This is a genomic window from Methylobacterium sp. UNC378MF (assembly GCF_900103195.1).
Lineage (GTDB): Bacteria > Pseudomonadota > Alphaproteobacteria > Rhizobiales > Beijerinckiaceae > Methylobacterium.
Map to the genome: position 1 here is coordinate 1 of NZ_FMWU01000014.1, position 56,060 is coordinate 56,060.

General features: G+C 71.0%; 54 protein-coding genes. 38 read left to right on the forward strand and 16 right to left on the reverse strand.

From position 1 onward, the window contains the following. The 4 genes from BLT59_RS15655 to BLT59_RS15670 form a co-directional block, all read right to left on the reverse strand. Positions 1–1,667, reverse strand: a 1,667-nt coding sequence (locus tag BLT59_RS15655; protein WP_091781896.1) for a methyl-accepting chemotaxis protein, incomplete at its 3' end; no start/stop codon positions are given. A 36-nt stretch (positions 1,668–1,703) separates the two neighbouring features. Continuing rightward, a complete protein-coding gene (locus BLT59_RS15660; RefSeq protein ID WP_091781899.1) occupies positions 1,704–2,288 on the reverse strand; it encodes a chemotaxis protein CheW in 585 nt (194 codons plus the stop codon). Further along, the gene (locus BLT59_RS15665) at positions 2,288–3,829 is read right to left on the reverse strand and encodes a CheR family methyltransferase (RefSeq protein ID WP_091781901.1); all 1,542 of its coding nucleotides are present in this window, start codon (positions 3,827–3,829) and stop codon (positions 2,288–2,290) included. The genes BLT59_RS15660 and BLT59_RS15665 overlap by 1 nt, the downstream gene beginning before the upstream one ends. Positions 3,830–3,836: 7 nt before the next feature. After that, positions 3,837–4,331, reverse strand: a complete 495-nt coding sequence (locus BLT59_RS15670) for a chemotaxis protein CheW (RefSeq protein ID WP_244514012.1) — start codon at positions 4,329–4,331, stop codon at positions 3,837–3,839. Between the two features lie 206 nt (positions 4,332–4,537). Here BLT59_RS15670 and BLT59_RS15675 point away from each other — a divergent pair, with 206 nt between their 5' ends. From BLT59_RS15675 to BLT59_RS15705, 7 genes are all read left to right on the forward strand, one after another. Continuing rightward, positions 4,538–4,780, forward strand: coding sequence for a hypothetical protein (locus tag BLT59_RS15675; RefSeq protein WP_091781907.1), 243 nt, complete (start codon positions 4,538–4,540; stop codon positions 4,778–4,780). A gap of 267 nt (positions 4,781–5,047) precedes the next feature. Beyond that, on the forward strand, positions 5,048–5,869 hold the full coding sequence (locus BLT59_RS15680; protein ID WP_091782313.1) for a DeoR/GlpR family DNA-binding transcription regulator: 822 nt from the start codon (positions 5,048–5,050) through the stop codon (positions 5,867–5,869). An 84-nt stretch (positions 5,870–5,953) separates the two neighbouring features. Next, positions 5,954–7,498 carry a glycerol-3-phosphate dehydrogenase gene (gene glpD / locus BLT59_RS15685; protein ID WP_091781910.1) on the forward strand — a complete coding sequence of 515 codons (1,545 nt, stop codon included), beginning with the start codon at positions 5,954–5,956 and terminating at the stop codon, positions 7,496–7,498. A 55-nt stretch (positions 7,499–7,553) separates the two neighbouring features. Then, a complete protein-coding gene (gene glpK, locus BLT59_RS15690; protein ID WP_091781912.1) occupies positions 7,554–9,059 on the forward strand; it encodes a glycerol kinase GlpK in 1,506 nt (501 codons plus the stop codon). 289 nt (positions 9,060–9,348) lie between these two features. After that, a complete protein-coding gene (locus tag BLT59_RS15695) occupies positions 9,349–10,080 on the forward strand; it encodes an MIP/aquaporin family protein (protein WP_091781915.1) in 732 nt (243 codons plus the stop codon). 135 nt (positions 10,081–10,215) lie between these two features. Beyond that, the gene (gene lipA, locus BLT59_RS15700; RefSeq protein WP_091781918.1) at positions 10,216–11,199 is read left to right on the forward strand and encodes a lipoyl synthase; all 984 of its coding nucleotides are present in this window, start codon (positions 10,216–10,218) and stop codon (positions 11,197–11,199) included. A 15-nt stretch (positions 11,200–11,214) separates the two neighbouring features. Next, on the forward strand, positions 11,215–11,673 hold the full coding sequence (locus BLT59_RS15705; RefSeq protein WP_091781921.1) for a type II toxin-antitoxin system RatA family toxin: 459 nt from the start codon (positions 11,215–11,217) through the stop codon (positions 11,671–11,673). A gap of 248 nt (positions 11,674–11,921) precedes the next feature. On the opposite strand, the gene BLT59_RS15710 is transcribed toward BLT59_RS15705, so the two are convergent. Then, positions 11,922–13,139, reverse strand: a complete 1,218-nt coding sequence (locus tag BLT59_RS15710; protein ID WP_091781924.1) for an FAD-dependent oxidoreductase — start codon at positions 13,137–13,139, stop codon at positions 11,922–11,924. Positions 13,140–13,162: 23 nt separating this feature from the next. Next, entirely contained in the window at positions 13,163–13,660 is a 498-nt protein-coding gene (locus BLT59_RS15715; protein ID WP_091781927.1) for a CinA family protein, read from the reverse strand. A gap of 103 nt (positions 13,661–13,763) precedes the next feature. Between BLT59_RS15715 and BLT59_RS15720 the strand changes: the two genes are divergently transcribed. Continuing rightward, entirely contained in the window at positions 13,764–14,162 is a 399-nt protein-coding gene (locus BLT59_RS15720; RefSeq protein WP_091781930.1) for an MAPEG family protein, read from the forward strand. 135 nt (positions 14,163–14,297) lie between these two features. On the opposite strand, the gene BLT59_RS15725 is transcribed toward BLT59_RS15720, so the two are convergent. After that, entirely contained in the window at positions 14,298–15,629 is a 1,332-nt protein-coding gene (locus tag BLT59_RS15725; RefSeq protein ID WP_091781933.1) for a bifunctional 2-C-methyl-D-erythritol 4-phosphate cytidylyltransferase/2-C-methyl-D-erythritol 2,4-cyclodiphosphate synthase, read from the reverse strand. A 172-nt stretch (positions 15,630–15,801) separates the two neighbouring features. On the opposite strand from BLT59_RS15725, the gene dusB reads away from it, so the two are divergent. From dusB to ntrC, 3 genes are read left to right on the forward strand one after another with little or no spacing between them, the layout of a single operon-like run. After that, positions 15,802–16,827: a tRNA dihydrouridine synthase DusB gene (dusB, locus tag BLT59_RS15730; RefSeq protein WP_091781936.1), complete on the forward strand. Its 1,026-nt coding sequence runs from the start codon at positions 15,802–15,804 to the stop codon at positions 16,825–16,827. After that, complete coding sequence (locus BLT59_RS15735) at positions 16,824–17,966, forward strand: two-component system sensor histidine kinase NtrB (RefSeq protein ID WP_091781939.1); 1,143 nt, start codon at positions 16,824–16,826, stop codon at positions 17,964–17,966. Before dusB ends, BLT59_RS15735 begins: the two co-directional genes overlap by 4 nt. A 48-nt stretch (positions 17,967–18,014) precedes the next feature. Beyond that, positions 18,015–19,481, forward strand: coding sequence for a nitrogen regulation protein NR(I) (gene ntrC, locus BLT59_RS15740; RefSeq protein ID WP_091781942.1), 1,467 nt, complete (start codon positions 18,015–18,017; stop codon positions 19,479–19,481). A gap of 174 nt (positions 19,482–19,655) precedes the next feature. On the opposite strand, the gene BLT59_RS15745 is transcribed toward ntrC, so the two are convergent. After that, positions 19,656–19,925 (reverse strand): hypothetical protein, encoded by a 270-nt coding sequence (locus BLT59_RS15745; protein ID WP_091781945.1) that lies wholly within the window; start codon positions 19,923–19,925, stop codon positions 19,656–19,658. 89 nt (positions 19,926–20,014) lie between these two features. Between BLT59_RS15745 and BLT59_RS31320 the strand changes: the two genes are divergently transcribed. The 9 genes from BLT59_RS31320 to BLT59_RS15785 all read left to right on the forward strand — a co-directional run bounded on the left by BLT59_RS31320 (position 20,015) and on the right by BLT59_RS15785 (position 29,116). Then, positions 20,015–20,188 (forward strand): ribosome modulation factor, encoded by a 174-nt coding sequence (locus BLT59_RS31320; protein WP_175544030.1) that lies wholly within the window; start codon positions 20,015–20,017, stop codon positions 20,186–20,188. Between the two features lie 108 nt (positions 20,189–20,296). Beyond that, a complete protein-coding gene (gene metC / locus BLT59_RS15750; RefSeq protein WP_091781948.1) occupies positions 20,297–21,487 on the forward strand; it encodes a cystathionine beta-lyase in 1,191 nt (396 codons plus the stop codon). 194 nt (positions 21,488–21,681) lie between these two features. Continuing rightward, entirely contained in the window at positions 21,682–23,403 is a 1,722-nt protein-coding gene (locus tag BLT59_RS15755) for an ArnT family glycosyltransferase (RefSeq protein WP_091781951.1), read from the forward strand. Continuing rightward, entirely contained in the window at positions 23,400–24,179 is a 780-nt protein-coding gene (locus BLT59_RS15760) for a glycosyltransferase (protein ID WP_091781954.1), read from the forward strand. Before BLT59_RS15755 ends, BLT59_RS15760 begins: the two co-directional genes overlap by 4 nt. Next, positions 24,173–24,505, forward strand: coding sequence for a lipid-A-disaccharide synthase N-terminal domain-containing protein (locus BLT59_RS15765; protein ID WP_091781957.1), 333 nt, complete (start codon positions 24,173–24,175; stop codon positions 24,503–24,505). The genes BLT59_RS15760 and BLT59_RS15765 overlap by 7 nt, the downstream gene beginning before the upstream one ends. Continuing rightward, positions 24,502–25,104, forward strand: coding sequence for a pyridoxamine 5'-phosphate oxidase family protein (locus BLT59_RS15770; protein ID WP_091781960.1), 603 nt, complete (start codon positions 24,502–24,504; stop codon positions 25,102–25,104). Before BLT59_RS15765 ends, BLT59_RS15770 begins: the two co-directional genes overlap by 4 nt. 396 nt (positions 25,105–25,500) lie before the next feature. Next, positions 25,501–26,397 carry an EamA family transporter RarD gene (rarD, locus tag BLT59_RS15775; RefSeq protein ID WP_091781963.1) on the forward strand — a complete coding sequence of 299 codons (897 nt, stop codon included), beginning with the start codon at positions 25,501–25,503 and terminating at the stop codon, positions 26,395–26,397. 50 nt (positions 26,398–26,447) lie between these two features. Further along, positions 26,448–28,838 carry a PAS domain-containing hybrid sensor histidine kinase/response regulator gene (locus tag BLT59_RS15780; protein ID WP_091781966.1) on the forward strand — a complete coding sequence of 797 codons (2,391 nt, stop codon included), beginning with the start codon at positions 26,448–26,450 and terminating at the stop codon, positions 28,836–28,838. Then, entirely contained in the window at positions 28,835–29,116 is a 282-nt protein-coding gene (locus tag BLT59_RS15785; RefSeq protein WP_091781968.1) for a hypothetical protein, read from the forward strand. The genes BLT59_RS15780 and BLT59_RS15785 overlap by 4 nt, the downstream gene beginning before the upstream one ends. Before the next feature lie 121 nt (positions 29,117–29,237). On the opposite strand, the gene BLT59_RS15790 is transcribed toward BLT59_RS15785, so the two are convergent. Next, positions 29,238–30,263, reverse strand: coding sequence for a P1 family peptidase (locus BLT59_RS15790; RefSeq protein ID WP_091781971.1), 1,026 nt, complete (start codon positions 30,261–30,263; stop codon positions 29,238–29,240). Between the two features lie 110 nt (positions 30,264–30,373). Between BLT59_RS15790 and BLT59_RS15795 the strand changes: the two genes are divergently transcribed. After that, a complete protein-coding gene (locus tag BLT59_RS15795; RefSeq protein WP_091781976.1) occupies positions 30,374–31,240 on the forward strand; it encodes an NAD(P)-dependent oxidoreductase in 867 nt (288 codons plus the stop codon). Positions 31,241–31,300: 60 nt separating this feature from the next. On the opposite strand, the gene BLT59_RS15800 is transcribed toward BLT59_RS15795, so the two are convergent. Then, positions 31,301–32,158: a S49 family peptidase gene (locus BLT59_RS15800; protein ID WP_091781979.1), complete on the reverse strand. Its 858-nt coding sequence runs from the start codon at positions 32,156–32,158 to the stop codon at positions 31,301–31,303. Positions 32,159–32,376: 218 nt separating this feature from the next. Here BLT59_RS15800 and BLT59_RS15805 point away from each other — a divergent pair, with 218 nt between their 5' ends. From BLT59_RS15805 to BLT59_RS15830, 6 genes are all read left to right on the forward strand, one after another. Further along, on the forward strand, positions 32,377–32,712 hold the full coding sequence (locus tag BLT59_RS15805) for a hypothetical protein (RefSeq protein WP_091781982.1): 336 nt from the start codon (positions 32,377–32,379) through the stop codon (positions 32,710–32,712). Between the two features lie 213 nt (positions 32,713–32,925). Next, a complete protein-coding gene (gyrA, locus tag BLT59_RS15810; RefSeq protein ID WP_091781985.1) occupies positions 32,926–35,673 on the forward strand; it encodes a DNA gyrase subunit A in 2,748 nt (915 codons plus the stop codon). A gap of 60 nt (positions 35,674–35,733) precedes the next feature. After that, positions 35,734–36,237, forward strand: a complete 504-nt coding sequence (gene coaD / locus BLT59_RS15815) for a pantetheine-phosphate adenylyltransferase (RefSeq protein WP_091781988.1) — start codon at positions 35,734–35,736, stop codon at positions 36,235–36,237. Positions 36,238–36,263: 26 nt separating this feature from the next. Continuing rightward, positions 36,264–36,812, forward strand: a complete 549-nt coding sequence (locus BLT59_RS15820; RefSeq protein ID WP_091781991.1) for a peptidylprolyl isomerase — start codon at positions 36,264–36,266, stop codon at positions 36,810–36,812. A gap of 7 nt (positions 36,813–36,819) precedes the next feature. After that, a complete protein-coding gene (locus BLT59_RS15825) occupies positions 36,820–37,314 on the forward strand; it encodes a hypothetical protein (protein WP_091781994.1) in 495 nt (164 codons plus the stop codon). Positions 37,315–37,391: 77 nt separating this feature from the next. Then, positions 37,392–37,850: a peptidylprolyl isomerase gene (locus BLT59_RS15830; RefSeq protein ID WP_091715579.1), complete on the forward strand. Its 459-nt coding sequence runs from the start codon at positions 37,392–37,394 to the stop codon at positions 37,848–37,850. Positions 37,851–37,952: 102 nt separating this feature from the next. On the opposite strand, the gene mobA is transcribed toward BLT59_RS15830, so the two are convergent. From mobA to BLT59_RS15845, 3 genes are all read right to left on the reverse strand, one after another. Continuing rightward, entirely contained in the window at positions 37,953–38,636 is a 684-nt protein-coding gene (mobA, locus tag BLT59_RS15835; protein WP_091781997.1) for a molybdenum cofactor guanylyltransferase MobA, read from the reverse strand. A gap of 4 nt (positions 38,637–38,640) precedes the next feature. Further along, complete coding sequence (locus BLT59_RS15840; RefSeq protein WP_091782001.1) at positions 38,641–39,789, reverse strand: Mrp/NBP35 family ATP-binding protein; 1,149 nt, start codon at positions 39,787–39,789, stop codon at positions 38,641–38,643. Positions 39,790–39,936: 147 nt separating this feature from the next. Then, positions 39,937–40,218, reverse strand: a complete 282-nt coding sequence (locus tag BLT59_RS15845; protein ID WP_091782004.1) for a hypothetical protein — start codon at positions 40,216–40,218, stop codon at positions 39,937–39,939. A gap of 126 nt (positions 40,219–40,344) precedes the next feature. On the opposite strand from BLT59_RS15845, the gene BLT59_RS15850 reads away from it, so the two are divergent. The 8 genes from BLT59_RS15850 (at position 40,345) to BLT59_RS15885 (ending at position 50,679) form a co-directional block, all read left to right on the forward strand. After that, the gene (locus BLT59_RS15850; RefSeq protein WP_024830124.1) at positions 40,345–40,848 is read left to right on the forward strand and encodes a pyridoxamine 5'-phosphate oxidase family protein; all 504 of its coding nucleotides are present in this window, start codon (positions 40,345–40,347) and stop codon (positions 40,846–40,848) included. A 123-nt stretch (positions 40,849–40,971) separates the two neighbouring features. Beyond that, on the forward strand, positions 40,972–42,264 hold the full coding sequence (locus tag BLT59_RS15855; protein ID WP_091782007.1) for a nicotinate phosphoribosyltransferase: 1,293 nt from the start codon (positions 40,972–40,974) through the stop codon (positions 42,262–42,264). 112 nt (positions 42,265–42,376) lie between these two features. Beyond that, positions 42,377–43,831, forward strand: a complete 1,455-nt coding sequence (locus BLT59_RS15860) for an MmgE/PrpD family protein (protein ID WP_091782010.1) — start codon at positions 42,377–42,379, stop codon at positions 43,829–43,831. Between the two features lie 115 nt (positions 43,832–43,946). Next, on the forward strand, positions 43,947–45,983 hold the full coding sequence (locus BLT59_RS15865) for an AI-2E family transporter (protein WP_091782013.1): 2,037 nt from the start codon (positions 43,947–43,949) through the stop codon (positions 45,981–45,983). A gap of 94 nt (positions 45,984–46,077) precedes the next feature. Beyond that, the gene (gene hisN, locus BLT59_RS15870) at positions 46,078–46,866 is read left to right on the forward strand and encodes a histidinol-phosphatase (RefSeq protein ID WP_091782016.1); all 789 of its coding nucleotides are present in this window, start codon (positions 46,078–46,080) and stop codon (positions 46,864–46,866) included. A gap of 49 nt (positions 46,867–46,915) precedes the next feature. Then, positions 46,916–48,070 carry a hypothetical protein gene (locus BLT59_RS15875; protein ID WP_091782018.1) on the forward strand — a complete coding sequence of 385 codons (1,155 nt, stop codon included), beginning with the start codon at positions 46,916–46,918 and terminating at the stop codon, positions 48,068–48,070. Positions 48,071–48,176: 106 nt separating this feature from the next. Next, complete coding sequence (locus BLT59_RS15880; RefSeq protein ID WP_091782021.1) at positions 48,177–49,622, forward strand: YcjX family GTP-binding protein; 1,446 nt, start codon at positions 48,177–48,179, stop codon at positions 49,620–49,622. A gap of 28 nt (positions 49,623–49,650) precedes the next feature. Continuing rightward, entirely contained in the window at positions 49,651–50,679 is a 1,029-nt protein-coding gene (locus BLT59_RS15885; protein ID WP_091782025.1) for a YcjF family protein, read from the forward strand. Positions 50,680–50,685: 6 nt separating this feature from the next. On the opposite strand, the gene BLT59_RS15890 is transcribed toward BLT59_RS15885, so the two are convergent. From BLT59_RS15890 to BLT59_RS15900, 3 genes are all read right to left on the reverse strand, one after another. Beyond that, the gene (locus BLT59_RS15890; protein ID WP_012319110.1) at positions 50,686–50,913 is read right to left on the reverse strand and encodes a hypothetical protein; all 228 of its coding nucleotides are present in this window, start codon (positions 50,911–50,913) and stop codon (positions 50,686–50,688) included. A 147-nt stretch (positions 50,914–51,060) separates the two neighbouring features. Continuing rightward, on the reverse strand, positions 51,061–51,612 hold the full coding sequence (locus tag BLT59_RS15895) for an RBBP9/YdeN family alpha/beta hydrolase (RefSeq protein WP_091782028.1): 552 nt from the start codon (positions 51,610–51,612) through the stop codon (positions 51,061–51,063). 46 nt (positions 51,613–51,658) lie between these two features. After that, positions 51,659–52,732, reverse strand: a complete 1,074-nt coding sequence (locus BLT59_RS15900) for an apurinic/apyrimidinic endonuclease family protein (protein WP_091782031.1) — start codon at positions 52,730–52,732, stop codon at positions 51,659–51,661. 113 nt (positions 52,733–52,845) lie between these two features. Between BLT59_RS15900 and BLT59_RS15905 the strand changes: the two genes are divergently transcribed. The 3 genes from BLT59_RS15905 to BLT59_RS15915 all read left to right on the forward strand — a co-directional run bounded on the left by BLT59_RS15905 (position 52,846) and on the right by BLT59_RS15915 (position 55,847). Further along, positions 52,846–54,036 (forward strand): YihY/virulence factor BrkB family protein, encoded by a 1,191-nt coding sequence (locus BLT59_RS15905; protein ID WP_091782034.1) that lies wholly within the window; start codon positions 52,846–52,848, stop codon positions 54,034–54,036. A gap of 100 nt (positions 54,037–54,136) precedes the next feature. Then, on the forward strand, positions 54,137–54,547 hold the full coding sequence (msrB, locus tag BLT59_RS15910; RefSeq protein WP_091782037.1) for a peptide-methionine (R)-S-oxide reductase MsrB: 411 nt from the start codon (positions 54,137–54,139) through the stop codon (positions 54,545–54,547). A gap of 319 nt (positions 54,548–54,866) precedes the next feature. Further along, a complete protein-coding gene (locus BLT59_RS15915; RefSeq protein WP_091782040.1) occupies positions 54,867–55,847 on the forward strand; it encodes a hypothetical protein in 981 nt (326 codons plus the stop codon). Positions 55,848–56,060 lie beyond the last annotated feature (213 nt).

A 56,060-nucleotide genomic window follows, 5' to 3' on the forward strand; every position in this document is an offset into this window, starting at 1 on the left:
CGGTAGCGTTCGGCCAGCGCCATGAGGGCCTGGGCGAGTTCGGTGAGGTTGGCGGAGGCGGCCTCGACCTGGCGTGTGCCGGCCGCGGTCTGCTGGCTGGCCTGCCGGATGTTCTGCAGCGCGCCCATCACCTGCTCGATGCCGAGCTGCTGCTGGTTGGTCGAGGCCACGATCTGCTGGAAGGTCTGCACGTTCTCCTCCACCCGCGCGGTGATCTCCTCGATGGTCCGCTGCGTCGTGTCCGAGCGGGTCTTGCCCGCGGCCGCGCGCTTGACCGCCTCCTCGGTCAGCATCACCGACGTGTTGATGCCCCGCTGGATCTCGCCCAGGATGCCGCGCACCTGACCGGTGGCCGCCTTGGCCTGGTCGGCCAGGAGCTTCATCTCCGAGGCCACCACCGCGAAGCTGCGCCCGCTCTCGCCGGCCGCGGCCGCCTCGATGGCGGCGTTGAGCGCCAGGAGATGCGTGCGCTCCGAGATGTCGTTGACCGTCTCGATGATGTCGCCGATCGTCTGGGTCTTCTCCGACAGGCTGACGATGTTGCCCGCCACCGCCTCCGCCTGCTCGCGGATCGCGTCCATGGCCTTGGCGGTGTCGGAGACCGCGCGCAGCCCCTGCCGCGAGGTCTGGGCCGTGGCCTGGGCGGTGGCGATCACCTCGGTGGCGCGCTTCGAGATCTGCGCGCCCGAATGGGTGATCTCGTCGACCGTGGCGGCGGTCTCCTGCACGGCCGCGAATTGCTGCTCGACCGAGGCCGCCTGCTCCTGCGCCGAGGCGCGGATCTCGGCCGCCGCCGCGTTCAGGTCCGCGGTCGCCGCACGGTTGGTCCGCGCCAGATCCGACAGACCCGCCACCATCGCGTTCAGCGTCCCACCCAGACGGCCGATCTCGTCGCGTCCGCCCGCCGCCAGCTGGCCGGACAGGTCGCCCGCGCCGACGCGGGCCACGAAGGCCATGACCGTCTCGAGGGGCCGCACCACGGCGCGGCTGATCAGCCACGTGATCAGGATCGCCAGCAGCACCGAGGCGGCCAGGGTCAGGTAGATCGAGAGGCGCGAACGCTCGTAGACCTCCTGCGCGGCGCGCTGGCCCAGAGCCATGCCGCCGTCGAGCTGAGACCGGAGGTTCTTGATCCCGTCGAGGAAGGGCGCCTGCAGGCGGGTGATCTCCACGTTGCGGGCCTCGACCGACGCGACGTCCTGCCGGGCGACGGCCGCGAATTGCGCCTCGCCCAGGGACTTGACCTCGCGGAAGGCCCCCTGGACCGCGTTCGCCGCCGCCGCGATGCGGTCCCAGGACGCCGCGCGCTCGAGGGAGGCCGACCGGGTCCGGTACTCGGTCGCGAGCTGGACCGTGGTGGCGAGCCGGTTCTCCACCTGTGCCGCCGTCTGGCGCCAGGTCGCCAGAAGATCCTCGGTCCCGGCCGGGCGTCCCTGCGCCTGCAGCAGCATCGCGATCACGGCGCTGCGGCGCAGGAGCCCGAGATCGCGCGCCTCGTTCCCGAGATCGTCGAGCTGGCGCAGGATCGTCATGTCCCGCCGGACGATCGCATCGGTCGTGTCGCGCACCGCGCCGATCTGCTCGAGGGCGTAGAGGCCGAGCGCCACCACCACTGCCGTGATGGCGAAGAAGCCGAGAAGAATGCGTCTTCCGATCGAGAGCGACACGGGCGGGGAGGGCTCCGGTTGGGGCAGGCGGCCCGATCAGGGCAGGGCGCGGCGCAGGAGGCGGGGGAGGTCGATGACGACGAAATCGGGGCGACCCTCGCCGGCCGAACCGGCCTCGGAGGCCGGGGCATAGACCGAGGCGGCCGCGTTGCCCAACCCATCGGGATCCGCCACATCCGACGCGGCCGCGCCGGACGCGGCCGCCCGGGCGATGCCCAGCACCCGTTCCACCGACAGGGCAAGCGGTTGCGTCTGCGTGCCGCGCAGGACGATCAGATGACCCGAAGCCGTCTCCCCGTCCGGTCCGGGGTCAGGCCGGCCGAGGGCCCGGGCAAGGCTGAGCACGCCGACGATCCGGCCCGACAGGGCGATGAGGCCGTCCAGCGCCGGCACTGCGCCGGGCATCGGCGTGCAGGGGCGCGACGGCAGGACCTGCGCGACGGCCGCCAGGGGGATGCCGTAGCGCTCACTGCCGCAGGCGCAGACGAGGTGATCGATCCCCGAATCGGCGGCCAGCGCAACGGCGCCGCGCCGGGCGAGGGCGGCCGCGCGCTCGGCGCGCAGATCCCGCTCCGTCCGCGTCCGGGGAGGGCCCTCCTGTGCAATCGGGCGTGCCCCCATCAGGACCTCCTGCTGCCGGTTCCGCCGAGCGCGGCACGGGCCGCGGCCGCGCTGGCCGCAATCTCGCCGGCGGAGGCGCCGTCGCCCTCGGGCAGCGCCGTATCCGGCCCGAGGGCTTGGCTGAAGGCGACGGCGTTGTCGAGGGCGCGGACCGCCTCGTGCGGGCGTTGCAGCGCGATCAGCAGCAGGCCGAGATGGTAATGGGCCATCACGAAACCGCGGTCGAGGTAGAGCGCGGCCCGGAGCGCCCGCTCGGCCTCGGCATCGCGGCCGAGGGTGCGGGCCAGCAGACCCTCGTAGAAGCGCAGGGCCGTGTCGGTCGGGTCCCGGTCGAGGGCGACCCGCAACGCCCGCCAGGCCGCGCCGGTCTCCCCGGAATCGGCGAGGGCGCGGATCCGGTCGAGCCCGCCCGCCTCGTCCGCGGCTGGATCCGCGGCCTCCGGTCCCTCAGGCTCGGCGGGACCCGTCGCGGCCGCGGAGGCGGCGCCCCGGTTCGGGACAGGATCGGTCGCGGCGTCGGGCTGTCCGGCCCCTGCGCCGGTGCCGGACCCGGCCGGAACCCGGCCGGGCTCCTGCGCACAGGGCTCCACCTCCGGTCGTGCCGGATGGGCGGGATCCGGCGCCGGCGCGGTGCCCAGGGCGACCGGCGGCGCCTCGGAGCGGGGGCGATAGGCCACGGTGCCGGGCAGGCTGACGGCGTCGAGGAAGCTCGCGAAGGCGGGACTCGGCTCGGCGTGGCCGAGCAGCAGCCAGCCGTCCGGCCGCAGCCTGCGGCCGAGACCCCGCACCACGGCGGCGACCGTCCGGGCATCGAAATAGATCAGCACGTTCCGGCAGAGGATCAGATCGAACGGCTCGCCCTGCGGCGTCCCCGGTTCGGCCAGGGTCAGCAGGTTGCCGCGCTCGAACCGGACCGGTCCGCGAAATTCCGGCCGCAGGGCGTAGCCGCCCTCGCGCCGGATACCCGGGGTGGCCGGCAGCCGGGTGAAGTACCGCAGCCTTTCCTCCGGCGGCATCGTGCGCAGGGCCCAGCGGCCGTACTCGGCGGCGCGGGCGGTGGCCAGCGCCTCGACGCTGATATCGGTGCCGAGGATCGTGACCCGCCAGTCGGGCAGGGCGTCGCCCAGCAGTTCGCGCACCAGGATCGCCAGGGAATAGGGCTCGGCCCCGGTGGAGCAGCCGGCGCTCCAGATCCGCAGGACGCGCTCGGCCGCCCGGGCCGCGATCAGCGCCGGCAGGATGGCCTCACGCAGCGCCTTGAACTGCTCGGCATAACGGAAGAAGAAAGTCTCGCCGACGGTGATCTCGGCCTCGAGCCGGGCCCATTCCGCCTCGCCCTCCGCCCCGCTCGACAGCAGGGTCGCGTAGGCGGCACAATCGGCCACCGCAGCGGCCCGGATGCGGCGGTGCAGCCGCTCGATCAGCAACTCGTCCTTGTCGATGTAGTAATGGTGGCCGGTGCGCGCGATGATCCGCGCCTTGAGGGGCGCGTAGGCGGGATCGGCACCCAGATCGGGACGGGGAATACCCGGACGGGCCATCGCGCGGTCAGGCGGAGTGCGGCAGCGCGGCGAGGCGTTCGGCGGCGGCCCGCGCCAGGGCGTCGACGCGGCTCCGTTCCTGCGCGGTCAGGAGGCGCTCCGGCGCCAATGCGTGGACCAGGCGCTCGTCGAGGACCAGTTCCGCGGCGACGCAGCCGTTGAGCGTACCGCCCTCCTCGGTCGGCCGGATCGCGCTCTCCGGGACGGTCATGAGGTCGGCTACGCGGTCGACGAGGTAGGCGACGGCCTCGCCCTGCATCAGCACGAGGTGGGCGTAGACGCCGGGCGCCGGAACCGCCGGGTGCAGGCCGAGCAGGGCCGCCAGGTCGATCACCGGGACCGGTGCGCCGCCGAGATTGAGGAAGCCGGTGAGCCAGCCGCCGGCCGCGGGCGGCGTGTGGAGATCCGGGAGCGGCAGGATCTCGGCGACCGCGCCACGGGGCAGGGCGCAGGTCGTGCCGGCGACATCGAGCAGGAGATAGGCCGAACCGCTGCTGGCCACCGCCACCTGCTCCCCTGTTGCTCGGTCGCGGCCGGGCCGGGACGGTGGCGACATAGGCCGAGTTAACGCTGCCGGCAATTGTGCGCCGCAAACGCGCGATGATGCGGAACCAAGTCTCGTCTGAGCCGCTTATTTTCCGACGCAGCGGCAACGCGCCTGACGACGCGCGACGCTTTGCCTGCGCCGGTTTATGCCAGGGATTGACGATGAGGAAACTTCTGTTGGCCGCCGCGTCGCTGACGCTCCTCGCGGGCTCCGCCTACGCCCAGGGCAACTCGCCCTACAACGCCTCTGGCTCGCAGGCCGGTGGTCCCCGCGGCGGCCTGGAGCGCGCCAACGAGGCGGCCGCGATGGAGCAGGGTGCTGCGCCGGCCGCGCGCCCGATGATGCGCAAGCGCATGAAGCACAAGCGCATGAAGCATCACCGCCGGATGCGCCACCACATGTGAGCGGAGAGCACCGGGGCGCGCCGCAGGCGGCATTGCCCGGGAGGCTCGGCCTGTCGCATCCGCGGCAGGCCTTTTTTGTGCCTGCTCACAGGAAACCGCCCGCCCCGCCGACCGGAAGCATAATGCATGACGATCGGCCGTTGCGGACCGGCGAGCCGCAGTTCAAGCTTGCGCGAACGCTGCCGCCGCCGAAGAATGTTCGAAAACGAATATCGGCCGGTTCGCATCCAGCGGCGCGGCGGCCTGAGGACATGCGAGGGCCTATCGATGTCACGACCGCTCGACCGGAGATCCGAGGACAGGGTCGAGGCGACCGGTGTCGAGGGGCGGCGCAGCGCCATCGTGGCCTGCGTGCGCCAGCGCGGCTTCGTCACGATCGAGGCTCTGGCGGCGCAGTTCGGCGTCACCGTGCAGACGATCCGGCGGGATCTCAACGAATTGAGCGCCGAGGGCCGGCTCGAGCGCTACCGCGGCGGCGGCGGCCTGCCGTCCAGCGTCGAGAACATCGACTATGCCGATCGCCGGGTGACCCTGCTGCCGGAGAAGACCCGGATCGGCCGCCTCGCGGCGAGCCGCATCCCGTCGCATTGCTCGGTCTTCATCAATATCGGCACCACGCCCGAGGCCGTCGCCCGGGAACTCACCCACCACGACGATCTCAGCATCATCACCAACAATCTCAACGTCGCCCTGTCGCTGGCCGAGACCACCGAGTTCCGCATCGTCGTGGCCGGCGGCACCGTGCGCAACCGCGACGGCGCGGTGCTGGGCCAGCTCACCTGCGACACGCTCAGCCAGTTCCGCGTCGACATGGCGGTGATCGGCATCAGCGGCATCGACGCCGACGGGGCGCTCCTCGACTACGATTACGAGGAGGTGCGGGCGACGCAGACCATCCTGGCCCATGCCCGGAAGACCTTCCTGGTGGCCGATCACACCAAGTTCACCCGCCGCCCGATGGTCCAGGTCGGGCGCCTGGAGCAGGTCGACACGTTCTTCACGGATCGGATGCCGCCGTCGGAGATCGTCGCGCTGATGGAGCGCCAGGGCGTCACCCTTGCGGTCGCCGACAACGCGGACGAACCGTAACGAACATTCTCTTTTTCGCTTGCGAAAATTTCCGGGAGGCTCAATATATCTCCAACCCGCCGCGAGGGCGGGAGAGGAGGAACCATGGCGGCAGCAACGCGCCAGCGCGAGCCGTCCGACGCCTACGATCTCCTGATCATCGGCGGCGGCATCAACGGCACGGGGATCGCCCGGGATGCGGCCGGCCGGGGTCTGTCGGTCCTGCTGGCCGAGCGCGGGGATCTGGCCGGCTTCACCTCCTCGTCCTCGACGAAGCTCATCCACGGCGGCCTGCGCTACCTCGAATATTACGAGTTCCGGCTCGTGCGGGAGGCGCTTGCGGAGCGTGAGCGTCTGCTGCGGCTCGCACCGCACGTGATCTGGCCGCTGCGCTTCGTCCTGCCCCACGACGAGGGCCTGCGCCCGGCCTGGATGCTGCGGCTCGGCCTGTTCCTCTACGACCATCTCGCGCGGCTGCGGACGCTGCCGGGCTCGCACGGCGTCGACCTGCGCAGTTCGGCCTACGGAGAACCGCTGCAGAAGCGCCTGACGCGCGGCTTCGTCTATTCCGATTGCTGGGTCGAGGACAGCCGCCTCGTCGTGCTCAACGCCATGGATGCCCGCGAGCGCGGCGCGACGGTGCTGACCCGCACCGGCGTGGTCTCGGCCCGGCGTGCGGGCGCGGGGGACGACGAACATTGGGTCGCAACCCTGCGCGACGAGCGCGGCGGCGCCGAGCGGACGATCCGCGCCAAGGCCGTGGTCAACGCCGCCGGCCCCTGGGTCAGCGAGACGCTCGGCGGGACGCTCGGCATCAACAGCCGCGCGGCGGTGCGCCTGATCAAGGGCAGCCACATCGTGGTCAAGCGCCTGTTCGCGGGCGACCAGGCCTACATCCTGCAGCAGCCCGACAAGCGCATCATCTTCGCCATCCCCTACGAACGCGATTTCACGCTGATCGGGACCACGGACGTGCCCTATGACGGCGAGCCGGGCCCGGTCTCGATCTCGCAGGACGAGACCGACTATCTCTGCGGCTGCATCAACCGCTCGTTCGACACCCGGATCACCCCGGCCGACGTGGTCTGGAGCTATTCGGGCGTGCGCCCGCTCTACGACGACGCGGCCGAGAACGCGTCCGCCGTGACCCGCGACTACGTCCTCGACGTCGAGGACCGGGGCGGGAAGGCGGCGGTGCTGTCGGTCTTCGGCGGCAAGATCACCACCTACCGGCGGCTCGCCGAGCACGCGCTGGAGAAGCTGAAGCCGTATTTCCCGGCGCTCAAGAAGGCCTGGACCGGCGACGCGGTCCTGCCCGGCGGCGCCATGAAGGACGCCGATTTCGACCAGTTCCTCGCCAAGCTGAAGGCCGAGAAGCCGTTCCTGCCCGACGAGACCGCCCGGCGCCTCGCCCGCGCCTACGGCACCCGGGCGCGCGACATCGTCGGGACGGCCCGCTCCATGGCGGATCTCGGCGAGGCCTTCGACGGCGGGCTGACGGCGTCCGAGGTCGATTACCTGCGCACCGAGGAATGGGCGGTCACCGCCGACGACATCCTGTGGCGCCGCTCCAAGCTCGGCCTGCGCACCGGCGCCGAGAGCGCGGCGCGCCTCGCCGCCTACCTCGACCGCAAGGCCGAGGCCGCCTGATCATTTCGGCCTCGATCCGGCGGCAGACCGGTCGGGCACAACAGGGGAGGGAACGATGAGCCGTTACGTCGGGGCCATCGACCAGGGCACCACCAGCAGCCGCTTCATCGTGTTCGACCGGGAGGGCAGCGTCATCGCGCTGGCCCAGGCCGAGCACGCGCAGATCTACCCGGCCCCCGGCCATGTCGAGCACGATGCCGGCGAGATCTGGACCAAGACCCAGGGCGTGATGCGCGAGGCGCTGGAGAAGGGCGGGCTCCAGCCCTCCGATCTCGCGGCCATCGGCATCACCAACCAGCGCGAGACGACGCTGATCTGGGACCGGACGACCGGCCAGCCGCTCCACAACGCCCTGGTCTGGCAGGACACCCGCAACGACCGGCTGGTCGCCGAATTCGCCCGCGACGGCGGCCGCGACCGGTTCCGCGACCTCACCGGCCTGCCCCTGGCGAGCTACTTCTCCGGCCTCAAGCTCCGCTGGCTCCTCGATCACGTGCCCGGCGCCCGCGAGAAGGCCGAGGCCGGCGACGTGCTGTTCGGCAACATCGACACGTGGCTCGTCTGGAACCTGACCGGCGGCACCGAAGGCGGCCTGCACGTCACCGACGTGACCAACGCGAGCCGGACGCAGCTCATGTCGCTCAAGACCCTCGAATGGGACGAGGGCATGCTGAAGACCTTCGGCATCCCGAAGGCGATGCTGCCGAAGATCGTCTCGTCGAGCGAGGTCTACGGGGAGACCAAGGCGCCGTTCGCCGGCGTGCCGATCGCCGGCATCCTGGGCGACCAGCAGGCGGCCCTGTTCGGCCAGACCTGCTTCGCGCCGGGCGAGGCCAAGAACACCTACGGCACCGGCTGCTTCGCGCTGATGAACACCGGCGAGGAGCCGGTTCCGTCGAAGGCCGGCCTCGTCACCACGCTGGCCTACCGGCTCGACGGCCAGAAGCCGGCCTACGCGCTGGAGGGCTCGATCGCCATCACGGGCGCCCTTGTGCAGTGGCTGCGCGACAACCTGCACATGATCAAGGATTCCGCCGAGGTCGAGACGCTCGCCACCACCGTCGAGGACAATGGCGGCGTCTATTTCGTGCCGGCCTTCTCGGGCCTCTACGCGCCGCACTGGAACGAGGGCGCCCGCGGCCTGATCATCGGCCTGACCCGCTACGTCAACCGCGGCCACATCGCCCGCTCGGTGCTGGAGGCGACCGCCTTCCAGACCCACGAGGTGCTGGACGCGATGGCGAAGGATTCCGGCATCCCGGTCAAGGAACTGCGCGCCGACGGCGGCATGGTCGCCAACAACACGCTGATGCAGTTCCAGGCCGACATGCTCGACGTTCCGGTGGTGCGCCCGAAGGTGGCCGAGACCACGGCGCTCGGCGCCGCCTACGCGGCCGGCCTCGCGGTCGGCTACTGGAAGGGGCTCGACGACCTCAAGCGCAACTGGGGCGTCGACAAGCGCTGGACGCCGAAGATGGATGCCGGCCGGCGCGAGACGATCGCCGCCGCCTGGAGCCGGGCGGTGCAGCGCTCGTTCGACTGGAAGACCGACGAGGATTGACCGCACCGCCCTCGGGCCCGTGTGCACGGCGTGCGGCCCGACGGCCTCGTGACCGCCTCCATCCCGCCCGCGACCTCATCCCGAGGTGCGGCGAAGCCGCCTCGACGGAGGGATCCAGCCAGCCGCGCGATCCCTGGAGCTGTCCTTCGCGGCCTCCGCCGCGCTTCGGCACCTCAGGATGAGGGCGGCGAAGAGGATCTGCGCAGATAACGGTGACCGCCTTCGGCGATCACACGCTCGCACAAGCTTTGGACTCTCACAAAAAGCAGCGAACGGGGGAGACAGGACGATGACATCACCCTTCCTGGGCGAATTCCTGGGCACGATGACCTTGATCGTGCTCGGCGACGGCGTCGTCGCGGGCGCCCTGCTCAAGCATTCCAAGGGCGAGAATGCCGGCTGGATCGCCATCACGGCGGGTTGGGCCTTCGCGGTCCTCGCCGGCGTCTTCGTCGCCAACGCCACCGGCAGCGCCGACGCCCATATCAACCCCGCGGTCACCGTGGCGGGCGCCGTCAGCTCCGGCGATTTCAGCAAGCTCGCCACCTACATCCCGGCCCAGATGCTCGGCGCCTTCGTGGGCGCCGTCCTCGTCTGGCTCCATTACCTGCCGCATTGGGGCGCGACCCAGGATACTGGCCTCAAGCTCGCCTGCTTCTGCACTGGCCCGGCGATCCGCGACGCGAAAGCGAACTGGATCTCCGAGATCATCGCGACCTTCTTCCTAATCCTGACCATCTCCGCCCTCGTGACCACCACGCTGGGCTCCACCGGCGCGATCCCGCGGGGCGTGGCGCCCTACATGGTCGGCATGCTGGTCTGGGGCATCGGACTGTCGCTCGGCGGCACCACGGGCTACGCCATCAACCCGGCCCGCGACCTCGGGCCGCGCATCGCCCACGCGGTGCTGCCGATCGCCGGCAAGGGCTCCTCCGACTGGGGCTACGCGCTGATCCCGGTCGCCGCGCCCCTGGTCGGGGCGGTGCTGGCCGGGCTGTTCGTCCGGGCTTTGGGGATCTGACGGAACGCCCACACCCTCAACCGCCGCGGGGCGGCCCGGCGTCGCGGTGGTTTGCGGCGCGCGGGCTTGGGCCTTAAGTCAGGGCGATCCCGACGCGCCCCAGGCGCTTCCCCGCGGTGTGGCAGCCCTCGACCCATGGCCGTCGTCCTCGACATCCTGAAGAACGATCCGCGCGCCGCGCGCCTGCGTCACCCCGAGAAGGCGCACCGGCCCGATCAGCCGGTCCAGGCCAAGAAGCCGGACTGGATCCGCGTGAAGGCGCCCGGCTCGAAGGCCTGGACCGAGACCCAGAAGATCGTGCGCGAGCACGGGCTGGTCACGGTCTGCGAGGAGGCCGGCTGCCCCAATATCGGCGAGTGCTGGGAGAAGCGGCACGCCACCTTCATGATCATGGGCGACACCTGCACGCGGGCCTGCGCCTTCTGCAACGTGCGCACCGGCCTGCCGGAGGCCCTCGACGCGGCGGAGCCCGAGAAGATCGGCGATTCGGTGGCCAAGCTCGGCCTGCACCACGTGGTCATCACCTCGGTGGACCGGGACGACCTGAAGGATGGCGGCGCCGAGCATTTCGCCCGCACCATCGCGGCGATCCGGCGGGCGAGCCCCGGCACCACGGTCGAGATCCTGACGCCGGACTTCCTGCGCAAGGACGGCGCCCTGGAGGTCGTGGTCGCCGCCAAGCCCGACGTGTTCAACCACAACCTCGAGACCGTGCCGGCCAAGTACCTCACGGTGCGGCCGGGCGCCCGCTACTTCCACTCTGTGCGCCTGCTCCAGCGGGTCAAGGAGCTGGACCCGGGGATCTTCACCAAGTCCGGCATCATGGTCGGCCTCGGCGAGGAGCGGAACGAGGTGCTCCAGCTCATGGACGACCTGCGCTCGGCCGACGTCGACTTCCTGACCGTCGGCCAGTACCTGCAACCCTCGAAGAAGCACCACGAGGTGGTGCGCTTCGTCCCCCCCGACGAGTTCAAGGCCTACGAGACCACCGCCTACGCCAAGGGCTTCCTGCTGGTCTCGGCCACGCCCCTGACGCGTTCGTCGCACCATGCGGGCGAGGATTTCGCGCGTTTGCAGGCGGCACGTCTGGCAAAACTGTCGCCCGCGCTCTCGGCCTGAGGATATCCGAACACCATGCCGTCCTTCCGGGTCACCCGCGCGGTGAAGCATTCGCCGCAGCAGATGTACGACCTCGTCGCCGACGTGGAGCGCTACCCCGAGTTCCTGCCGCTCTGCGAATCCCTGCGCGTGATCCGCCGGCAGGATACGCCCGAGGGCGGGCAGGTGCTGATCGCCGAGATGGGCGTGGGCTACAAGGCGATCCGCGAGCGCTTCACCACCCGGGTCAGCCTCGATCCCGCGAACCTCAAGATCGTCGCCGAATACATCGACGGCCCGTTCCGGCACCTCGAGAATCGCTGGCTGTTCAAGGAAGCGCCGAACGGCGGCTGCACCGTCGACTTCTTCATCACCTACGAGTTCAAGAGCCGGACGCTCGGACTCCTCATGGGCACGATGTTCGACCGCGCCTTCCGCAAGTTCACCGACGCCTTCGAGGGGCGCGCGGACCGGATGTACGGGGTGGGTGCGTAGCGCCGCCGTCATCGCCGGCGCAGCGAGGCGACCCGGGGACGCGGCCCGCTGACGATGCCGGGCCCTGCGAAGAAGAGGGCAGTCCAACACGCGCCCTCATCCTGCGGTGCCGCAGCGCAGCGGAAGCCGCGCGCACCTCGGGATGAGGGGCGTTGGTCGGATCGCCGGGGCGCGGCGTTCCGTCGTGTCCTGCGTCGCACCGCGATCGGGACCTCCTGGATCGCTTTGCTCCGCTCGCAAGGACGCTGTCAGGCGCGCAGGGGCGCGCGCACATGCTCGGGCCGCACGCCCATCCCGATCATCCGCGCCGGCAGGACCTGAAGCCGCGGCAGGGCATCGAGGAGACGCAGGGCCAGCGGCGCCCGGAACGGCGCGTCGGCCGCAAGCGATGCGGCGATCACGCGGGACTGGATCATCCGCTGCAGCGCCTGCGTCACCCGCACCGGAAACATTCGCCGGGCCTGGACCCGGGCGAGATCGGCCTCGACGAGGCGGCCGTCCCGCAGGGGCCCGGTCAGCAGATTGGCGGCCGCCACCGCGTCCTGGATCGCGAGGTTGATCCCGACGCCGCCCACCGGCGACATCGCGTGCGCGGCATCCCCGATGCAGAGCAGGCCCGGGCGGTGCCAGCGCTCGAGCCGGTCGACCGTGACGGTCAGGAGCTTGACGTCGTCCCAATCGGCGATGGCCCCGGTGCGGTCGGCCAGGAACGGCGCGATCTCCGCGACCAGCGTCCGGAAGGCGGGCAATCCCTGCGCGCGAAGCGCGGCGTCGCCGCCCTTCGGCACCACGTAGGCGCATTGCCATTCATCGCCCCGGTCGAGGGTGATCAGGATCCGTCCCGGTCCGAACCGCCCGGCGGCCGCCTCGGGATCCCCGTCCCGGCGCGGCAGGCGGAACCACAGCACGTCGATCGGCGCACCGAAGGCCCGGGGCGCGAAGCCGGCGCGCTCCCGCATCCGCGAGTGACGGCCATCCGCGCAGAGAACCAGATCGGACCGGATCTCCACCGAGCCGCCCGGCCCCGCCGCGCGCACGCCCGCGATGCGGCCCTCCGTCTCGATCAGGTCCTGCGCCTCGGTCCGGCGGATCAGGCGGAAAGCCGGGTAGCGCCCGGCCTCGCCGGCGAGGAAGTCCAAAAAGTCCCATTGCGGCATGAAGGACAGGAAGCGGTTGCGGGTCGGCAGCCGGCTGAAATCGGCGACCCGGTAGCTGCGTCCGTTGACGACGCCCGAAAAATTCTCGACGCGCCGCTGGGGGAGGGCGCGGAACCGCTCGGTGAAGCCCAGCTCGTCCATCAGGTCGAGGGTCGAGGGATGGATCGTGTCCCCGCGGAAGTCGCGCAGGAAATCGGCGTGCTTCTCCAGCACGGTCACGTCGATCCCGGCGCGGGCGAAGAGCAGGCCCGCCATCATCCCGGCGGGTCCGCCGCCGACGATGCAGAGGCGGGTCGTCACCGTATCCATGGACCGTCCTCCCCGTGCCGTGATCAGTCGCCGAGGGCTTCCTCCAGCAGGCCGAGCGCGTCGGCGACGGCGGCGCGGCGGATGCCCGCGCGCCCGAGATCGCCGTAGCGCCTCTCCAGATGGCGTGCGCCGCCGTCCCGCCGGGCGAGCCCGAAATGCACCAGCCCGACCGGCTTCTCGGCGCTGCCACCGCCCGGGCCGGCGATCCCGGTGATCGCCACCGCGACGGTGGCTCGCGACGCGGTCAGCGCTCCGGCAGCCATCGCCCGCGCCACCGGCTCGCTGACGGCACCGTGCTGGCGGATCAGGTCCATCGGCACGCCGATCGCCTCGGCCTTGGCCGCGTTCGAGTAGGTGACGAAGCCGCGCTCCACCACCGCGGAGGAGCCCGGCACCGCGGTGAGCAGGCCGGCCACGAGGCCCCCGGTGCAGGATTCGGCCGTGGCGATGGTGCGCCCGGCCGCCGTGTAGGCCGCCACCAGCGCCTCGGCGCGCGCGAGAAGCTCTGCGTCGTCGACCATCGGGGACGGGCTCTCCTCGGGCGGCGGCGCCCTATCTCATGTTGTGACCCAAGGTCGAGCCCGGCTCAAGGACCGGCGGCCGCCGATCGGAGATACCCTTTCCATGATCTTCCCCGCGACCACGGCTTTCTATGCCGGGCTGCTCGCCCTGCTGTATCTCGGCCTCTCGGGATGGGTCATGGCGGGCCGCGTCTCCGGCAACGTGCTGTTCGGGGACGGGGGTGACGCGGCGATGCTCAAGCGCGTCCGCTCGCACGCCAATTTCTCGGAATACGTGCCGCTGGCGCTGATCGTGATCGGCCTGCTGGAGGCGAGCGGCGGCAGCCACGGGCTGGTTCAGGCGCTGCTGATCGCCCTGCTGGTCGCCCGGATCCTGCACCCGATCGGGATGTTCGCCGCCCCGAACTCGCCGCGCCAGTTCGCCTGCCGGGGCGGCGGCATCCTGCTGACGATGGCGGCCCTGGCGGTCGCGGCGATCGCGCTGCTGGTGCGGGTGGCCTGAGGTGGAGCGCGACGCGCCCCTCACCCGTGCGGGAGAAGGGACCCGCGCCCGGTCCTGAAACCGCGCTGATCAGCAAGCCTGCAACGGGAGAGGGCCAGTCGCGTCCTGTTCCGCCCGCGCTCGCCCCGAAACCGCTCAGCCCTGCCGCATCGCGGTCTCGGCCTGCGCGTCGAGGGCGGGGCCATCCTCCTCGGGCAGCCGCACCGTCGCGGCCGCCTGGGCGGCGAGCCCTTCGGCCCGGCCGACGAAGCCGAGCTTCTCGGTGGTCGTCGCCTTGATGGAGACCGCCGAGAGCGGCACGCCCGCGATGGCGGCGATCCGCGCCCGGATCTCCTCGCGATGCTTCCCGATGCGCGGCGCCTCGGCCAGCACGGTGATGTCGAGGTGGTCGATGCGGCCGCCGCGGGCACGGACCAGCCCGCAGGCATGGGCCAGGAACTGGTCGGAGGACGCCCCGCGCCAGCGTTCGTCGGAGGGCGGGAAGTGGGTGCCGATATCGCCGTCCGCGATGGCGCCCAGCAGAGCATCGGTCAGGGCGTGCAGCGCCACGTCGCCGTCCGAATGGGCGAGCACGCCCCGGTCGGCGGGGATCTTCACCCCGCCCAGCCAGACATGGTCGCCGGTGGTGAAGGCGTGCACGTCGAAGCCGGTGCCGAGGCGGGTGACGTAGGTGGTCATGGCGCGGGCTCCCGGCGCTGGCGTTTCTGAACTCTCCGACGCGAAGGCGCGGTCCGCCTCGATCAGGTCGGCGGGCTGGGTGATCTTGCGATTGGCGATGTCGCCCGCGAACACCACCACCGGCAGCCCCGCCCATTCGGCCAGCGCGCCGTCATCGGTGAAGCCGTCGAGGCCCTGCGCGGCGGCGTCCCGGTGGGCGCCGAGCAGCGGGCCGAACACGAAGGCCTGGGGCGTCTGCACCGCGCGCAGATGCTCGCGGGGCGGGGTCTCGTCAACCCGGCCGATGCCGGGCGCGATGTCGACGACGCGCTTGACCGTGTCGGTCACCGGCACGCCCGGGACAGCCGCACCGTGGTCGCGTCCCGCGGCGATCGCCCGGGCGATCAGCGCGGCATCCACGTAGGGCCGCGCCGCATCGTGGACCAGCACGATCTCGGGCGCTGCGTCGGCTGCCAGGGCCTCGAGCCCGGCGCGCACGGAGAGCTGGCGCGTCGCCCCGCCCTCCACCGGCGCGGTGATCTTGGCGCGGATCGCGGGGGCCAGTTCCTCCAGGCAGCTCCGGAAGAACTCCGCCGCGTCGGCGGCGATCACCGGCTGGATCCGCGCGATCGCGTCGTCGGCGGCGAGGGCCGCCAGGGTGCGGGTCAGGACCGCCTGGCCGCCGACCCGGCGGTATTGTTTGGGTGTGCCGCCGCCGATGCGGATGCCGCGGCCGGCCGCCACCACCACCGCGGCGACGCCGGATCCCGCGCTGGCGGGTCCGATGGCTGGCGTGCCGGTGGCGGGCATGGGCGACGAATCTCGTGATGACCTGAGGAGCGGAGCGGCGGCGGGCGCGCGGGCCAGCGGTGCCGCCGGAACCCTGCCGCGGAGGGTGCCCGTCGTTTAAGCGGGGGAGGGGCCGAAATCAACGCGCGGTCCCGCTTGCCAGCGGACCGCCTTTGCCTCATTGTTGTGCAGAATGACGACTGATCATTATTTGAGCGCGCTGCGCCGCGACGGTGCGACGGACGGAGCGGCAGGGCCGGCGCGGCTCTGCCTGCTCGCCCCGCTTTCGGGTGTCACCGACCTGCACATGCGCCGCATCGCCCGCCGCTGCGGCGCCGATGCGGTGATCTCCGAGATGGTGGCGGCGCGGGAACTCACCCGCGGATCCGGCGAGGCCGCGCTGCGCGCCGAGGGTACCGGCGTCGATCTGCACGTGGTCCAGCTCGCCGGCTGCGAGACCGGCCCGATGGCGGAGGCGGCTAGGCTGGCGGAGGCCGGGGGCGCCCACGTGATCGACATCAACATGGGTTGCCCGGCCAAGATCGTGACGGGAATCGCCTCGGGCTCGGCGCTGATGCGCGATCTCGACCATGCCGAGCGCCTGCTCGCGGCCGTGCGGGATGCGGTATCCATTCCGGTCACCGTCAAGATGCGTCTGGGCTGGGATGATGCGAACCGCAACGCAGCGGATCTCGCCGCCCGCGCCGAGCGGCTGGGCCTGAACGCCGTGACGGTCCACGGTCGGACCCGGCAGCAATTCTACAAGGGCCGCGCCGACTGGGCGGCGATCCGCGACGTCGTCGCGGCAGTGTCGATCCCGGTGCTCGCCAACGGCGACGTGACCGATCTCGCCAGCGCCCGCGCCTGCCTGGACGCCTCGGGCGCCGCGGGCGTCATGATCGGCCGGGCCGCGACCGGCCGCCCCTGGCTGGTCGGGCAGGTCGCCGCCGCGCTCGCGGGCCGGCCGGCCGCGGAGCCGTCCCGGGCCGAGCAGGCCGCCCTGGCCGCAGAGCATTACGCGGGGCTGCTGTCGCTCTACGGCCGCGACATGGGCGTTCGCCACGCCCGCAAGCACCTCGCCGCCTATGCCGAGACCGGCGGAGCGCTGGATGCGGCCGAACGGTCGGTGCTCCTGACCACCACCGATCCGGAGACCGCACAATCCCTGCTGGCGCGAGCCTTCGCGGGCTCGGCAGAGCCGGTCCAGGAGGCCGCGTGAGCGACGAAACCATCCCCCAGGAATCCAGCGGCCGGCGCGACACGGCCGCCGAGGCCGTGCTCAACGCCCTGCCGCTGCCCGTCCTCACCATCGGCGGCGACGAGCAGATCCTCCACTGCAACCACGCGGCCGAGGCGTTCTTCGACTATTCCGCGCGCCTCATGCAGCGCCGCCGCCTGCGCGACATCATCCCGTTCGCCTCGCCGATCATCGCCCTGGTGGCCGAGGTGCGCCGCCGCCGCGCCAGCGTCAGCGAGTACCGGGTGGAGCTGACCCAACCCCGGCTCGGGCTGGAGCGCAGCGTCGACGTGTTCGCGACACCGCTCGGCGACGACGGCGACGCCGTGGTGATGATGCTCCAAGAGCGCACCATCGCCGACAAGATGAACCGCCAACTCACCCACCGCGGCGCCGCGCGCTCCATGGTGGCCTTGGGCGCCATGCTGGCCCACGAGATCAAGAATCCGCTGGCCGGCATCCGCGGCGCCGCGCAGCTCCTTGAGAGCACCGGCGCCGAGGAGGACCGGCTGCTCACCCGTCTGATCTGCGACGAGTCGGACCGCATCGTCCGTATCGTCGAGCGCATGGAGCTGTTCGGCGACGAGCGTCCCTCGGATCGCGGTGCCGTCAATGTCCACGGCGTGCTCGATCAGGTGAAGCGCTCGGCGCAGTCGGGCTTCGCCCGGCATATCCGCTTCATCGAGACCTACGACCCGTCACTGCCTCCGGTCCTCGGCAACCGCGACCAGCTGATCCAAGTGATCCTGAACCTCGTGAAGAACGCCGCCGAGGCGATCGGCCCGGACGCGGTCGAGGGCGAGATCACCCTGTCGACCGCCTTTCGCACGGGCCTGCGCCTGCAGGTTCCGGGCTCGCGCGAGCGGGTCAGCCTGCCGATCGAGGTGGCGGTGCGCGACAACGGCCCGGGTATCTCGGCCGAGCTGCTGCCCGACCTGTTCGACCCGTTCGTCACCACCAAGGCGCAGGGTTCCGGCCTCGGTCTTGCATTGGTGGCCAAGATCGTCGGCGACCACGGCGGCATCGTCGAATGCGATCCCGCCCCGCGCCGCACGGCGTTCCGCATCCTTCTGCCGATGTCCAGCGCCCGGGATGGGCGCGAATCGGCGGTCGATCCGTGATGTCGATCCCCAAATCCGGCCCCCCGTCGGAGGTCTGAGTAGAGAGTCATGCCGAACGGCCACATCATCGTCGCCGACGACGACGCAGCAATCCGCACCGTGCTGAACCAAGCGCTGTCACGGGCGGGCTACGAGGTCCGCTCGACGGGCAATTGCGCTACCCTCTGGCGCTGGGTCGCGCAGGGGGAGGGCGACCTCGTCATCACTGACGTGGTCATGCCCGACGAGAACGTGTTCGACCTGCTGCCGCGCATCAAGCGGGTGCGGCCTGAGCTGCCGATCATCGTCATGAGCGCGCAGAACACCTTCATGACGGCGATCCGCGCCTCGGAGCGGGGTGCCTATGAGTACCTGCCCAAGCCCTTCGACCTGAAGGAGCTGATCGCCATCGTGGGCCGGGCCCTTTCCCGTCCCCGGGGGGCCGCTCCCGCCGGGGCGCCGCCAGAGAACGAGGACATCCCGCTGGTCGGGCGCTCGCCCGCCATGCAGGAGATCTACCGGGCCCTCGCCCGGCTGATGCCGACCGACCTCACCGTGATGATCACCGGCGAGTCGGGCACCGGCAAGGAGTTGGTCGCCCGGGCGCTGCACGATTACGGCCGGCGCCGCACCGGCCCGTTCGTGCCGGTCAACATGGCGGCGATCCCGCGCGACCTGATCGAGTCCGAGCTGTTCGGCCACGAGAAGGGCGCCTTCACGGGCGCGCTCCAGCGCTCCGCCGGCCGGTTCGAGCAGGCCGAGGGCGGCACGCTGTTCCTCGACGAGATCGGCGACATGCCCATGGAAGCGCAGACCCGGCTGCTGCGCGTGCTCCAGCAGGGCGAGTACACGACGGTGGGCGGCCGCGTCCCGATCCGCACCAACGTCCGGATCATCGCGGCGACCAACAAGGACCTGCGGGTCTCGATTCAGCAGGGCATCTTCCGCGAGGATCTGTTCTTCCGCCTCAACGTCGTGCCGCTGCGGCTACCGGCCCTGCGCGAGCGCTCCGAGGACGTGCCGGACCTCGTCCGCCACTTCTTCGTGCTCGTCGAGCGCGAGGGTCTGACCCGGAAGACCCTCGACGGCGACGCCATGGAGCGGCTGAAGCGCTACCGCTGGCCCGGCAACGTTCGCGAGCTCGAGAACCTCGTCCGGCGGCTCGCCGCCCTCTACCCGCAGGAGACGATCACCGGCCCGGTGATTGAGGCCGAACTGGACACGCTGCCGCTGGCCGCTCCCGTCACACCGAACTCCAACGGCGCGGCTCGCAAGGCCGGCGGAGAATCGGAGAGCCTGTCGAGCGCGGTGGAACGGCACCTCTCGGACTATTTCTCGGGCTACCGGGACACGCTGCCGCCCCCCGGCCTCTATCACCGGATCCTGCGCGAAATCGAAGGTCCGCTGATTGGTGCGGCGCTGGCAGCCACCCGTGGCAACCAGATCCGCGCGGCGGAGCTGCTCGGGGTCAATCGCAACACCCTGCGCAAGAAGGTGCGCGACCTCGATCTGCAAGTGTTCCGGACAGCACGGTAGGACCGGGTACGGGAGGTTGGTTTCGACCTGCCCGTAGCCGCATCCTGAGGTGCGGGCGCAGCGAGCCTCGATGGAGGCCTCAGCAACGGCGCCTTTTTCCGCACACGCCGCAGAGACGTCCGCCGCGCTCCGGCGCACAGGATGAGGTTGAGGTAGCTGCGGTCCCGCCAGCGCTCAGCGGCCCGGCAGGATCGGGTCGCCGCGCATCAGCGCGTGGAGCCGCTCGGTATCGAACCCATTCGGAATGCTGGGCGCGGCCGTCTTTGGCGCGGGCGCGGACTTGACCGGTGCAGGGATCGATCCCGTCGCGGACGGCTCGGCCTGGGCGGCGCGGACCACCGGAGCCGGCGCGAGATGCGCGAGCCGGTCGGCGCTGACGAGGGCGACGGTCGCCGTCGAAACGAGGACGAGGACGGCGCCGAGGAGTGAACGCAGGATACGCACGCAACGACCCGGGACGCGACTTGAGACGGCAACAGATTTACGGCGCGGCCGTTAACGAAGCCCCACCCTCAAGTCTTCGGGAGGCGATATTGACCAACGTTCAGGCCACCGCGAGCGACAGCCCGTTCATTCAGGGGCGCAACGCTCGGCTCTACGGGAAACCGGTGAGCGAATGCCCCTACCCGGAGGGCTCCAAGGAGCGCGCCGCCTGGATGGAGGCCTATGAAGAGGCGGTCGTCTCAGATCCGCCCGAGAAGCCGTAGAACGCGCACAACACATTGTTCGAAGGCTGCGGAACTTCGCGTCCGGCTTGACCTGGCCGGGCGCGGCGCGCTTCGTGCGGTGCAACGCAACACGATCACCGAGTCTCGATGTCCCTGAAGCCTTCGCCCGACGCCAAGCAGACATTCGCGCTTTCGACGCGCCTCGTCCATGCAGGCCGCGATCCGGGCGAGCAGCACGGCTTCGTGAACACGCCGATCTACCGCGGCTCCACGGTCCTCTACCCGACCTACGACGCGATCAAGAACCGGCGCGGCCGCTACAATTACGGCACCTCGGCGACGCCCACTATGGATGCGCTGACGGAGGCGTGGACGGAACTCGCCGGCGCTGCCGGCACTGTCGTGACGCCCTCCGGCCTCGCGGCGCTCACCGTTGCGCTGATGGCCGCGGTCTCGGCAGGCGACCACCTCCTCGTCACCGATTCCGCCTACCGGCCAACCCGCCAGTTCTGCGACGGCGTGCTGGCGCGCTACGGCGTCGAGGTCACCTATTACGACCCGATCATCGGGGCTGGTATCGCGGAGCTGATACGCCCGAACACCCGGGCCGTGCTGGTGGAGGCTCCCGGCTCGCAGAGCTTCGAGATGCAGGACATTCCGGCCATCGCCGAGGTCGCGCATGCGAACGACGCCTGCGTGATCATGGACAACACTTGGGCGACGCCGCTGCTTTTTCCGCCGCACGAGCGCGGGGTCGACATCGCGGTGGAGGCCGGCACCAAGTACCTGAGCGGCGGCTCGGACCTGCTGATCGGTCTGACCTCCGCCAACGCCCGGTATTACCCGGCGGTGCGCCGCACCTTCGATCATTTCGCCATGTGTGCGGGCGCCGAGGACATCTTCCTGGCGCTCCGTGGCCTGCGCACCATGAACCTGCGGCTGCGCGAGCACGGTCGCGCCGGGTTGGAGATGGCTCGATGGTTCCAGGCACGGCCCGAGGTGCGGCGAGTCCTCCATCCCGGCCTGCCCGAAGATCCTGGCCACGCGATCTGGAAGCGCGACTTCGCCGGCGCTTCCGGCCTGTTCGGCGTGATCCTCAAACCGGCGCCCGAGGCGGCGGTGGCCGCCATGCTGGACGGGCTGCAGCTCTTCGGGATGGGCTTCTCCTGGGGTGGGTTCGAGAGCCTCGTGATCCCGTTTGACTGCGCCGGCTACCGGACGGCGACCCAATGGGCGCCCGGCGGACCGGCCTTGCGCTTCCACATCGGGCTCGAAGACACGGCCGACCTCAAGGCCGACCTCGATGCCGGCTTCGCGCGCCTGCGAGCCGCTGGGTGAGGTCCAACCCGGCGCCGCCTGATCCAAGGCGCTGGGCTTCGGAGGCCCGAGCAGGCTGGTGTCGTGACATGCAGCCGGGCCACAAGGGTAAGCACGAGGCTCGCTGACGGGACCAGCACGCAGTCCCGCGAATTCGGCACCGGCGCGCCGCCTGCATTTGACCTTCCGCCGCGTTCCTGATTGACCGGCCCGGCATGACCACGAGCCTCTCCGCCGGCGGTGCCCAGCGCCTCGCCACAGTCGACCGGATCGGCCGCGGGCTCGACGCGCTGAGCCTCACCCATGCCCGGACCGTCGCCGCCCTGCTGGCCCTCGGTCTGATCCTGTTCCTGCCGGGCCAGATCTCGCTGCAGCCGATGGATCGGGACGAGCCGCGCTTCGCCCAGGCCTCAAAGCAGATGCTGGAGAGTGGCGATCTCGTGGATATCCGCTTCCAGGGCGAGGCGCGGCACAAGAAGCCGGTGGGGATCTACTGGGCGCAGGCCACCGCGGTGGCGGCCGGCGAGGCGCTGGGCGTGCCCGAGGCGCGTACCCAGATCGCCCTGTACCGCATCCCGTCGCTTATCGGTGCCATCGCCTCGGTGCTGCTCGCCTACTGGGCGGCGCTCGCCTTCCTGCCCCGCCGGTCCGCGCTGCTGGCCGCTGCCCTTTACGGCGCCTGCCTGATGCTCACGGCCGAGGCACACCTCGCCAAGACCGATGCACTGCTCGCCGCCTGCACCACCGCGAGCCTCGCCGCGCTCGCCCGCACTTGGCTGGCCCCGCGGGACGGCAGACCTGCCCCCGGCACGACCTTCGCGGCCTTCTGGCTCGGGATGGCGCTCGGGATCTTGGTGAAAGGGCCGATGGTGCCGCTCTTCGTCGCCCTGCCGGCTTTCGGCCTGTCGCTCGTAGGGCGGTCTGCCCGCTGGCTGCTGCCCCTCCGGCCGTGGAGAGGCCTCGCCCTCACGTTACTGCTGGTGGCGCCCTGGTTCGTGGCGATCGCCTGGAAGAGCGGTGGCGCCTTCTACGCCGAGGCGGTCGGGCACGACATGCTCGGCAAGGTCGGCGGAGCGGCGGAGCGGCACTGGGGACCGCCCGGGGCCTACGCTCTCGTATTCTTCGCGACCTTCTGGCCGGCGGCGGCCTTCACCGCCATGAGCCTGCCCTTCGCGTGGCGGGCGCGGCGGGAGCCCGCCCTGACCTTCCTCATCGCCGCGGTTTTGCCGGCGTGGGTGATCTTCGAGGCAGCGCCCACCAAGCTGCCCCATTACGTGCTGCCGCTGATGCCGTGGCTCGCGATCCTGACCAGCCTGGCGCTGTCCCGGGGGGCCCTGAACCCGAGCCTGCGGGGGGCGCGCCTCACGGCCCTGCTGGTGCCAGCCATCCCCGTGGCCCTGACGCTCGGCCTCTGCCTTGCGGGTTGGCGCCTCGACGCCCACTCGATCCCGTGGCCGGCTCTGCCCCTGCTCACTGCCGCCTGCGCGGTCGCGATCCTGGCTTGGCTCGCCTTCGCGCAGGGATCCGCGGAGCGCGCCCTCGTCCTGGGGATCCTGGCTTCCGGCCTGCTCGGTCCGGCCGTGCTGGGCGTGGCGCAGCTTTCGCTGCCGGCCCTGAAGGTCTCGCCGCGGCTCGCGGCGTTGCGCGACCGGATGCCCTGCCCGAACCCGGAGGTGGCAAGCTTGGGCTACCGCGAACCGAGTCTCGTGTTCCTGATCGGCACTGATCTCGCCCTGCCGCCGGACGGCGCCGCGGCCCGATCCTTTCTCGAGGCCGGCGGCTGCCGCCTGCTCTACGTCGAAGCCCGGGACCGTGACGATTTCAATGCGGCCTGGCCGGTGGGCCGCGGAGCCCCCGCGCCCCTGGCGGAGGTCGAAGGCTTCAACCTCAACACCGGCCGCCGGGTCTTCGTGACGGCCTACGCGGTGGCCCCGTGAGCGCCGCGCCGCATCTCAGCATCGTCGTGCCGGTGAAGAACGAGGCCGGCAATATCGGGCCCCTGGTGGCCGAGATCGAGGCCGCCTGCGCGGGCCGCGCCTTCGAGCTGATCTACGTGGATGACGGATCCACCGACGGCACCGCGGCAGCCCTGGCAACGGCCCGGGCGGGGCGGCCCTGGCTGCGGGTGCTGCGCCACGCCCGGAGCGGCGGCCAGTCGGCGGCGGTGCGCAGCGGCGTCCTTGCCGCACGGGGCGCAATCATCGCGACCCTCGACGGCGACGGCCAGAACGACCCGGCCTTCATCCCCACCCTGCTGGATGCCCTGGAAGCGGCCGGGCCCGACGCCGGTCTGGCCCAGGGCCAGCGGCGCGGCCGCAAGGACGGCCCGTTCAAGATGCTTCAGTCCCGGATCGCCAACGGCGTGCGCGGGCGGATCCTTAACGACGCCACCCGCGACACCGGCTGCGGCCTGAAGGTCTTCCGACGCGCCGTGTACCTCAAGCTGCCGTATTTCGATGCCCTTCACCGCTTCATGCCAGCCCTGGTGGCCCGAGAGGGTTTCTCCGTGGTCCACCGCGACGTGGTCGACCGGCCGCGGCTGACGGGGATATCCAATTACGGCCTTTTCGACCGGCTCTGGGTCGGGCTCCTCGATCTTGCCGGCGTCTGGTGGCTGATCCGACGCAAGCGCGCGGATCCGCGACCAAAGGAGATCGCCGATCCCGCCAGCCCACCGGCCGGCCGGCGAGCAGACCAGGACGTCGGATGCTGATCCAGCTCGCCCACGATCTGCCAGCCTATTTCTATGACGTGTTCGTCACTCGGCTCGACTTCTGGCTGGTGTTCGGCATCGTTGCCCAGCTGGTCTTCGGCTCGCGCTTCATCCTGCAATGGATCGCCAGCGAGCGGGCGGGGCGGAGCGTGATGCCGCTGTCGTTCTGGTTTCTGTCGATTCTTGGCGGGATCATGACGCTGGTCTACGGGTTCGTGCGCCGCGAGCCAGTGATCATCATCGGCCAGGGCCTCTCGACCGGGATTTACCTGCGCAACCTTGCGCTGATCTTCCGCGAGCGACGGCGGAAGCGGGGTGCCGCGTGAGTCGCACGCCGCTGCCGGCCTTCTACGACGACTTGGACGCTACCTTCGCCGAATTGTGGCGGCTGCTGACGGACGGCGCCGCTCAGGGCCCGGGCGGGTTTCATCTGCCGACCCTCGCGACGCTGGCCGCCGCTGGTGGGCCGCGGCTGCGCACCGTCGTCCTGCGCGCCGCCGACCGGGCGGGGAGAACCCTCCGGTTCCACTGCGACCGACGCTCCGACAAGGCCGCCGAGCTCCTGGCCCATCCTGCCTGCGCCCTTGCCGCCTACGACGCGGGCGCGAAGGTCCAGATCCGCGTCGAGGGCTACGCCAGGCTGCACACCGACGACGCCGTGGCCGACGCAGCATGGGCGGGGTCTCGGGCGATGAGCCGGGTCTGCTACGGGGCCGAGCCCGGTCCCGGCACTGCTCTGCCGACCGGGGGCGCCTACAGCCTGCCGGACGAGACCGCGGCGGCAATTCTGGGCCGGCCGCATTTCGCCGCCGTGGTTGTGCATGCGGAACGCCTGGATCTCCTCTACCTCGACCGACGCGGCCATCGCCGGGCGGTCTGGCATTGGACGGGGGACCTCTGGGTCGGCGGCTGGGTCGCCCCTTGATGGGGCAGCACGCCTGCGGACCTGAGCATTTGTATCCGCCGTTCGGGTCGGGCATCAGCATCTCCCCCGAGTCGGGCAGCCAGTCGACGATCAGAGACACGTAGGTCTCAATGACGCGGCCGTAAGGCGACGGCCAACATGGCCGGCATGGCGGCAGCGGCCGTGGAGGCCGGATCGGCCGCCCGGGAGGTTCGGGCCGCCGCTGCCGCCCTGGCACGCCAATCCGAGGAACTCGGCGGCGAGCTCAGGAGCATTCTCGCCACGCTTTGGGCGGCTTGACGAGCGATGGGACGGCTCGGGGATGGCAGCCCTGCGCCGTTCCCCCTGACAGGATTCGCCCCATCGCGATAAAGCCCGCGGACCCGGCCGCCCATCCGGGTCGAACGGGAGGACGCCGTGGGCCTCGTCTACGCGCTCGCCGCCTATCTGAGCTGGGGCCTCCTGGTTCCGGTCCATTTCCGGATGCTCGGGGCCTACACCCCGTACCACATCCTGGCCGAGCGGATCGTCTGGTCGAGTCTGTTCGCCGGTGCGCTGGCGCTGATCCTCGCGGCGCGCCACCGCCTGAACCTGCCGCTTCCGCTGCGCAAACGCCACGCGCTTCTGCTGCTCTCGGCGGCGATGATCGGCGTGAACTGGCTGCTCTACCTCTACGCGGTCAGCAGCGGGCACCTTCTCGACGCGAGTCTCGGCTACTACATCAACCCCCTGGTGAGCGTCGCCTTCGGGCGCGTGGTGCTCGGCGAGCGGCTGCGGTTGGGCCAGGCCGTCGCGATCGGCATCGCGGCGGCGGGCGTCGCCGTCGCGGTGGTCTGGGCCGGGGAACTGCCCCTGATGTCGCTGTCGCTGGCGGTGAGCTTCGCGCTCTACGGGCTCGCCCGGAAGATCGTCGGCGTCGATGCGCTGGTCGGCTTCCTGGCCGAGACTCTCCTGCTCCTGCCGGCCGCGATCGTCTGGCTCGTCCTCTCGCCCGAGCCGTTCCTGCCATCCGCACCGGCGGATCGCGCCTTGCTGATGCTCACCGGCCTGACCACCGCGTTGCCGCTGATCTGGTTCGCCGCCGCCGCAGTGCGGCTGCGGCTCACCACCCTCGGCCTGCTGCAATACGTGGCGCCGACCTGCCTGCTCATCCTGAGCGTCCTCGTCTACGGCGAGCGCGTCGAGCCTCACAGGGCGCTGATGCTCGGGCTGATCTGGGTTGCGCTCGCACTCTACACGATCGACGCCCTACGATTTCGACGGCCGCCGGCGCCCATGTCTCCGCGGTCGGATCCGGACACGATGCGTGTATAAGGAATACGGGGAAGCCGCCGTGGGGCGGGTGTCGGGACTGCGTCGGGCCGATGAGCGAGACTGAGAGCGGCCCAGGGACCGTCACGGATACGGATTACCGCAACCTCGCCGAGACGCTGCCGCAGCTCGCCTGGATCGCCGAGGCCGACGGCACCATCATCTGGTACAATCAGCGCTGGTACGACTACACCGGCACATCCCTCGAGGAGATGCTGGGGTGGGGCTGGCGGACGGTCCATCACCCGGAGCATGTCGATGCGGTGACCGAGCGCTACCGCGCCGCGATCACGCTCGGCCGGTCCTGGGAGGATACGTTCCCGCTGCGCGGGCAGGACGGGAGCTATCGCTGGTTCCTGTCTAAGGCATTGCCGCACCGAGACGAGTCCGGGCGGATCCTGCGCTGGTACGGGACCAACACCGACATCACCGGCCGCCGCACGGTCGAGGAGCGGCTACGCCATTCCGAGCAGCGCTTCCGCGCATTGGTGGACGCCTCGGCGGCGGTCATCTGGAACACCAACGCGGCCGGCGAGCTGACGCCGCCGCAGGTCCGGTGGAGCACCTATACCGGCCAGACCGAGGAAGCCTACCAGGGCTGGGGCTGGCTGGATGCCGTCCATCCCGACGACCGGGGCCACGCGGCTGATGCCTGGGCGGCCTGCGTGGAGGCGCGCGGGACCTACGAGGTCGAGTACAGGCTGCGCCGGTATGACGGGGCCTGGCGCGCCATGGAGGTGCGCGGCGTGCCGGTTCTCGCCGAGGACGGCTCCTTGCGGGAATGGGTCGGCACCTGCGTCGACGTCACCGAGCGGAAGGAGGCCGAGGAGGCGGTGGAGCGCGCCCGACAGGCTGCCGAGGCGGCCAATCGGGCGAAGAGCCAGTTCATCGCCAATATGAGCCACGAGCTGCGCACACCGCTCTCGGCGGTGATCGGCTATTCCGAGATGCTCGGCGAGGAGCTGGAGGATATCGGCCAGGCCGCCCTGCTGCCGGACCTGCGCAAGATCGAGGCGGCGGCCCGCCACCTCCTGTCGCTGATCAACGACGTACTCGACATCTCGAAGATCGAGGCCGGCCGCATGACCGCCTCGGCCGAGACCTTCTCGGTGGCAGACCTGCTTCGGGACGTACGCGACGCCACCGGTTCCCTGGTCGAGAAGAAGGGCAACCGCTTCGTCCTCGACGCCGGCGCGGCGGGCGAGGCCGGTCTGGGCTCCATGCACCAGGACCAGACCAAGATCCGCCAATGCCTGCTGAACCTGATCGGCAACGCGGCGAAGTTCACCGAAGGCGGCACGATCACCCTGACGGTGCGACGCCACCAGGAGGCGGGCGCCGACTGGCTGTCCTTCGCGGTCGCCGATACCGGCATCGGCCTGACCGAGGCGCAGATCGGTCGCCTGTTCGAGCGCTTCGTCCAGGCCGACGACTCGACCACCCGGCAGTTCGGCGGCACGGGTCTCGGGCTCGCCATCACCCGCGCCTTCTGCCGGACGATGGGCGGCGACATCGGCGTCACCAGTACCCCAGGTGCCGGTGCGACCTTCACGGTCCGCCTGCCCGCGACCCTGCGGCCCGAGGATGCGCCGCCGGCCGAGGCCGAAGCGCACACGCCGGTGGAACCGCACGAGCAGCACGAGACGGTGCTGCTGGTCGACGACGACCCGGCGGCCCGCGAGCTGCTCCAGCGCTTCTTGGAGCGCGAGGGCTTCCATGTCCGCAGCGCCAATGACGGCCGCGCCGGCCTGACGCTGGCCCGGGCCCTGAAGCCGCGGGCGATCCTGCTCGACGTCGAGATGCCGCGCATGGACGGCTGGGCGGTGCTCCACGCGGTCCGCAACGATCCGGATCTCGCCGGGACGCCGGTGATCATGACCTCGGTAGTGGCCGAGCAGGGGCTCGGCCAGGCGCTTGGCGCCACCGACTATTTCGTCAAGCCGATCGACTGGGATCGGCTCAAGGGCCTGATGGAGCGCTACCGGCCGGAGGCGCCGAACGAGGCGCGGGTCCTCGTCGTCGACGACGACGCGGATGCTCGAGAGCGCCTGCGCCGCTCCCTCGGCCGGGAGGGATGGACCGTCGACGAGGCGGAGAACGGCCGGATCGGCCTGGAGCGCGTCAGCCAGGCGCGGCCGAGCCTGATCTTGCTCGATCTGATGATGCCCGAGATGGACGGGTTCGGCTTCCTGCGTGCGCTGCGGGCGCAACCCGACGGCGACGTACCCGTAGTGGTGCTCACCGCCAAGGAGATCACCGAGGCCGAGAAGGAGAGCCTGAACCGGCAGGCCGACCGGGTGATCGCCAAGGGCTCCATGAGCCTGGCGGAGATCGGCCGGCAGCTCCGTGTCCTGTATGCGCGCGCTGCGGACGAGCCGGTACCGGGACGGCTACAGGGATTGATCGAGCGACTTGCCGAGAACGATGTAGGGGGATCACGATGAGCGAAGACGGGATCGATCCGGAGAAGGCTGTGGCCATCCGCCTGCGGGCGCGGCTCGCGGTGGTGGAGCGGGCAGCGTGGTTCGGCCTCGTCCACGCCATGAAGACGCGGCCGGCCGAGACCGAGGCCTACATCGCCTCGGAGCGGGCGCGCTGCACCGACGGATTCGGCAGCGGCTCCTGGGCCAAGGATCTGACCGACGCCGAGCGGAAGATGCTGGCCGACGAGGTCGATGCCGGGCTGGCGCAGCTGATCGAGGATGCGCGCGGGGAGGTGTAAGCCGCCGTCCTTGCGAGCGGAGCGAAGCAACCCAGTGTAGCGCCACGTTCTCCGAGGTCGCGCCGCCATGGGCACTTCGCTGCGTGCGTGATGACGGGGCGGGCGACGTCGAGCCCCGGCTCTAAGCTGTCGAGAAAACGTCGCCCCAAGCCGGCGGCAACCCCGTCCACGATAGCGGCGGCGCCACCGCGTGCCCCGGCAGACGCGTGGCGGAAAAGACCCCCCGCGCCACCGCCCGCGCCAGCACCCGCGCGGCGGCATCGCCCAGACGCGCCATCGCAACCACCGGATCGGCCAGCGGCACGGCGCCGGTGGCCGCGGCAAACACCAGATCGCCGTCGAGGGGCGTATGCGCCGGGACGAGGGCGCGGGCGAGGCCGTCCTGGGCTGCCACCGCGAGGCGCCGGCACTGCGCCTTGGTCAGCGCCGCGTCGGTCGCCACCACGGCGAGCGTCGTGGCCGCGCCCGGCAGCGCCCGGGCCGGGAAGGCGAGGGCGTCGGCCGGCATCCGCCCCGGGGATCCCAGGCCGCCGAACTCGTTGCCCTCCTCGAAGGGCGCGGCCCAGAAATGCGGCCCGTCACCAATCGTCGCGTTGCCGAAGGCGTTCACCGCCACGAGTGCCCCGACCCGGAAACCGGTGCCTGCCACGAGCGCCGAGGCCGAGCCGATCCCGCCCTTCAGGCGCCCGGTGCGCGCGCCGGTCCCGGCCCCCACGGAGCCCAGATTGAAATCCTCGGCCGCCGCCGCGGCGGCGGAAAAACCGAGTTCGCGATAGGGCGGGTAGCGGCCCCAATCCTTGTCGCCGCCATTGAGCAGGTCGAACAGGATCGCCCCGGGCACGATCGGCACCCGCATCCCGCCGACCGGGAAGCCCCGCCCGGCTTCGGCGAGCCACGCCGTCACGCCCGCCGCCGCGTCAAGCCCGAACGCCGAGCCCCCCGACAGCACCAGGGCGTCGATCCGCTCGACGGTGCGCTCGGGGTCGAGAAGGTCGGTCTCGCGGGTGCCGGGCCCGCCGCCCCGCACGTCCACGGAGGCGACCACCGGGGCGTCGAACAGGATCGCGGTGACGCCGCTGGCGATCCGCAGATCGCTCGCGTGGCCGACCCGCAGGCCGGGAATATCCGTGATGCAATTCTGCAGCATCGGCGGAGCTTGCCACGCCGGGCGATCGACGCAAATGCCCGCGGGCGCCGCGGACCGCCCGACCGGGTTCTCTGGTTGGTGAGGCGGCAAACCGGATCAAGGAGCACGCCATGGACGTCGGATTCATCGGATTGGGGCGGATGGGCCGCGCCATGGCCGCCAACCTTGCGCGAGCCGGTCACACGGTCCGCGCCTGGAACCGCTCGCCGGAGGCCGCGCGCGGGATCGAGGGCGTCACCCCTGTGGCGAGCGCTGCCGAAGCCTTCGCCGGCGAGGCCGTGGTCACCATGCTGGCGGACGACGCCGCCCTCGAAGCCGTGATCGTGGCCGGCGGCCTCCTCGACCAGCCGGAGCGCCCGGGCCTGCATATCGGGATGAGCACGATCTCCGTGGCCCTCGCCCGGCAGCTCGCCGCCGTGCACGAGCGGGCCGGCGTCCCCTACATCTCGGCCCCGGTCTTCGGCCGGCCGGACGTGGCGGAGGCCGGCAAGCTCAACATCGTGGCCGCCGGCGCGGCGGCCCAGATCGACCGCGCGGGCCCGCTCCTCGACGCCATGGGCACCAAGACCTGGCGCTTCGGCGAAGACCCGACCCGCGCGAATGCCGTCAAGCTCGCTGGCAACTTCATGCTGATCTCGGCCATCGAGGCCATGGCGGAGGCCTGCGCCCTCACGGAAGGCCACGATGTCCCCGGCGCCGACTTCCTCGACCTGATGACCAACACGCTGTTCGCCTCGCCCGTCTACAAGGGCTACGGCGCCTCGATCGCGCAGAACCGCTACGAGCCGCCGGGCTTCATCCTCAAGCTCGGGGCCAAGGACGTGCGGCTGGCCCTCCAGGCCGCCGAGGGGGCCGGGGTGCCGATGCCGTTCGCGAGCGTGCTGCGCGACGGCCTCATCGAGGCGATCAGCCACGGCGACGGCGACAAGGACCTTGCCGCCCTGGCGCGCGTCTCGGCGCGTCGCGCCGGACGGTAGCGGCTTTCCAGAGAGCTAAGCCTCAAGGGGGTGATCAGGGCTGCTCTTCGGAGCCCCGTTTCACAGTCCGAAGCGGGCGAAGGCCGCGCGCTCCTCGAAGGCCGCGAGGGCGCCCTCGGCGAGCCCGATCCCGCCGGGGGCCCCGCCCCGGCGCAGCAGGCGGGACAGGAGGCCGCCCCGCGCCTCGGCGACGAGGCGCAGATCGACCTTCTCGCCGAAGCGGGCGCGCATCGCGGTGCGTACGTCGCCGAGCGCATCGACGAGGCCCAGAGGCAATGCCTGCCGCCCGGTCCAGACTGCGCCGGTAAACAGGTTCTCGGATTTCGACAGGGTCGGCCGCCGGGCCGTGACGAGGCCCGTGAACAGGTCCTGCACATCGGACTGGATGCGCTTCAGGCGCTCCACGTCGGCGGGGTCCTCCGGGCGGAACGGGTCGAGCATCGACTTCGCCTCACCTTGCGTATGCACCCGGCGCTCGACGCCGAGCTTCTCCAGGAGGCCGTGGAAGCCGAACCCGGCCGAGACCACGCCGATCGAGCCGACGATCGAGGTCGGATCGGCGACGATCTCGTCGGCCGCGCAGGCGATCATGTAGCCGCCGGAGGCCGCGACATCCTCCACGAAGGCGATCACCGGCACGCCCTTCTCCTCGGCCAGCGCCCGGATTCGGCGGTGGATCAAGTGCGATTGCGCCGGCGAGCCGCCGGGCGAGTTGATCACCAGAGCCACCGCCTTGATCCCCGGCATCCCGAAGGCGCGCTCCAGGCTGCCCGCCACGCCGCCGATCGAGAGGCCCGGCCGGATCGGCGAGACTGCCCCGATCGTGCCCGAGAGCCGGACCACGGCGACCCGCGGGCGGCGGTCCCGGAAGCGGCGTGGGAGGAGGGCGCGGAAGGAGTCGGGGAACGCGAACGCCATGGGGGTCTTACGCCGCTCGTCAGGAAACCGGGCGGGGGACGGCCCGGGTGCGCCTGTTCGGAAACTGGGCGCTTTCCGGCCGCACGCAAGGGCGTGCGTCTGCGCAGTCAGAACGGATCGAACCGTTTGCCGACCTTGGCCGTTTCAGGCTACGGCGCGCGCCACGTGCCGGCCCGGATCCGCTTGACTCGGACGGGTGCTCACACGGGAGAGAAACGATGCGACCCTGGCCAATCCTGGTCCTCCTCGCCGCGCTGCTCGGCGGGCTGGCGAGCGCGCCCGCGCGCGCGGCACCCCTTCCGGTCCCGGCGAGCGCCGAGGCTGCGGCGCCCGCCCCCGCGGTGCAGCAGGCCCGCTGGCATTACCGCCGCCATTGGCACCGCCGGCACCACTGGCATCACCGTCACCACTGGCACCGCCGTCACCACTGGCGCCGGCACCACTGGCATCGCCATCACGGATACCGCCGCCATTACGGGCATCGCTATCACGGTTACCGACACCACGCGTTCCGCGGTCGCGCCGTGGGCCACCGCCACCTCACATTCTACTAAGCGGACCGACCCGCGTCCCGGCCCGATCCGGCCGGGACGCGGCCCTCCCGACGCCCCTGTCGGCGACCGCGCCGCGACCTTGCGGGCGGCCTCGGAAAACCTTATTTAACCGTCTGATATCACTGCTCTTCCGAGAGGCCGTTCCGGCGCACCGCGCGCCACCCCGGAACGGTCGCGAGCACCGCCCGTCCGGGCTTCAGAACGGAAATCGACTTGGCCGAGAACGATCCGACTGGCGCCGCCCCGCCCGCCAGCGACATCCGCCCCGTCTCCATCACCGACGAGATGCGCCGCTCCTACCTCGATTACGCGATGAGCGTGATCGTGAGCCGGGCGCTTCCCGACGCCCGCGACGGTCTCAAGCCGGTGCACCGGCGCATCCTCTACTCCGCCTTTGAATCCGGGCACCTGCCCGAGCGGAAATACGTCAAGTCGGCGCGCATCGTCGGCGACGTGATCGGTCTCTATCACCCGCACGGCGACCAATCGATCTACGACGCCCTCGTGCGGATGGCGCAGGATTTCTCCATGCGCCTCATGCTCATTGACGGGCAGGGCAATTTCGGCTCGGTGGACGGCGATCCGCCGGCGGCCATGCGCTACACCGAATCGCGGCTGGCCAAACCTGCCACGGCGCTGCTCTCCGACATCGACAAGAACACCGTCGATTTCGGACCGAACTACGACGAGTCGCGCGAGGAGCCGAGTGTCCTTCCCGCCCGCTTCCCCAATCTCCTGGTCAACGGCGCCGGCGGCATCGCGGTCGGCATGGCCACCAACATCCCGCCGCACAATCTCGGCGAGCTGATCGATGCCTGCGTGGCGCTGATCGACGATCCGGGCCTGACCATCGAGCAGCTCACCGAGATCGTCCCCGGCCCGGACTTCCCCACCGGCGGCATGATCCTCGGCCGGGCCGGCACCCGGCAGGCCTACGCCACCGGCCGCGGCTCGGTGATCATGCGCGCCAAGTCGCATGTCGAGGAGCTGCGCAAGGAGCGCGAGGCGCTGATCTTCACCGAGATCCCGTATCAGGTGAACAAGGCGACGCTCGTCGAGAAGATCGCCGAGCTGGTGAAGGAGAAGCGCGTCGAGGGCATCTCGGACCTGCGCGATGAATCCGACCGGACGGGCATGCGCATCGTCGTCGAGATCAAGCGCGACGCCATGGCCGACGTGGTGCTGAACCAGCTCTACCGGTTCACGCCCCTGCAATCTTCCTTCGGCTGCAACATGGTGGCGCTGAACGGCGGCCGCCCCGAGCTGATGAACCTGAAGGACCTGCTCCAGGCCTTCGTGGATTTCCGCGAGGAAGTCGTCTCCCGGCGGACCAAGTTCCTCCTCGGCAAGGCACGCGAGCGCGCGCACGTCTTGTGCGGGCTGGCCATCGCGGTCGCCAATATCGACGAGGTGATCCGCCTGATCCGGACCTCGCCCGATCCGAACACGGCCCGCGAGGCCCTGATGAGCCGCGACTGGCCGGCCCACGATATCGCGCCACTGATCGCCCTGGTCGATGATCCGCGCCACCGGGTCGCCGAGGACGGGACTTATCGCCTGTCCGAGACGCAAGCCCGCGCGATCCTCGACCTGCGCCTGCAGCGCCTCACGGCCCTTGGCCGCGACGAAGTCGGCGACGAGCTGAAGACGCTCGCCGACGAGATCGCCGATTATCTCGACATCCTGCGCTCGCGGGTGCGCATCCAGACAATCGTGAAGCAGGAACTGGTGGAGGTCCGCGAGCAATTCGCCACACCGCGCCGGACCGAGATCGTCGATTTCGACGGCAGCGTCGAGGACGAGGACCTCATCGCCCGCGAGGACATGGTGGTCACCGTGTCGCATGCCGGCTACGTTAAGCGCGTTCCGCTCTCGACCTACCGGTCCCAGCGCCGCGGGGGCAAGGGCCGCTCCGGAATGGCGACCCGCGACGAGGATTTCGTCACCCGCCTGTTCGTGGCCAACACCCACACGCCTGTGCTGTTCTTCTCCAGCCAGGGCCAAGCCTACAAGGAGAAGGTCTGGCGCCTGCCGATGGCGGCCCCGAACGCCCGCGGCAAGGCGCTGGTGAACATCCTGCAACTGCAGGACACCTCGGAGCGCATCACCACGATCATGCCGCTGCCCGAGGACGAGGCCTCCTGGGAGACCCTCGACGTGATGTTCGCGACCGCGAGCGGCAACGTCCGGCGCAACAAGCTGTCGGACTTCACCACGGTGAATCGCAACGGCAAGATCGCCATGAAGCTCGATCCGGGCGACCACATCGTCCATGTCGAGATCTGCCGTCCGGACCAGAACGTCTTGCTGACCACCGCGCTCGGGCAGTGCATCCGCTTCCCCGTGGAGGACGTGCGCGTGTTCAAGGGCCGCGACTCGACGGGCGTCCGCGGCATCCAGCTCGCCAAGGACGACCGGGTCATCTCGATGACCATCCTGAACGCCTTCGACGCCACCGCGGAGGAGCGAGCCGGCTACCTGAAGATGCGCCGCGCCGTGACCGGCGAGGCCGAGGAGAACGGCGACGCGGAGGCCGAGGACGGCGCCGAGGCGGCGGCGATCTCGCTGGACCGCTACAACGAGATGGGCGCGGCCGAGCAGTACGTGCTGACCCTGTCCGAACGGGGCTTCGGCAAGCGCTCCTCGTCGTTCGAGTACCGGACCTCGGGACGCGGCGGAAAGGGCATCACGGCGATGCGGGTCAATGCCCGCAACGGCAGCCTCGTGGCGTCGTTCCCTGTGGAGGCCTCGGACCAGATCATGCTGGTCACCGACGGCGGCCAGCTGATCCGCGTGCCGGTGGACGACATCCGCATCGTCGGCCGCGCCTCGCAGGGCGTGACGGTGTTCAACACCGCCAAGGACGAGAAGGTCGTCTCGGTGGAGCACATCGAAGGTGAAGATGAAGGGACCGCCGAGGGCGGCGCGGAGGGTGCTGCGGAGGGCGGCGACGAAGCCTGACGCGCTGCGCCCCTGTCCGCAGGTTCCGTCCGACGCGAAAATGCTCTAGGTCGGGCCTCAATGACCCGCACTGCCCTCTATGCCGGCTCGTTCGATCCGGTCACGAACGGCCATCTCGACGTGGTCCGCCAAGCCTGCCGGCTGGTGGACCGCCTCGTGATCGCCATCGGCGTCCATCCCGGCAAGGCGCCGCTGTTCTCCGCCGAGGAGCGGGCGGCCCTCCTCACCGAGACCTGCGGCCCCGTCGCGCAGGACGAGGGCGCGGCGCTGGAGATCGTCACCTTCAACGACCTCGCCGTCGCGGCCGCCCGGCGCTGCGGCGCCGCTATCTTCATCCGCGGCCTCCGCGACGGCACGGATCTCGATTACGAGATGCAGCTGGCCGGCATGAACGGCGCCATGGCGCCCGAGGTGCAGACCGTGTTCCTGCCCGCCTCGACGCAGGCCCGCCCGATCACCGCCACTCTGGTGCGCCAGATCGCCGGCATGGGGGGCGACGTCTCGCCCTTCGTGCCCGCGGCCGTGGCCGCGCGCCTCCGGCAGCGCTTCGCCGCACACTCCTGAGACCGGCCCGACCTGGAAGGACTTCGATGAACCGACGCCACGCCCTCCTCGCGCTCGCCCTCACGCTCGGCACTCCTCAGGCCGCCCGGGCCGCCGACGCCAACACGGTCTATCTCCAGACCAAGGACGGGCGGATCACCATCGAGCTGCGGCCGGACCTCGCGCCCAAGCACGTCAAGCAGATCAAGACGCTGGTCTCGCAGGGCTTCTACAACGGCCTCAAGTTCCACCGCGTCATCGACGGCTTCATGGCCCAGACCGGCGACCCGAAGGGCAACGGCACCGGCGGCTCCAGCCTGCCGAATATCCCGGCCGAGTTCACGCAGGCCGCCCAGTTCCGCCGCGGCACGGTCGGCATGGCGCGCTCGCAGGATCCGAACTCGGCAAATTCCCAGTTTTTCATCTGCCTCGGCGACGCGCCGTTCCTGAACGGCCAGTACACGATCGTCGGCAACGTCACGGACGGGCTCGACGTCCTCGACAAGATCAAGAAGGCCGCCCCCGGCGCGCCCGGCGGTGCCGTGCAGGACCCCGACAAGATCGTCAGCATGACGCTCGCCGAGAAGGCCAAGTAGCGGCCGCATGCCGGGCCGGCGCGCCGCCTCGATCGTCCTGCTGAGTCTGATCCCGGCGGCCGCCTCGGCCTATGACGGCGCGCCCTTCTACGGCTACGCCGACGGGCCGGGAGGCGGCTACCCGCTGAGCCTGCCCCAGACCCTGCGCGCCACGGTCCCGGTGCCGGTCGCCCGGATGTCGACCAGGCCCGCCGACACCCTGGCCGAGCTCTACCCGGCGCTCGCCGCCTGCTGGCAGGCGCCGGGTGGCCTCGGCCGCCCGAGCGGCGCCGACGACATCGAGATCACCCTGCGGCTGGCGCTGCGGCGCGACGGCAGCCTGATCGGGCCGCCCCGCGTCACCTACGCGGCGGGGGTCGCGGGCGATCGGCGGGCCGCCCTGGTGCGCGGGACCCTCGACGCCCTCGCGCGCTGCACCCCGGCCCACATCACGCCGGGCCTGGGCCGGGCGATCGCGGGCCGGCCGGTGGCGCTCCGCTTCGTCTACCGCCCGCCGGCCTGAGCGCCGACGAACCCGACACGGGCGCTGGCCGGATCCGGCAGGCGCCGATACAGTTCCCCCAACCGGAAGGAAAGACCATGGCCGACAACGAGACCATCGTGCTGGAGACCACCAAGGGCCGCGTCGTGATCGCGCTGCGCCCCGACCTCGCCCCGGGCCATGTCGAGCGGATCAAGACGCTCGCCGCCCAGGGCTTCTACGACGGCGTGCCGTTCCACCGGGTGATCGACGGGTTCATGGCCCAGACGGGCGATCCGACCGGCACCGGCTCGGGCGGCTCCGACCTGCCGGACCTGAAGGCCGAGTTCAACGCCGAGCCGCACGTGCGCGGCACCTGCTCGATGGCGCGGACGAATTTCCCGCACTCGGCGAACTCGCAGTTCTTCATCTGCTTCGACGACGCCCGCTTCCTCGACAAGCAGTACACGGTGTGGGGCAAGGTCGTGGAAGGCATGGACGTGGTCGACACGATCAACAAGGGCGAGCCGCCGCGCTCGCCGGACAAGATCGTGAAGGCGACCGTCGCGGAAGCCTGAGGCTGAAGCGCATTTTCGCAGGTCCGAGATCGTCCCCCGCGTGATGGTCTCGGCGCCACCATCCTTGCGAGCGGAGCGAAGCAATCCAGGGGGGCGACGTCTTCAGGCGTCGCGCTGCCCTGGGTCACCTCGCTGCGCTCGTGATGACGGCCGAACCACGAAACCCGAAGACTCTGACCGAGCGACATCGCTCCGGTTGAACGCTTCCGCCGCCGCCAGATCCTCCGGCGTGTTGACGTTCAGGAACGGGTCCATCGGCACCACCGGCCAGGACGCCACCGCCGCCCCGTGAGAGGCGATGAAGGCGCCGACGCGCCGCTCTCCTCGCTCAAGATAATCCCGAAGCGCATCGTGCAGGGCCGCCGGCCATAGCGCGATCGTGTAGTGCTGCCGCTCCCCAGAGGCCGAGAGGGCGATGCCGGTATCCGGCGCGACAGCGTAGAGCCTCGCCACCAGATCGTCCGGCAGGAATGGTGCGTCGCCCGACACGCTCACCACGCACCCGATCCCGTGCGCCGCCGCGTACTCCAGCCCCGCCAGGATACCGGCGAGCGGGCCCGGCTGATCCGGCAGCGGATCCGGCAGGATTGGCCCGGGAAACCCGGCGAACCGCGCCGGGTCGCCATTGGCGCTCAGCGCCAGCCCGGCCCCGCATTGCGGCCCCAGCCGCTCGACCACCCGCTCCAGCAGGGTCCGCCCGCCGAGGCGCAGCAGCGGCTTGTCGCCGCCGCCCATCCGGCGCGCCCGCCCGCCGGCCAGGATCAGGCCCAGAACCGGCGGCGCCACGGCCTCACTCGAAAACGATCTTCGGCGCCGCCCGACCGGCCGGCGCGCCGGACAGGTTCGCCCAGAGCTGGGCCGCGATGTCCCGGTAGACCTTGGCGTGCGGCCCCTCCGGGTCGGTCGCGACCACAGGCCGGCCGGAATCCGAAGTCTCACGGATGGTCATGTCCAGCGGCACCTCGCCGAGGAACGGCACGCCGAGCCGCTGCGCCTCGTTCCGCGCCCCGCCATGCCCGAAGATGTGCGAGGCGTGGCCGCAATTCGGGCAGACGAAGGTGGCCATGTTCTCGATGACGCCGAGGATCGGCACCGCGACCTTCTTGAACATGGTCACGCCGCGCCGCGCGTCGATCAGCGCGAGGTCCTGGGGCGTCGAGACGATCACGGCGCCGGACAGCGGCGTCGCCTGCGCCATGGTGAGCTGCGCGTCGCCGGTGCCGGGCGGCATGTCGACCAGGAGCACGTCGAGCTCGCCCCAGACCACGTCGCGCAGCATCTGGGTGATGGCCGACTGGACCATCGGGCCGCGCCAGATCATCGCCGTCTCGGGCTCAATCAGGAAGCCGATCGACATGACCTTGAGGCCGTAGCCGACCATCGGCTCCATGGCCTTGTTGTCGACCACATTGGGTTTGCCCGAGAGACCGAACAGCTTCGGCACGGACGGGCCGTAGATGTCGGCGTCGAGGAGGCCGACCTTCAGCCCCCGGGCCTGGAGCGCCAGGGCGAGGTTGCAGGCGGTGGTGGACTTGCCGACGCCGCCCTTGCCGGAGGCGACCGCCACGATGTGGCGCACGCCGGCGATCTGCGGGCCCTGGTTCGGCGGTGCGCCGGGCCGCGGCGGCGCGACCGGCGGGGGTGTCACGGGACGCGGCGCGGCGCCGCTCTGGGCCGGGTGGCTCTGGTTGCGCTCGGAGGTGAGGCTCGCGAACACGCCCGAGACGCCCGGCATCTTCAGGACCCGGCCCTCGGCCTGCCGCCGCACCGGCTCGAACCGCTCGGCCTCGCTGGGATCGACCAGGATCGAGAACATCACGCGGCTGTTCGCATCGACCACGACCTGGGAGAGCCGCCCCGAGCCGGGCAGGGTGGTTCCGGCGGCGTCGACGGTGACGTCGGCGAGCGCCTTCAGCACGTCGTCACGGGTGATCGCCAAAATCGTTCTCCACGGGGCAAGCAGGTATGCCAGTGCATGTAACCGAGCGAGCCCAGAACACCAGACCCCGCGCCCGCAATCGGCCGCCGGCCCGATCGCCTGCGTCCCTCTGCCCGTCGCGGGCCGGCAGCCCGGACGGCGTCCGCGTCAGTGCGGGCGGGCGATGAGGTTGCATTCCTCCATGGGGCCGCGCACCACCGTGCCGTCGCCGCGCCTGTAGACGCCGTGGCGCAGGCGACGGCACCCGAGCGGGCCGCGCAGGCGCTTCACGCGCTCGATATGGACGCTCCCGTAGCGCCGGTTCGAGAAGTCGTGGCCGCCGATGCGCACGCCCGGGCCGAAGCGCACCTCGGCGGCGGCCGGCAGCGCGCAGAGGCTGAGCGCGCCGAGCACCAGCGCCGCGCGACCGATCACCCGAACACGCCGCATCCGAACCTCCTCACCGCACGAACAAGCTGAACCAACGGGAGACTGATCCGTTGTCGGGGCAGCCTTCAGGCGGGCCCCCCTCCGGAGCCCCGCCGGGACTGACACGACGCGTAGGAGACCACTTTCATGCATCAGGGCAACCACCGCGACCACGAGGGCGCGAAGAAGCTGTTCGAGCTCATCAAGGACGTGAAGATCGCCATGATGACGACCGTCGATTCCGACGGGACGCTCAACAGCCGCCCGATGTGGAACAACGACGCCGACGAGAACGGCGACCTGTGGTTCTTCACCAAGCTGCACTCGCCCAAGACCGCCGAGATCAGCAAGGACAACCAGATCAATCTCGCCTATTCCGACCCGTCGAGCCAGAACTACGTCTCGGTGGCCGGCAAGGCCGAGATCGTCCGCGACCAGTCGATCATCGACGCGAAGTGGAATGAGAGCCTGAAGACTTGGTTCCCCAACGGCAAGGACGACCCCGAGGTGGCGCTGATCCGGGTCCACCCGGAGAAGGGCGAGTACTGGGACAGCCCGAACAGCACGATGCTGCACCTCTACGGCTACGTGAAGGCCTCGCTCACCGGCGAGAGCCCGAAGACCGAGACCAAGAAGGTCGATCTCGCCTGAGCCTCCGGCTTCAGGACGCAGCGTTTCCGCGGGCGGTCTCCAGGAGGAGGCCGCCCGTTGCCTTGACGGGCGCGTGCTCGGCATGCGCTCTGCGCGAGCGAAGTGCGGCAGAGTGCGTCACGAATGCTCGATCTGGCCAAGCGAGTCTACGATCACAGCTTCCGCATCGACCCGATCGTGCGGTCGCTGCTCGATACGGATTTCTACAAGCTCCTGATGGCGCAGACGATCCTGCGCCGGCATCCCGACATCCGGACGACCTTCGGCATCACCAACCGCACGCGGCGCATCCGCATCGCCGACGAGGTCGATGCCGGGCTCCTGCGCGAGCAGCTGGACCACGCCCGCACCCTCCGCCTCAGCAAGGGCGAAGTCACGTGGCTGCGCGGCAACGTCTTCCGCGGCCAGGGGCGCATCCTCGGGCCCGAATTCGTGAGCTGGTTCGAGGACTTCCAGCTCCCGGAATACGAACTCGCCGTCCATGACGGCCAGTACGAGCTGACCTTCCACGGTCCCTGGGTCGAGACCACGATGTGGGAGGTCCCGGCGCTGGCGATCCTCAACGAGTTGCGGGCGCGGGCCGTGCTGCGGGGCCTCGGCAAGCTCGACCTGCAGGTGCTCTACGCCCGCGCCATGACGCGGGTCTGGGAGAAGATCGAGCGGCTGCAGAAGCTGCCCGACCTGTCGGTGGCGGATTTCGGCACGCGGCGGCGCCACGGCTTCCTGTGGCAGGACTGGTGCGTGCAGGCGATGGCCGAGGGCCTGGGCGGCGCGTTCCTCGGCACCTCCAACTGCCTGATCGCGGCTCGGCAGGAGGTCGAGCCGGTCGGCACGAACGCCCACGAATTGCCGATGGTCTACGCGGCGCTCGCGGAGGACGACGCCGCGCTCGCCGCAGCCCCCTACGCGGTGCTGGCCGACTGGCAGGAGGATTACGGCGGCAACCTGCTGGTGATCCTGCCCGACACCTACGGCACGACGGGATTCCTGGCGAACGCCCCGGACTGGGTGAGCGACTGGACCGGCATCCGCATCGACTCGAAGGACCCGATCGAGGGCGGCGAGGAGGTGATCCGCTTCTGGCAGGGGCGCGGGCACGACCCGCGCGACAAGCTCGCGATCTTCTCGGATGGGCTCGACATCGACGAGATCGAGCGCATCCACGCCCGGTTCCACGGCCGCATGCGCATCGGCTACGGCTGGGGCACGCTGCTCACCAACGATTTCCGCGGGCTCCTGCCGGACGGCAAGCTCGACCCGGTCTCGATCGTCTGCAAGGTCACGGAGGCCGACGGCCGGCCGACCGTGAAGCTCTCCGACAACCCCACCAAGGCGCAGGGTCCGGCCGACGAGGTCGCCCGCTACCGGCGGGTCTTCGCCGTGGGCGAGCAGGAGGCGCTGCCGGTTCTGGTGTGAAGGGGTGTCAGACCCGGCGCGGTGAAACACGGAGGCTGACGGCCGGCGACTGAATTCATTATCATGTCCGGCAATCGGGGCCGCCTCGGGCGGCCCTGTCCGGGAGAACGCCATGTCGATGAATCGCCGCTCGCTCATCGGAGCCGCGGGCCTCGCGCTGACGGCGCCCACCCTGCAGGGCGCGCAGGCGGCCGAGGCGACGAAGCCGGCCGCGAAGGCGCCCCCGCCGCACGTCACGAAGATCCTCGCCCAGTGGATCCTCATTTCCTCCTACGACACGATGCCCGATCCCGTCCGCCGCGAGGGCGTGCGCAGCTTCCTCAACTGGGTGGGCGTGGCGATCGGCGGCTCGCACCACGAGACCGTGAACGTGGCGGTCTCGGCCCTGCAGCCCTTCTCGGGGCCGCCCCAGGCCGGGCTGTTCGGCCGGACCGAGCGGTTCGACATCATGAACGCCGCCTTCCTCAACGGCGTGGCGAGCCACATCTTCGACTTCGACGACACCCACCTGAAGACGATCATCCACCCGGCCGGCCCGGTCGCCTCGGCGATCCTGGCCTACGCGGCGATGAAGCCGGTCTCGGGGAAGGAATTCCTCGACGCCCTGGTGGTCGGGATCGAGGCCGAGTGCCGGATCGGCAACGCGGTCTACCCGAACCACTACGACGCCGGCTGGCACATCACCGGGACCTGCGGGCCGTTCGGCGCCGCGGCTGCGGCCGGCAAGCTGATGGGCCTAACCGAGCAGCAGATGGTCTACGCCCTGGGGCTCGCCGCCTCGCAGCCGGTGGGACTGCGCGAGTCCTTCGGCTCGATGAACAAGAGCTTCAACCCGGGCCGCGCGGCCTCGAACGGCCTGTTCGCGGCGATCCTGGCGGCGAAGGGCTTCACCTCGTCGGACGGGATGATCGAGGCCAAGCGCGGCTGGGCCAACACGATCTCCACCAAGCAGGACTGGTCCGAGATCACCGACGGCCTCGGCACCCGCTACGAGGCGCAGCTGAACACCTACAAGCCCTTCGCCTGCGGGATCGTCATGCACCCGACGATCGACGCGGCGATCCAGATCCGCGACGCGGACCATGTCAGGCCCGAGGACATCCAGCGCGTCGACCTGAAGGTCCACCCGCTCGTGCTGGAACTGACCGGCAAGACCGCGCCGAAGACCGGCCTTGAGGGCAAGTTCAGCATCTACCACGCGGCCGCGGTAGCCTTCGTCGAAGGTGCGGGCGGCGAGAAGCAGTTCAGCGACCGGGCGGTGAACGATCCGCGGGTGGTGACCCTGCGCCAGAAGGTGGTCCCGGTGATCACCCCCGGCGTCGATCCCGCGCAGGTCGACATGACCGTGACGCTGAACGACGGGCGGACCTTCCACCGGCATATCGAGCACGCCATCGGCAGCGTCGAGAAGCCGATGTCCGACGCACAGCTGGAGTCGAAGTTCGCCGACCTCGCGGCGGGCGTGCTGCCGGACGCGCAGGCCAAGCGGGTGATGCAGCTCTGCTGGTCGCTGCCCGAACTCAAGGATGCGGGCGAGGTGGCGCGGGCGGGCGTCGCGGGGTCCTGACCGATACGCGACGGCTGCCGGGATCGTTTTCAGGCCCTGTGCCGTTCCCCGTCCGCGAGGCTTCCGTTGCCCCCGGCGGTTGCCCGCGCGTGGCGTTCGGAACGCGAGTCACTGTATGGGTACCACTACCCCGGTCGGGGTTGAATCGGCAGCGCGACCCGGGATGCCGCTGATCCCGCCGCGGCCGACCCGAGTTGCCGCGGCCGAAACGCCGCGGGCCGCGACAGCGTCGCCGGTCGTGGTCGGCGCCACCATCATCGCGGCCCTGTATTTCGGCCGCGAGATCTTCATCCCGATCGCGATCGCGCTGCTGATGTCGTTCGTGCTCACGCCGCTGGTGAACAGCCTGCGGCGATTGCGGCTGCCGCGTCTGGTAGCGGTGAGCGTCAGCGTGCTCCTGACCGTCGGCATCGTGGCGGCGCTCGCGACCCTGATCGGCATTCAGGCGGCCGATCTCGCGGGTGACGTCCCGCGCTACCGGGCTACCATCGAGCGCAAGATTAACGGGCTGCGCGACTCGCCCGTCGGGCGTGTCACCGAGTATGTCGCCAATATCGGGCGAGCGCTTCATGGCGGCGCCAAGGAGGCCGGCAGCCCGGAGGCGCAGCCAGCCGCGCCGCAATCGCCACCATCGCCAGGTCCCGAACAGGCCCCGGCCGCGCCGAAGCCCGTCCTGGTCGAGGTCGCCACGAGCCCGCCGGGCTCCCTGGAGATGCTCTCGACCGTGCTCACGCCGGTGATGCATCCCTTGGCCACGGTCGGCATCGTCTTCGTGGTGCTGCTGTTCGTGCTGATGCAGCGGGAGGACCTGCGCGACCGCATGATCCGACTTGCGGGATCGAGCGACCTGCATCGCACCACCGTGGCGATCGATGACGCCGCCAAGCGCCTCAGCCGCTACTTCGTGGTGCAGCTCGCCCTGAACGCCGCCTTCGGGGTCGTGATCGGCATCGGCCTCTACCTGATCGGCGTGCCGAATCCGGTGATTTGGGCGATCTTCTCGGCCCTGATGCGCTTCGTGCCCTATCTCGGCGCCGTCCTGTCGGCGATCCTGCCGATGGCGCTGGCCGCCGCAGTCGATCCCGGCTGGAACATGATGATCGCCGTGGCGATCCTGTTCATCGTCCTGGAGCCGCTGACCGGCCAAGTCTTCGAGCCGATCTTCTACGGGCAATCCACCGGGCTGTCGCCCTTCGCGGTCCTGGTCTCCGCCCTGTTCTGGACCTGGCTGTGGGGTCCGGTTGGCCTGATCCTGTCGACGCCGCTTACGGCCTGCCTCGTGGTGCTCGGCCGCTATGTCGAACACTTGGAATTCCTGGACGTGCTGTTCGGCGACCGTCCGGCTCTGACGCCCGTCCAGAACTTCTATCAGCGGATCCTCGCGGGCGATTCCGAGGAGGTGCTGGGCCATGCCGAGCTGATCCTGCAGCAATGCTCACTCTCGTCCTATTACGACGAGGTGGTGCTCAAGGCGCTGGAACTCGCCGCCCAGGATGCCGCCCGTGGAGTGCTGACGGCGCAGCAGAAGGGCGCGATGCGCGCCGCCCTCGCCGAGTTGATCGCCGACCTCTCCGACCGGAGCGACGCCGTCGGAGGCGCGGACGGCGAGGAGGGGGCCTGCAGCGCGCTGCCGATGGGGCCGCCCCCGGGGGCGCTGGACTCAGCGTGGACCCGCGAAGGTGCGGTTCTGTGTGTCGCGGGGCGCGGCTTCCTCGACGAGGCCGCGGCCGCGATTCTGGCGCAGATCCTGGGGAAGCGCGGCATCGGCGCCCGCGCGGTGCCCTTCGCCGATACGGCCTCCGTGCGGATCGGGCGGTTCGAGCCGGGTCCGGCGCGCATGGCCTGCGTGATCTCCCTGGCGCTCGACGGCGAGCCGACACATCTGCGCCGGCTGATCTGGCGGCTGAAGGGCCGGATGCCCGACGTTCCGATCCTGCTCGGCCTGTGGCTTGCCCAGGATGCCGGGGCGATCCGGCTTGCCGGCGGACCGGGACGCGCCGCCGTGGCCGATGAGCAGGTGGGATCGCTCCGCGAGGCCGTCGAGGCTGTGCTGGCGGCCGCGCAGAAGGAGGCGACTGGCGAAGCCGGGACAGACACCGCGCCGGACACCCAAGACGGAGCGCCGCGTCTGTCGGTGCCGGCCGGAGCATGAGCCCGGGGGGCTTGACGGGCGGGGGCGCCCGCCGGTTTCGTCAGGGCCGGCCTCTTGGCCGAACGGCTTTCGGGCGGAACAGGGGACGGAACGGATGAGCGTCGTCGAACTCGGCCGGTTCATGGACGACTTGGCGGACGCGTCCGGGAAGGCGATCCTGCCGTTCTTCCGCGCCCAGTTCGGTCTCGACGACAAGGCCCGCGGCGGCGCGCCCTTCGATCCGGTCACCGAGGCCGACCGGGCCGCCGAGGTCGTCCTCCGGGCGATGATCGGCCAGACCTTCCCCAGTCACGGGATACTCGGCGAGGAATTCGGCTCGGAGCGCACCGATGCCGAATGCGTCTGGGTCCTCGACCCGATCGACGGCACCCGCGCCTTCATCGCCGGCCTGCCGACCTGGGGCACCCTGATCGGGCTGACCCGCAATGGCGTGCCGGTGCGCGGGATGATGCACCAGCCCTATCTCGCGGAACGGTTCACCGGGGACGGGCGCAGCGCGCGCCTGCGCGCGCCCTCAGGCGAGCGGACCCTGCGCACGCGCCGCTGCGCGGATCTTGGCCAGGCGATCCTGGCGACCACCGATCCCAGGCTGTTCGCCGCGGGCGAGGAAGCCGAGCGCTTCCGGTCGCTGGAAGGCCAGGCGCGGATGTCCCGCTACGGCGCCGATTGCTACGCCTATTGCATGCTCGCGGCCGGCCAGATCGACCTCGTCGTCGAGGCCGGGCTGAAGCCCTACGACATCGTCGCGCTGATCCCGATCATCGAGGGGGCAGGGGGGCGGGTCACCGCCTGGGACGGCGGCTCCGCCGCCGGCGGCGGACGTGTGATCGCGGCGGGCGACCCGCGGCTGCACGCAGCGGCGCTCAAGGTGCTGAATCCATGATGCGCCATGGTGTCCGGCATGCCCGCACTCATCGCCAAGGCATGACCGCGTGCTGCTGAACGCCCTGATCCTGGTCACAACCCTGTTACCCCACGCGGAGGCGGGCGCCGATGCTTGGCTGCGCGCCCTTCCACCGCTGACTGCGACCTACGCGCGGGCAGACAACCAGCCCCCGCGCTTCGACCCCGCGACGCGCTCCGTGTCCAACTGGCACGCGCAGACCGGCGCGCAGCTGACGCCCCGGGCGCTGGCAGTCACTGCCTCGCTCGCCGAGGACCCGCCCTACGTCGCCCGCTGCGTGCGGCTCAATAACGGCTGGTGCATTAAGTCTGCACGCTGGCCCGGCGAGATCGGGGCCGACGCGGAGGGCCACACCGCCTTCGCCACCCTCGATGACGGCGCCGACGCCGCCGCGAGCCTGCTGCGGCGCTACTACCGCGATTACAACCGGCGGACGGCGCTCGCCATCGTGCGCCGCTGGGCGCCAGCGGAGTGCCGCGTCACGGCCGCCCCCGCACGGCCGGGCCGCTCGATCGCGACGCCCGCCGTTTCGGCGGCACTGGCGCCCCGGGGCCTCGGGCGGACACTTCGGGCCCGCTATCTCGCCACGCATCGCCCCGGTGGCGCATCCCGGGGCCGGGCGGCCCTGCGGGTGCAGCCCTGGTCGCCGTTAGCCCGGATGGCGGGTCGCCCCACCCGCCGCCCGGCCGCCGTGCCGCGGGTGGCGATGCTCCAGCCGGTGCCCGACATCGCGGCGGGGATCGCTCCGTCGTCGTCCGAGCCGGCGCGGCGATCCGCCGGCCGGCCGTCCCGAGGCGCCGCGGACCCGGCGGCACTCCTCGACCGGAAGGCGGAGAGCCGGGTCCCGAGCCCCGACCGGATGCTGGCTGAATCTGCGCTGCTGCCCGCGATCGCCACCGGACTTCCGGTCCTCGACCTGCGCCTGCCGGCCCCGCTCTGCACCGGCGACGAGGTCCGGATCCAGGCCTATGCCGGCCGGATCAGCGCCAGCGTCGGCTTGAAGCCCGGCGATGACCTCGACCTGTTCGGGCCGGACGGCGTGCCGCGCGCCAACCTGGCGCCGGTGATGCTGGCGATGTCGGCGGTGGAACTCGGCACGCTGCGGGCCGGCCCGGACCTCGTCGCCGGTGCCATCGCGCGGCTGAGGCCGCTGACGTCGGCCGCCATTGGCCCGCAACCCTAGAGCCGAGCCTTTTCGAGCAGCAGGCCTTCCCGAGCAACAAGCCTTGCGGTTCGGTCGCCGCCGCTCCACCTCTGCCCGGCCTGTTCCCCTCACCACGAGCCCGCCCGTGCCCCTGATCGACCTTGCCGCGCGCGCCGGCTCGGCCGTCAAAGCCTTCGCCGAAGCCTCGCACGACCTGCTGGTCCAGCCGACCCTGCGGCTGGGCGTGACCGGGCTCGCGCGCTCGGGCAAGACCGTCTTCACCACGGCGCTGATCCACCACCTCGTGGAGACGCACGCGCTGCCGGCCTTCGCGCCCGCGCAGGAGGGGCGCCTGCGCCGCGCCAAGCTGGTGCCGCAACCCGACGACGACGTGCCGCGCTTCCCCTTCGAGGAGCATTTCGCGACCCTCACCGAGGCCCGCCGCTGGCCGCGCTCCACTGACCGGATCAGCCAGTTCCGCCTGGAGATCGCCTACGAGCGCGCCGCTGGCTGGCGCACCGGCCCCGCGACCCTGATGCTCGATGTGGTCGATTACCCCGGCGAGTGGCTCCTCGACCTTGCCCTGATCGAGACCAGCTACACGGCGTGGTCCCGGGCGACGATTGGCGGCACCCGCCGACCCGGCCGCGCCGCCGTCGCTGCGCCCTGGCTGGAGGCGTTGAAAGGCTTCGATCCGAACGGGCCCCTCGACGAGGTCGCGGCTGAGCGGGCGAGCGACGCTTTCAAGACCTATCTCGCAGGGCTGCGAGCCGGGCCCGAAGCCGTGGCGACGACGCCCCCAGGCCGGTTCCTGATGCCGGGCGACCTGGCGGGCTCCCCGGCGCTGACCTTCGCACCCCTCGACCGGCTCACCGAGGGGATCGCCCCCGACAGCCTCGCCGGGCTGATGGAGCGGCGCTTCGAGGCCTACAAGGCCAAGGTCGTGACGCCGTTCTTCCGCGACCATTTTCAGCGGGTCGACCGGCAGATCGTGCTGGTGGACGTCCTGTCGGCGGTCGATGCCGGCCCGACCGCCCTGGCGGAGCTGGAGGAGGCGCTGGACGCGGTGCTGCTCAGCCTCAACATCGGCCGCAACACGGTGCTGTCGCGGCTGTTCGCGCCCCGGGCCGACCGGGTCCTGTTCGCCGCCACCAAGGCCGATCACCTCCACCAGACGAGCCACGACCGGCTCGACGCGCTGCTGCGGCTGCTCGTGTCGCGGGCCATGCGGCGGACCGAGGCCGCGGGCGCCCGGGTGGGCACCGTGGCGCTGGCCTCCGTGCGCGCCACCCGCGAGACCACCGTCCACGACGGGTCGGAGACGCTGCGGGCGGTGGCCGGCACCCCGGAGGCCGGCGAGGTGGTGGGCAACGAGGTCTTCGACGGCAACAGCGAGGCCGCGATCTTCCCGGGCGAGCTGCCGGCCCGCGCCGAGGCGGTGCTGGAGGGCGCGGTCGAGCCGGGCTCGCTGCGCTTCCCGCGCTTCCGGCCGCCGCTGGTACGGCCCGACGGGCTCGGCCGCGCCGGGCACCTGCCGCAGATCCGGCTCGACCGGGCGATGCAGTTCCTGATCGGCGACCGGCTGGCGTGACGATGTGTGCGATGCGGAGCCCGCGACCATGACCTCCGGCCAGAAACCCCGCGCCTTCCGGATCAATCCCGAGCCGGCCGCCGAGCCGAGCGTGACCACGACGCCGCTCGCCGCCCGGCCGACGCAGGCCCGGATCGTGGAGGAGCCCTTCGAGATCGTCGACGCCGCCGACGGAGTCGCCGTGCCGGTGGCGCCGCGGCGGCGCTCGCCCTGGGGCGCCCTGTTCCTCTCGGCGGTGGGCGGCCTCGTCTCCCTGGGCGTCGGGCTGTCGGTCGAGCGGATGATCGCCGACCTGTTCCAGGCCGCCCCCTGGCTCGGCTGGGTGGCCCTCGCGCTGCTGGGCCTCGCGGCGCTTGCGCTGCTGGCGATCGTGGTGCGGGAACTCGCCGGCCTGCGGCGGGAGCGCAAGATCGAGCGCCTGCGCCAGTCGGCGCTGGACGCCCTCGCGACCCGCGACCACACCGGCGCGCAGGCGGTGGTGCAGGCGCTCTCGACCTTCTACGCCGACCGCGACGTCCTGTCGGCGGGCCGGGCCCGGATCGACGCCGCCGCCGACGCGATCCTCGACGTCGACGACCGGATCGGTCTGGCCGAGCACGAACTTCTGGCCGGTCTCGACCGGCAGGCGCGCAATGCCATCGCGACGACGGCCAAGCAGGTCTCGGCAGTGACGGCGCTGAGCCCGCGGGCGATCGTGGACGTGGCCTTCGTGGTGTTCGCGGCGGTGCGGCTGCTGCGCCGGATCGCCGCCATCTACGGCGGCCGGCCGGGCTTCCTGGGCTTCCTGCGGCTGGGGCGCGCGGCGCTCGCGCATCTCACCGTCACCGGCGGGATGGCGGTGGGCGAGAGCGTGATGCAGCAGGTGCTGGGTCTCGGGATCGCCGCCCGGGTCTCCGCCAAGCTGGGGGAGGGCGTGCTCAACGGTCTGATGACCGCCCGGTTCGGGCTCGCGGCGCTCAACGTCTGCCGGCCGCTGCCGTTCGTGCGGGAGGCCCCGCCGCGGCTCGCCGACGTCGCCGGCGAGCTGCTGCGCTCGGCCGAGGCCGAGCCGAAATAGGGCAAGCTACTTGGCGCCCGCGGCGGCGCGGCGGTTGGCGATGCGCGAGAACATGTTGCCGGTGTAGTCGGCGGTCTTCGGCTTCTCGGGCTCGCCGAGCTTGGCCTCGAAGGCCTCGATCCGCTTGAGCAGCGTCACGTCGTTGAACAGCGAGCTGTTGAAGTTGCTCTGGGCCCGGGGGCCGAGGGCGGTCTGCACCGCTTCGAGTCGTTCCAGAAGCTCTTTGCGCGTCACGGTGCTCTCCAGGGGCGGCTTCGGGACGAAGGACCGCCCGTGCCGCCACTGAACGGGGCGGTGGTAAACAGCGCGTTAATGCGCCCCCGCCCCATCCAGTCGGCTCGCGGGAACACCGACGATCCTCGCGCAGCCGCGCTTGAAGGCTCAGAGGCCCTTCAGGAACCCGGCGAGCCGCATCAGCCCCTCGGGCCAGGGTCCGTGCCCGCTCGCCACGTTGAGGTGACCCGATTCGCCCGCGTCGACCGTGAGCGCCCCCCAGGCATGGGCGAAGTCGTCGGCCCGCTCGTAGCGGCAATACGGGTCGGTGCGGCTGGCGACCAGCAGCGACGGGAAGGGCAGGGGATCGCGCGGCACCGGCGCGAAGGCCCGAACCGAGTCGGGCAGGCCCGGCGCCTCCTCGACGTCCGGGAGCGCCACCAGGAGGGAGCCGCGCACCACGCCCGCGGGGAAGCGCGGCACCGCCTCAACGCAGGCCACCACGCCGAGGCTGTGGGCGATCAGGATGACCGGCCGCGTCGCCGCCGCGACCGCCTCGGCGATGCGCCCGCACCACGCCTCCGGGGTCGGTGCATGCCATTGGTCCTGCTCGACCACGCGCGCGGTGGCGAGGCGGCCCGCCCAGCGGGCCTGCCAATGGTCCTCCTCGGAGCCCCCGAGTCCCGGGACGATGAGGATGTCGCAATCGGCGGTCTTCATGTCGCACTGCCTAGAGCGGACCGGCGGACGCGTCGAGACCGATCGGTCACTCGGCAGCGATCGGGCTCGCCCGCTCCAGGACCCGGATGTGCTCGGCGATCTGCATGGAGGCATGGTTCTTCGCCTTGGCCTCGATCTCGAAATCCGCCCAAACGAGGTGGCGGGCGACGAGGTCGTTCACCGCCCGGTTCCACATCATGTCGGAATGGGCCGCGAGATCCCGGATCGCGTGGCCGGACTCGCGCAGGGCCGGGAAGTCGGGCAGGGCGTCCGGATCGCATCCGGACGAGACCGCCTCGCGCGACACGCTGATATGGGCTACGGGCCGGACGCCGCGCCAGGATTCCTTCACCCGGGCGATCCGGGGCTCGTCCGGCTCCAGGTACTCTCCGCCGCTCTGGACCCAGTGGTGGTGCAGGTCGAGCACCACCGGCACGATGTCGGCGAGGTGCAGCACCGCGTCGAGGCCGAACACGTTCTCGTCGTTCTCCACGGTGACGAGGTCGCGCGCAACCTGGCTCGCCCGGGGCAGGGTCTCGCGGAAGCCCGCGACGCCGGGGTCGCCCGCGCCGACATGGATATTGATGTGTGCGCCGTGCGGGTGCCAGCCGCCGCCGTAGCCCATCCGCTCGAAGATCTCGGCGTGGTAGTCGAGTTCCGACAGGCCGTTGGCGATTGCCGCCGGGTTGCGGCTCGCCAGCAGGCAGAACGGCCCCGGGTGGAAGCTCAGGCGCACCCCGAGCCGGCGGGCCAGCGCCCCGGCCTCGGCAAGGCCGCGCTCCACCAGCGCCACCATCTCGGGCTCGGCGTAGATCGCCTGCGCGATCGGGTGGGTGTAACCCGGCAGCACGTTGCTGGCCATGCGCAGGAGGCGTTCGAGCGGCGGCCGCGCCCCGACCCAGGCGATCTGGCGGGCGAGGGCCTCCAAGTTGTGGGCGACGAGGCCGACGAGCTTCGCCCGCCGCGCGGCGGGCTCCAGCTTGGTGAGATAGGCCATCGTCACGCTGGTGAGGTTCATGTGCAGCGTGGCCTCCCGCTCCGCCTTGAGGGTGGCGTGAGTGCCGGGTGGCTCGTCCAGGACGAACTTGCAGCAGAAACCGAGGCGGGGCTGATCGCGCATAACGAGCACAACGCATGGAGGGCCGCGGCGTCCCCGCGAAACAAGCGGAACGGCCGCGGCACGACGACGTTGGGAGTCCCGAGCGCGGCAGTTCCGCGCACTGGCCCCGACACATGCCCCCGTCACCGTCGCGTTCGACCGGACAACCCGAGACCGGCTCGATCCTGTGGATCCTGATGCTCGGTTCGGCTTTGGTCGCCCTGGCGGCAGCACCGGCGCGGCGCGGCGTGTCGGCGGCGCGCCCCGCGAACGAACCGCCGCGCGACCGTGAACCGCCCTCCGACGATCGGGGCCTGCAGAAGGGCGTGGCCGCAGGGGCGCGCTCGATCTCGGGGCGCGCCGCGCAGCTCACAGCTGCGACCCAACCCGAGCGGGGCCGGGCCGCCGACAGCCCCGCCGAGATGACGCGGTCCGGCTGGAAGGACATCGCCGTCCGGGTCTACCTGGAATTCAACAAGGACCGGGTGCTGGCAGTCGCCGCCGGCGTGACCTTCTACACTCTGCTGTCGCTGTTTCCTGCCATCGCCGCGCTGGTCTCCTGCTACGGCCTGTTTGCCGACGTGGCCGTCATCAACGACCACCTCGCCCAACTGCACGCGGTCCTGCCCTCCGGGGCCGTCGAACTCATCGGCGATCAGGTCAAGCGCATCGCCGCCAAGGGCAGCGGCTCCCTGAGCATCACGTTCTTCTCCAGCCTGCTCCTGTCGCTCTGGAGCGCCAACGCGGCCATGAAGGCGATGTTCGACGCTCTGAACGTCGTCTACGAGGAGGAGGAGAAGCGCAATTTCTTCTGGCTCAACCTTCGGTCGCTCACCTTCACGGTGGGCGCCCTGCTGTTCATCATCATCGCCCTCAACGTGATCGTGGTCGTGCCGGTGGTGCTGAACTTCCTGGGCCTCGGCTCGACCGCGTGGCTGCTCGCGGCCCTGCGCTGGCCGGCGATCCTGATTGTCCTGCTCGGCGGCCTGTCGGTGCTCTATCGCTTCGGACCGAGCCGGGAGCACGCGCGCTGGCGCTGGGTCGGTGTCGGCAGCGTCGTCGCAGGCCTGCTCTGGCTAGCCGCCTCGCTCCTGTTCTCTTGGTACGTCGCCAATTTCGGCACCTACAACGAGACGTACGGCTCCCTGGGGGCTGTGATCGGCTTCATGACCTGGATCTGGATCTCCTCGACGATCGTGCTGCTCGGGGGCGAGATCAACGCCGAGCTGGAGCACCAGACCGCCCGCGACACCACCACGGGCGCGCCGCTGCCGATGGGCGCGCGCAAGGCGCGGATGGCCGACACCGTCGGCGCAGCCGCCTGAACGGCGCGTCTCCGGCCTCGGCCATGGTTCGGCAACCCGCTCCGGGACTGCCGGAGACCGTACACGATCCCTATATAGCGTGGCGAAAAGGGAGATCGTCATGGCCGATACGCCGACCACCAGCCCGGAGACCCGCAGCGACGCCGAATGGCGCTCGGCCCTGACGCCGGAGCAGTACCGGGTCCTGCGCGAGCACGGCACCGAGCGGGCCGGCACGAGCTGCCTGCTCGCCGAGAAGCGGGCCGGGACCTTCACCTGCGCCGGCTGCGGGCAGCCGCTGTTCGAGCAGGGCACCAAGTTCGAGTCCGGGACGGGCTGGCCGAGCTTCTTCGAACCCCTCGACGGCGCCGTCGAGACAACGGTGGACCGCAGCCACTGGATGGTCCGCACCGAGGTGCACTGCGCCCGCTGCAAGGGCCATCTCGGCCACGTCTTCGACGACGGCCCGGCTCCGACCGGCCTGCGCTATTGCATGAACGGCTTGGCGATGAATTTCGAGCCGGCAGAGTGACGCGCGGGGTCCGCTAACCTGGGTTCGGAAACCCGGGGCGAAAGCCGGGATATCGGGGACAGAGGACGCCTTGGCCGGATCCTCAGCCCGATGCGGTCTTGATTTCGTCGCGTTTTTGCTTAGCGCTTTATAGTCTCAGATTGTCGCTGTCCGGTGATTGGCGACGGAAGCGGTCAGGCTCTGGCGAATACGGCGTGGCGGTTCAGCTTATACGCCGTGCGGGTCGGCTCCACTTGTGCCCTTCCGTGCGGCCCGGCGGCGCTGAGGGCTGTCCGCCGGATCGGCGCGCCGCCGACCAAGCGGGAGGGGTTTTGAGTTCATGAGCACCGTTCGCCGATTTCTGGTCGCACCATCCCTGGTCCGTCTGATCCGCAAGGAACGGGGAGGCGCCCGGATTACCGAGGGTCACTTCGCCCCGCAGGGCGGCCGCGCCTCCTACGTGCGCGTCGACGGGCAGGTCTGTCAGTTGGTCCTGGTGAACAAGGGGCCGGACGGCATCCCGGTCGAGGAGCGCACCGACGTTCCGCGGGCCCATGGCGACGCGTTGCTCGACGTCTGCCCCGGCAAAGCCGCCTACGACCGCACCACCGTGAATGTCGGCGGTCGCGAGATCGCCATCGACCGCTACGTCACGCCCGGCAGCCTGGACCTGATCAGCATCGTCTTCGACAGCGACGGCGATGCCACCGCCTTCCAGGTCCCGAGCTGGTTCGGCCGGGAGGTCAGCAACGAGCCCGCCTTTGAGCGGCAGGCCCTCGCCATTCAGGGGGTGCCGGCTGCCGAGGAAGTGGCGTTGAGCAACGCCGCGCTGGACGCCGTCCTGGACCTGATCGAGCCCCGGTTCGGCTTCGGCCGCTACGGCGGCGGCAGCCGGACCTCCGAGTCCGACGAGGGTGCTTCGGGCGCCATGCGCCGGATCGTGACTCCGGCCGCCCCGCCCGCCGCGCCGGTCGCGCCGCCGCTGCCGCCGGCTCCGGAAGCCGCCGCGGCCACCCCGCGTCCACCCGAGCCGGCCCTCGAGCATCACCCCGAGCCGGAGCCTCAGCCGGAAGCCGCACCCGCACCGGAGGCCGCCGCGCCCGCCGTCGAGACGCCCGCTGCGCATGCCGGCACCAGCGACAACCTGCACGGGGATGCCCGGATCGACGACGTGATCGAGAGCCTGTCCCAGGCGCTCGGCGCGGCGATCCACCAGCAGCCGGAGCCCGCCGCCGAGACCAAGGATGGGAAGAGCGAGGATCCCGCCTCGATGTTCGAGCGGTGGACCGTTCGCCCCCGCCGGACCCAGCAGCAAACCTAAGCCGTCGCAACACGAGGCGAGATTCTTTCGGGCCGCAGCGCAGATCGCGCTGCGGCCCGTCTGCGTCTGGGATCCGAAACGGATGGGCTTCGAGGCGCCGATCACTCACGCCGCGCCGCGACAGAAGGAGATTGCGGAAAACGCGTGTGTCCGTGTTTGTCAGACTAAAGAAGTCTTGCCGGTCGGGACTGACAGGTTTTTGTCATGGATGGT

Bases quoted from the DNA above. Each gene is read 5' to 3' on its own strand.
- BLT59_RS15885 (WP_091782025.1), top strand. From the start codon at position 49,651: ATGACCTCCGGCCAGAAACCCCGCGCCTTCCGGATCAATCCCGAGCCG.
- BLT59_RS15725 (WP_091781933.1), bottom strand. From the start codon at position 15,629: ATGCCCGCCACCGGCACGCCAGCCATCGGACCCGCCAGCGCGGGATCC.
- BLT59_RS15680 (WP_091782313.1), top strand. From the start codon at position 5,048: ATGTCACGACCGCTCGACCGGAGATCCGAGGACAGGGTCGAGGCGACC.
- BLT59_RS15720 (WP_091781930.1), top strand. From the start codon at position 13,764: ATGATCTTCCCCGCGACCACGGCTTTCTATGCCGGGCTGCTCGCCCTG.
- BLT59_RS15820 (WP_091781991.1), top strand. From the start codon at position 36,264: ATGAACCGACGCCACGCCCTCCTCGCGCTCGCCCTCACGCTCGGCACT.
- BLT59_RS15860 (WP_091782010.1), top strand. From the start codon at position 42,377: ATGTCGATGAATCGCCGCTCGCTCATCGGAGCCGCGGGCCTCGCGCTG.
- BLT59_RS15800 (WP_091781979.1), bottom strand. From the start codon at position 32,158: ATGGCGTTCGCGTTCCCCGACTCCTTCCGCGCCCTCCTCCCACGCCGC.
- msrB (WP_091782037.1), top strand. From the start codon at position 54,137: ATGGCCGATACGCCGACCACCAGCCCGGAGACCCGCAGCGACGCCGAA.
- BLT59_RS15785 (WP_091781968.1), top strand. From the start codon at position 28,835: ATGAGCGAAGACGGGATCGATCCGGAGAAGGCTGTGGCCATCCGCCTG.
- dusB (WP_091781936.1), top strand. From the start codon at position 15,802: ATGACGACTGATCATTATTTGAGCGCGCTGCGCCGCGACGGTGCGACG.
- BLT59_RS15795 (WP_091781976.1), top strand. From the start codon at position 30,374: ATGGACGTCGGATTCATCGGATTGGGGCGGATGGGCCGCGCCATGGCC.
- coaD (WP_091781988.1), top strand. From the start codon at position 35,734: ATGACCCGCACTGCCCTCTATGCCGGCTCGTTCGATCCGGTCACGAAC.
- ntrC (WP_091781942.1), top strand. From the start codon at position 18,015: ATGCCGAACGGCCACATCATCGTCGCCGACGACGACGCAGCAATCCGC.
- BLT59_RS15825 (WP_091781994.1), top strand. From the start codon at position 36,820: ATGCCGGGCCGGCGCGCCGCCTCGATCGTCCTGCTGAGTCTGATCCCG.
- hisN (WP_091782016.1), top strand. From the start codon at position 46,078: ATGAGCGTCGTCGAACTCGGCCGGTTCATGGACGACTTGGCGGACGCG.
- metC (WP_091781948.1), top strand. From the start codon at position 20,297: ATGTCCCTGAAGCCTTCGCCCGACGCCAAGCAGACATTCGCGCTTTCG.
- BLT59_RS15895 (WP_091782028.1), bottom strand. From the start codon at position 51,612: ATGAAGACCGCCGATTGCGACATCCTCATCGTCCCGGGACTCGGGGGC.
- glpD (WP_091781910.1), top strand. From the start codon at position 5,954: ATGGCGGCAGCAACGCGCCAGCGCGAGCCGTCCGACGCCTACGATCTC.
- BLT59_RS15845 (WP_091782004.1), bottom strand. From the start codon at position 40,218: ATGCGGCGTGTTCGGGTGATCGGTCGCGCGGCGCTGGTGCTCGGCGCG.
- BLT59_RS15660 (WP_091781899.1), bottom strand. From the start codon at position 2,288: ATGGGGGCACGCCCGATTGCACAGGAGGGCCCTCCCCGGACGCGGACG.
- BLT59_RS15755 (WP_091781951.1), top strand. From the start codon at position 21,682: ATGACCACGAGCCTCTCCGCCGGCGGTGCCCAGCGCCTCGCCACAGTC.
- BLT59_RS15855 (WP_091782007.1), top strand. From the start codon at position 40,972: ATGCTCGATCTGGCCAAGCGAGTCTACGATCACAGCTTCCGCATCGAC.
- BLT59_RS15905 (WP_091782034.1), top strand. From the start codon at position 52,846: ATGCCCCCGTCACCGTCGCGTTCGACCGGACAACCCGAGACCGGCTCG.
- lipA (WP_091781918.1), top strand. From the start codon at position 10,216: ATGGCCGTCGTCCTCGACATCCTGAAGAACGATCCGCGCGCCGCGCGC.
- BLT59_RS15915 (WP_091782040.1), top strand. From the start codon at position 54,867: ATGAGCACCGTTCGCCGATTTCTGGTCGCACCATCCCTGGTCCGTCTG.
- BLT59_RS15675 (WP_091781907.1), top strand. From the start codon at position 4,538: ATGAGGAAACTTCTGTTGGCCGCCGCGTCGCTGACGCTCCTCGCGGGC.
- BLT59_RS15695 (WP_091781915.1), top strand. From the start codon at position 9,349: ATGACATCACCCTTCCTGGGCGAATTCCTGGGCACGATGACCTTGATC.
- BLT59_RS15665 (WP_091781901.1), bottom strand. From the start codon at position 3,829: ATGGCCCGTCCGGGTATTCCCCGTCCCGATCTGGGTGCCGATCCCGCC.
- BLT59_RS15805 (WP_091781982.1), top strand. From the start codon at position 32,377: ATGCGACCCTGGCCAATCCTGGTCCTCCTCGCCGCGCTGCTCGGCGGG.
- glpK (WP_091781912.1), top strand. From the start codon at position 7,554: ATGAGCCGTTACGTCGGGGCCATCGACCAGGGCACCACCAGCAGCCGC.
- BLT59_RS15865 (WP_091782013.1), top strand. From the start codon at position 43,947: ATGGGTACCACTACCCCGGTCGGGGTTGAATCGGCAGCGCGACCCGGG.
- BLT59_RS15900 (WP_091782031.1), bottom strand. From the start codon at position 52,732: ATGCGCGATCAGCCCCGCCTCGGTTTCTGCTGCAAGTTCGTCCTGGAC.
- BLT59_RS15850 (WP_024830124.1), top strand. From the start codon at position 40,345: ATGCATCAGGGCAACCACCGCGACCACGAGGGCGCGAAGAAGCTGTTC.
- BLT59_RS15710 (WP_091781924.1), bottom strand. From the start codon at position 13,139: ATGGATACGGTGACGACCCGCCTCTGCATCGTCGGCGGCGGACCCGCC.
- BLT59_RS15765 (WP_091781957.1), top strand. From the start codon at position 24,173: ATGCTGATCCAGCTCGCCCACGATCTGCCAGCCTATTTCTATGACGTG.
- BLT59_RS15790 (WP_091781971.1), bottom strand. From the start codon at position 30,263: ATGCTGCAGAATTGCATCACGGATATTCCCGGCCTGCGGGTCGGCCAC.
- BLT59_RS15715 (WP_091781927.1), bottom strand. From the start codon at position 13,660: ATGGTCGACGACGCAGAGCTTCTCGCGCGCGCCGAGGCGCTGGTGGCG.
- BLT59_RS15705 (WP_091781921.1), top strand. From the start codon at position 11,215: ATGCCGTCCTTCCGGGTCACCCGCGCGGTGAAGCATTCGCCGCAGCAG.
- BLT59_RS15830 (WP_091715579.1), top strand. From the start codon at position 37,392: ATGGCCGACAACGAGACCATCGTGCTGGAGACCACCAAGGGCCGCGTC.
- BLT59_RS15780 (WP_091781966.1), top strand. From the start codon at position 26,448: ATGAGCGAGACTGAGAGCGGCCCAGGGACCGTCACGGATACGGATTAC.